Origin of the sequence: Pseudomonas sp. F9001, from assembly GCF_013385435.1 — a bacterium.
GTDB lineage: Bacteria > Pseudomonadota > Gammaproteobacteria > Pseudomonadales > Pseudomonadaceae > Aquipseudomonas.
Genome location: NZ_JACAPX010000013.1, coordinates 168,514 through 223,855 on the forward strand (window position 1 = coordinate 168,514; position 55,342 = coordinate 223,855).

At 60.7% G+C, this 55,342-nt stretch carries 56 protein-coding genes (2 of these 56 running past the window's edge); 17 read left to right on the forward strand and 39 right to left on the reverse strand.

What is annotated here, in order from left to right; translation table 11 throughout:
* Positions 1 to 326, reverse strand: partial view of a heavy metal translocating P-type ATPase gene (locus HX818_RS13330; protein ID WP_177020257.1) — the beginning only. Its footprint begins 1,945 nt before the window's first position; only the first 326 of its 2,271 coding nucleotides appear in the window; the start codon lies at positions 324 to 326; its stop codon lies beyond the left edge, outside the window.
* 85 nt (positions 327 to 411) lie between these two features.
* Here HX818_RS13330 and cadR point away from each other — a divergent pair, with 85 nt between their 5' ends.
* Positions 412 to 861 carry a Cd(II)/Pb(II)-responsive transcriptional regulator gene (cadR, locus tag HX818_RS13335; protein WP_017476559.1) on the forward strand — a complete coding sequence of 150 codons (450 nt, stop codon included), beginning with the start codon at positions 412 to 414 and terminating at the stop codon, positions 859 to 861.
* A gap of 124 nt (positions 862 to 985) precedes the next feature.
* Here the strand turns inward: cadR and HX818_RS13340 are convergent, their stop codons facing one another.
* The 3 genes from HX818_RS13340 to HX818_RS13350 form a co-directional block, all read right to left on the reverse strand.
* Positions 986 to 1,819, reverse strand: a complete 834-nt coding sequence (locus HX818_RS13340; RefSeq protein WP_177020258.1) for a thymidylate synthase — start codon at positions 1,817 to 1,819, stop codon at positions 986 to 988.
* A gap of 51 nt (positions 1,820 to 1,870) precedes the next feature.
* Positions 1,871 to 2,683, reverse strand: a complete 813-nt coding sequence (gene lgt, locus HX818_RS13345; protein ID WP_003213823.1) for a prolipoprotein diacylglyceryl transferase — start codon at positions 2,681 to 2,683, stop codon at positions 1,871 to 1,873.
* A 66-nt stretch (positions 2,684 to 2,749) separates the two neighbouring features.
* The gene (locus HX818_RS13350) at positions 2,750 to 3,532 is read right to left on the reverse strand and encodes a sulfite exporter TauE/SafE family protein (RefSeq protein WP_003213825.1); all 783 of its coding nucleotides are present in this window, start codon (positions 3,530 to 3,532) and stop codon (positions 2,750 to 2,752) included.
* Positions 3,533 to 3,621: 89 nt separating this feature from the next.
* Here HX818_RS13350 and HX818_RS13355 point away from each other — a divergent pair, with 89 nt between their 5' ends.
* The gene (locus tag HX818_RS13355; RefSeq protein WP_177020259.1) at positions 3,622 to 4,368 is read left to right on the forward strand and encodes an NRDE family protein; all 747 of its coding nucleotides are present in this window, start codon (positions 3,622 to 3,624) and stop codon (positions 4,366 to 4,368) included.
* A gap of 137 nt (positions 4,369 to 4,505) precedes the next feature.
* On the opposite strand, the gene ptsP is transcribed toward HX818_RS13355, so the two are convergent.
* The gene (gene ptsP, locus HX818_RS13360) at positions 4,506 to 6,785 is read right to left on the reverse strand and encodes a phosphoenolpyruvate--protein phosphotransferase (RefSeq protein WP_003213828.1); all 2,280 of its coding nucleotides are present in this window, start codon (positions 6,783 to 6,785) and stop codon (positions 4,506 to 4,508) included.
* A gap of 22 nt (positions 6,786 to 6,807) precedes the next feature.
* Positions 6,808 to 7,287, reverse strand: coding sequence for an RNA pyrophosphohydrolase (locus HX818_RS13365; RefSeq protein WP_003176750.1), 480 nt, complete (start codon positions 7,285 to 7,287; stop codon positions 6,808 to 6,810).
* Positions 7,288 to 7,430: 143 nt separating this feature from the next.
* On the opposite strand from HX818_RS13365, the gene HX818_RS13370 reads away from it, so the two are divergent.
* Complete coding sequence (locus tag HX818_RS13370; RefSeq protein WP_177020260.1) at positions 7,431 to 8,087, forward strand: HAD family phosphatase; 657 nt, start codon at positions 7,431 to 7,433, stop codon at positions 8,085 to 8,087.
* Between the two features lie 106 nt (positions 8,088 to 8,193).
* Here HX818_RS13370 and HX818_RS13375 read toward each other — a convergent pair whose 3' ends face one another.
* On the reverse strand, positions 8,194 to 8,607 hold the full coding sequence (locus tag HX818_RS13375) for a DUF2269 family protein (protein WP_102370118.1): 414 nt from the start codon (positions 8,605 to 8,607) through the stop codon (positions 8,194 to 8,196).
* A gap of 40 nt (positions 8,608 to 8,647) precedes the next feature.
* Positions 8,648 to 10,162 carry a threonine ammonia-lyase, biosynthetic gene (ilvA, locus tag HX818_RS13380; protein ID WP_003213834.1) on the reverse strand — a complete coding sequence of 505 codons (1,515 nt, stop codon included), beginning with the start codon at positions 10,160 to 10,162 and terminating at the stop codon, positions 8,648 to 8,650.
* 136 nt (positions 10,163 to 10,298) lie between these two features.
* On the opposite strand from ilvA, the gene rpiA reads away from it, so the two are divergent.
* Positions 10,299 to 10,970 (forward strand): ribose-5-phosphate isomerase RpiA, encoded by a 672-nt coding sequence (rpiA, locus tag HX818_RS13385; protein ID WP_008438935.1) that lies wholly within the window; start codon positions 10,299 to 10,301, stop codon positions 10,968 to 10,970.
* Between the two features lie 118 nt (positions 10,971 to 11,088).
* Here the strand turns inward: rpiA and HX818_RS13390 are convergent, their stop codons facing one another.
* The 5 genes from HX818_RS13390 to HX818_RS13405 all read right to left on the reverse strand — a co-directional run bounded on the left by HX818_RS13390 (position 11,089) and on the right by HX818_RS13405 (position 15,379).
* Positions 11,089 to 11,853 (reverse strand): SdiA-regulated domain-containing protein, encoded by a 765-nt coding sequence (locus tag HX818_RS13390; protein ID WP_371315627.1) that lies wholly within the window; start codon positions 11,851 to 11,853, stop codon positions 11,089 to 11,091.
* Positions 11,811 to 11,936: an MYXO-CTERM sorting domain-containing protein gene (locus tag HX818_RS31485; RefSeq protein WP_371315623.1), complete on the reverse strand. Its 126-nt coding sequence runs from the start codon at positions 11,934 to 11,936 to the stop codon at positions 11,811 to 11,813. Before HX818_RS31485 ends, HX818_RS13390 begins: the two co-directional genes overlap by 43 nt.
* Before the next feature lie 184 nt (positions 11,937 to 12,120).
* Positions 12,121 to 13,050 (reverse strand): SdiA-regulated domain-containing protein, encoded by a 930-nt coding sequence (locus HX818_RS13395; RefSeq protein WP_177020261.1) that lies wholly within the window; start codon positions 13,048 to 13,050, stop codon positions 12,121 to 12,123.
* Positions 13,051 to 13,296: 246 nt separating this feature from the next.
* Complete coding sequence (locus HX818_RS13400; RefSeq protein WP_003213842.1) at positions 13,297 to 13,962, reverse strand: fumarylacetoacetate hydrolase family protein; 666 nt, start codon at positions 13,960 to 13,962, stop codon at positions 13,297 to 13,299.
* A 22-nt stretch (positions 13,963 to 13,984) separates the two neighbouring features.
* Positions 13,985 to 15,379 carry an FAD-binding oxidoreductase gene (locus HX818_RS13405; RefSeq protein ID WP_003213844.1) on the reverse strand — a complete coding sequence of 465 codons (1,395 nt, stop codon included), beginning with the start codon at positions 15,377 to 15,379 and terminating at the stop codon, positions 13,985 to 13,987.
* Positions 15,380 to 15,583: 204 nt separating this feature from the next.
* On the opposite strand from HX818_RS13405, the gene serA reads away from it, so the two are divergent.
* The gene (gene serA / locus HX818_RS13410; protein WP_003213846.1) at positions 15,584 to 16,813 is read left to right on the forward strand and encodes a phosphoglycerate dehydrogenase; all 1,230 of its coding nucleotides are present in this window, start codon (positions 15,584 to 15,586) and stop codon (positions 16,811 to 16,813) included.
* Between the two features lie 61 nt (positions 16,814 to 16,874).
* Here the strand turns inward: serA and HX818_RS13415 are convergent, their stop codons facing one another.
* Positions 16,875 to 17,315, reverse strand: coding sequence for a DUF4399 domain-containing protein (locus HX818_RS13415; protein WP_003213848.1), 441 nt, complete (start codon positions 17,313 to 17,315; stop codon positions 16,875 to 16,877).
* 134 nt (positions 17,316 to 17,449) lie between these two features.
* Between HX818_RS13415 and HX818_RS13420 the strand changes: the two genes are divergently transcribed.
* Positions 17,450 to 18,229: a transporter substrate-binding domain-containing protein gene (locus tag HX818_RS13420; RefSeq protein WP_003213851.1), complete on the forward strand. Its 780-nt coding sequence runs from the start codon at positions 17,450 to 17,452 to the stop codon at positions 18,227 to 18,229.
* Positions 18,230 to 18,339: 110 nt separating this feature from the next.
* Here HX818_RS13420 and HX818_RS13425 read toward each other — a convergent pair whose 3' ends face one another.
* Positions 18,340 to 18,834 (reverse strand): DUF523 domain-containing protein, encoded by a 495-nt coding sequence (locus HX818_RS13425; RefSeq protein WP_177020367.1) that lies wholly within the window; start codon positions 18,832 to 18,834, stop codon positions 18,340 to 18,342.
* 2 nt (positions 18,835 to 18,836) lie between these two features.
* Complete coding sequence (locus tag HX818_RS13430) at positions 18,837 to 19,469, reverse strand: 2OG-Fe(II) oxygenase (RefSeq protein ID WP_003213854.1); 633 nt, start codon at positions 19,467 to 19,469, stop codon at positions 18,837 to 18,839.
* A gap of 131 nt (positions 19,470 to 19,600) precedes the next feature.
* On the opposite strand from HX818_RS13430, the gene HX818_RS13435 reads away from it, so the two are divergent.
* Complete coding sequence (locus HX818_RS13435) at positions 19,601 to 20,353, forward strand: DUF2059 domain-containing protein (RefSeq protein WP_008438922.1); 753 nt, start codon at positions 19,601 to 19,603, stop codon at positions 20,351 to 20,353.
* Between the two features lie 104 nt (positions 20,354 to 20,457).
* On the opposite strand, the gene HX818_RS13440 is transcribed toward HX818_RS13435, so the two are convergent.
* Positions 20,458 to 21,399, reverse strand: coding sequence for an alpha/beta hydrolase (locus HX818_RS13440; RefSeq protein WP_177020262.1), 942 nt, complete (start codon positions 21,397 to 21,399; stop codon positions 20,458 to 20,460).
* Positions 21,400 to 21,510: 111 nt separating this feature from the next.
* Between HX818_RS13440 and HX818_RS13445 the strand changes: the two genes are divergently transcribed.
* From HX818_RS13445 to HX818_RS13460, 4 genes are all read left to right on the forward strand, one after another.
* Positions 21,511 to 22,095, forward strand: coding sequence for a DUF6436 domain-containing protein (locus HX818_RS13445; protein ID WP_003213861.1), 585 nt, complete (start codon positions 21,511 to 21,513; stop codon positions 22,093 to 22,095).
* A 107-nt stretch (positions 22,096 to 22,202) separates the two neighbouring features.
* Positions 22,203 to 22,559, forward strand: coding sequence for an EamA family transporter (locus tag HX818_RS13450; protein WP_003213864.1), 357 nt, complete (start codon positions 22,203 to 22,205; stop codon positions 22,557 to 22,559).
* Positions 22,559 to 22,972 (forward strand): multidrug efflux SMR transporter, encoded by a 414-nt coding sequence (locus HX818_RS13455; RefSeq protein WP_003213866.1) that lies wholly within the window; start codon positions 22,559 to 22,561, stop codon positions 22,970 to 22,972. Before HX818_RS13450 ends, HX818_RS13455 begins: the two co-directional genes overlap by 1 nt.
* A complete protein-coding gene (locus HX818_RS13460; protein ID WP_134327492.1) occupies positions 22,969 to 24,195 on the forward strand; it encodes a DegT/DnrJ/EryC1/StrS family aminotransferase in 1,227 nt (408 codons plus the stop codon). The genes HX818_RS13455 and HX818_RS13460 overlap by 4 nt, the downstream gene beginning before the upstream one ends.
* On the opposite strand, the gene HX818_RS13465 is transcribed toward HX818_RS13460, so the two are convergent.
* Positions 24,192 to 25,067: a hypothetical protein gene (locus HX818_RS13465; RefSeq protein ID WP_177020263.1), complete on the reverse strand. Its 876-nt coding sequence runs from the start codon at positions 25,065 to 25,067 to the stop codon at positions 24,192 to 24,194. The two genes, HX818_RS13460 and HX818_RS13465, sit on opposite strands and share 4 nt — an antisense overlap.
* Positions 25,064 to 26,149 carry a GNAT family N-acetyltransferase gene (locus HX818_RS13470; protein ID WP_177020264.1) on the reverse strand — a complete coding sequence of 362 codons (1,086 nt, stop codon included), beginning with the start codon at positions 26,147 to 26,149 and terminating at the stop codon, positions 25,064 to 25,066. The genes HX818_RS13465 and HX818_RS13470 overlap by 4 nt, the downstream gene beginning before the upstream one ends.
* Positions 26,150 to 26,388: 239 nt before the next feature.
* Here HX818_RS13470 and HX818_RS13475 point away from each other — a divergent pair, with 239 nt between their 5' ends.
* Positions 26,389 to 28,752, forward strand: coding sequence for a penicillin acylase family protein (locus HX818_RS13475; protein WP_177020265.1), 2,364 nt, complete (start codon positions 26,389 to 26,391; stop codon positions 28,750 to 28,752).
* Positions 28,753 to 28,883: 131 nt separating this feature from the next.
* Here the strand turns inward: HX818_RS13475 and HX818_RS13480 are convergent, their stop codons facing one another.
* Positions 28,884 to 29,786, reverse strand: coding sequence for an AraC family transcriptional regulator (locus HX818_RS13480; protein ID WP_102370124.1), 903 nt, complete (start codon positions 29,784 to 29,786; stop codon positions 28,884 to 28,886).
* A gap of 99 nt (positions 29,787 to 29,885) precedes the next feature.
* Between HX818_RS13480 and HX818_RS13485 the strand changes: the two genes are divergently transcribed.
* Positions 29,886 to 30,239, forward strand: coding sequence for a carboxymuconolactone decarboxylase family protein (locus tag HX818_RS13485; protein WP_177020266.1), 354 nt, complete (start codon positions 29,886 to 29,888; stop codon positions 30,237 to 30,239).
* Here HX818_RS13485 and HX818_RS13490 read toward each other — a convergent pair.
* A complete protein-coding gene (locus tag HX818_RS13490; RefSeq protein ID WP_177020267.1) occupies positions 30,217 to 31,182 on the reverse strand; it encodes a GlxA family transcriptional regulator in 966 nt (321 codons plus the stop codon). The two genes, HX818_RS13485 and HX818_RS13490, sit on opposite strands and share 23 nt — an antisense overlap.
* A 268-nt stretch (positions 31,183 to 31,450) precedes the next feature.
* Here HX818_RS13490 and HX818_RS13495 point away from each other — a divergent pair, with 268 nt between their 5' ends.
* Positions 31,451 to 32,092, forward strand: coding sequence for an HD domain-containing protein (locus HX818_RS13495; RefSeq protein ID WP_177020268.1), 642 nt, complete (start codon positions 31,451 to 31,453; stop codon positions 32,090 to 32,092).
* A 144-nt stretch (positions 32,093 to 32,236) separates the two neighbouring features.
* Here the strand turns inward: HX818_RS13495 and HX818_RS13500 are convergent, their stop codons facing one another.
* From HX818_RS13500 to HX818_RS13535, 8 genes are all read right to left on the reverse strand, one after another.
* Positions 32,237 to 33,124: an ABC transporter permease subunit gene (locus tag HX818_RS13500; RefSeq protein ID WP_008438909.1), complete on the reverse strand. Its 888-nt coding sequence runs from the start codon at positions 33,122 to 33,124 to the stop codon at positions 32,237 to 32,239.
* Positions 33,121 to 34,041 carry an ABC transporter permease subunit gene (locus HX818_RS13505; protein WP_003213882.1) on the reverse strand — a complete coding sequence of 307 codons (921 nt, stop codon included), beginning with the start codon at positions 34,039 to 34,041 and terminating at the stop codon, positions 33,121 to 33,123. Before HX818_RS13505 ends, HX818_RS13500 begins: the two co-directional genes overlap by 4 nt.
* On the reverse strand, positions 34,038 to 35,180 hold the full coding sequence (locus HX818_RS13510) for an ABC transporter ATP-binding protein (RefSeq protein WP_003195240.1): 1,143 nt from the start codon (positions 35,178 to 35,180) through the stop codon (positions 34,038 to 34,040). The genes HX818_RS13505 and HX818_RS13510 overlap by 4 nt, the downstream gene beginning before the upstream one ends.
* 75 nt (positions 35,181 to 35,255) lie before the next feature.
* Entirely contained in the window at positions 35,256 to 36,350 is a 1,095-nt protein-coding gene (locus HX818_RS13515; protein WP_003213885.1) for a polyamine ABC transporter substrate-binding protein, read from the reverse strand.
* Between the two features lie 165 nt (positions 36,351 to 36,515).
* Positions 36,516 to 37,610, reverse strand: coding sequence for a polyamine ABC transporter substrate-binding protein (locus HX818_RS13520; protein ID WP_177009125.1), 1,095 nt, complete (start codon positions 37,608 to 37,610; stop codon positions 36,516 to 36,518).
* Positions 37,611 to 37,817: 207 nt separating this feature from the next.
* Positions 37,818 to 39,182, reverse strand: a complete 1,365-nt coding sequence (locus HX818_RS13525; protein ID WP_003213889.1) for an aspartate aminotransferase family protein — start codon at positions 39,180 to 39,182, stop codon at positions 37,818 to 37,820.
* Between the two features lie 58 nt (positions 39,183 to 39,240).
* Entirely contained in the window at positions 39,241 to 40,599 is a 1,359-nt protein-coding gene (locus tag HX818_RS13530; protein ID WP_003213891.1) for a glutamine synthetase family protein, read from the reverse strand.
* A gap of 39 nt (positions 40,600 to 40,638) precedes the next feature.
* Complete coding sequence (locus HX818_RS13535; protein WP_003213893.1) at positions 40,639 to 41,418, reverse strand: gamma-glutamyl-gamma-aminobutyrate hydrolase family protein; 780 nt, start codon at positions 41,416 to 41,418, stop codon at positions 40,639 to 40,641.
* 278 nt (positions 41,419 to 41,696) lie between these two features.
* Here HX818_RS13535 and HX818_RS13540 point away from each other — a divergent pair, with 278 nt between their 5' ends.
* Both HX818_RS13540 and HX818_RS13545 read left to right on the forward strand, forming a co-directional pair.
* Positions 41,697 to 43,073, forward strand: a complete 1,377-nt coding sequence (locus HX818_RS13540; RefSeq protein WP_003213894.1) for a glutamine synthetase family protein — start codon at positions 41,697 to 41,699, stop codon at positions 43,071 to 43,073.
* Between the two features lie 252 nt (positions 43,074 to 43,325).
* Positions 43,326 to 43,964, forward strand: a complete 639-nt coding sequence (locus HX818_RS13545) for a TetR/AcrR family transcriptional regulator (RefSeq protein ID WP_177020269.1) — start codon at positions 43,326 to 43,328, stop codon at positions 43,962 to 43,964.
* 171 nt (positions 43,965 to 44,135) lie between these two features.
* Here the strand turns inward: HX818_RS13545 and HX818_RS13550 are convergent, their stop codons facing one another.
* From HX818_RS13550 to argE, 10 genes are all read right to left on the reverse strand, one after another.
* On the reverse strand, positions 44,136 to 44,351 hold the full coding sequence (locus HX818_RS13550) for a molybdopterin-binding protein (protein ID WP_003213899.1): 216 nt from the start codon (positions 44,349 to 44,351) through the stop codon (positions 44,136 to 44,138).
* A gap of 29 nt (positions 44,352 to 44,380) precedes the next feature.
* Positions 44,381 to 45,187 (reverse strand): aliphatic sulfonates ABC transporter ATP-binding protein, encoded by an 807-nt coding sequence (gene ssuB, locus HX818_RS13555; protein ID WP_003213901.1) that lies wholly within the window; start codon positions 45,185 to 45,187, stop codon positions 44,381 to 44,383.
* Positions 45,184 to 45,972, reverse strand: coding sequence for an aliphatic sulfonate ABC transporter permease SsuC (ssuC, locus tag HX818_RS13560; RefSeq protein WP_008438905.1), 789 nt, complete (start codon positions 45,970 to 45,972; stop codon positions 45,184 to 45,186). The genes ssuB and ssuC overlap by 4 nt, the downstream gene beginning before the upstream one ends.
* A gap of 9 nt (positions 45,973 to 45,981) precedes the next feature.
* Positions 45,982 to 47,130 carry an FMNH2-dependent alkanesulfonate monooxygenase gene (ssuD, locus tag HX818_RS13565; protein ID WP_003213905.1) on the reverse strand — a complete coding sequence of 383 codons (1,149 nt, stop codon included), beginning with the start codon at positions 47,128 to 47,130 and terminating at the stop codon, positions 45,982 to 45,984.
* Between the two features lie 25 nt (positions 47,131 to 47,155).
* Positions 47,156 to 48,124, reverse strand: coding sequence for a sulfonate ABC transporter substrate-binding protein (locus tag HX818_RS13570; protein ID WP_003213907.1), 969 nt, complete (start codon positions 48,122 to 48,124; stop codon positions 47,156 to 47,158).
* 108 nt (positions 48,125 to 48,232) lie between these two features.
* On the reverse strand, positions 48,233 to 48,826 hold the full coding sequence (gene ssuE, locus HX818_RS13575; RefSeq protein ID WP_003213909.1) for an NADPH-dependent FMN reductase: 594 nt from the start codon (positions 48,824 to 48,826) through the stop codon (positions 48,233 to 48,235).
* Between the two features lie 317 nt (positions 48,827 to 49,143).
* Complete coding sequence (locus HX818_RS13580) at positions 49,144 to 49,782, reverse strand: peroxiredoxin (RefSeq protein ID WP_003213910.1); 639 nt, start codon at positions 49,780 to 49,782, stop codon at positions 49,144 to 49,146.
* Positions 49,783 to 50,055: 273 nt separating this feature from the next.
* Positions 50,056 to 51,414, reverse strand: a complete 1,359-nt coding sequence (locus tag HX818_RS13585; protein ID WP_177020270.1) for an OprD family porin — start codon at positions 51,412 to 51,414, stop codon at positions 50,056 to 50,058.
* 592 nt (positions 51,415 to 52,006) lie between these two features.
* On the reverse strand, positions 52,007 to 53,305 hold the full coding sequence (gene argA, locus HX818_RS13590) for an amino-acid N-acetyltransferase (RefSeq protein ID WP_003213914.1): 1,299 nt from the start codon (positions 53,303 to 53,305) through the stop codon (positions 52,007 to 52,009).
* Positions 53,306 to 53,441: 136 nt separating this feature from the next.
* A complete protein-coding gene (gene argE / locus HX818_RS13595) occupies positions 53,442 to 54,590 on the reverse strand; it encodes an acetylornithine deacetylase (RefSeq protein ID WP_177020271.1) in 1,149 nt (382 codons plus the stop codon).
* Positions 54,591 to 54,748: 158 nt separating this feature from the next.
* On the opposite strand from argE, the gene HX818_RS13600 reads away from it, so the two are divergent.
* Positions 54,749 to 55,342: the 5' portion of an inorganic triphosphatase gene (locus HX818_RS13600; protein WP_003213918.1), read on the forward strand. Its footprint extends 774 nt past the window's final position; only the first 594 of its 1,368 coding nucleotides appear in the window; the start codon lies at positions 54,749 to 54,751; its stop codon lies beyond the right edge, outside the window.

Genomic DNA, 55,342 nt, shown 5'->3' on the forward strand with positions numbered 1-55,342 from the left:
GTTGGCAGGTCGTGGGTGACGCCGAGAATGCGGTTGATCAGGTTGAATTCCAGCTGCTGCACACCCGCAAGCTTGCCCAGTTTGTTCTGGATCAGCGTCTGCTCGGTGGGACAGTCCATGGCTTCGATGCGGAAGGTGCTCAGCCGCGAGCCCGCTGTCGGGGCTTCGGTCAGCGTCACCAGCGCCGGCGCGGCCTTGCTGGAACAGCAGGAATCGCCATGGCTGGCATGGTCGTGCTTCTGCACAGGTTTGAGCTTGGGGCCGTGATCGTGCGCGTGGTCATGATCATGGTCGTGCTTGTGCGGGGTGTGGATGGAATCGCTCATTCTGTCGCGTCCGTAAAGGTGCCTGTTGCCAAGTAAAGACCCTGTAGCCACTATAGGGTCAAGCATCCTTTTGGAGATTGCTGCGATGAAGATCGGCGAATTGGCAAAATTGACGGATTGCCAGGTGGAAACCATCCGTTATTACGAGAAAGAAGGCCTGCTGCCGCCGCCTGCGCGCAGTGACGGTAATTACCGGCTGTACACCCAGGCGCACACCGAACGACTGGTGTTTATCCGCAACTGCCGCAGCCTGGACATGACCCTTGAGGAAATTCGCAGCCTGCTGGGCCTGCGTGACAGTCCTCAGGACCAGTGCGAAAGCGTGAATGCGTTGATCGACGAGCATATCCACCACGTCAAGGCGCGGATCGACGGGCTGCTGGCGTTGCAGGAACAGTTGCTCGACCTGCGCCAACGCTGCGGCGGCGGGCCGGATCTGGATCAGTGCGGGATTTTGCAGCGGCTGGAAGTCAGCGGGAGTGTCGCGGCCAGCGAGGCTGAGCCCTCACATGTGGGCAGAAGCCACGGGCATTGAATGTGTACACAAAAAAATGTGGGAGCGGGCTTGCTCGCGAAAGCGGTGTGTCAGCCACTGAATGTGTTTCTGATACACCGTATTCGCGAGCAAGCCCGCTCCCACATTTGGACCGAGATCGCTTTTAGATCGCTACATCGGCCTTGATGCTCGGATCAGCGTCATAGCCCACGATTTCAAAGTCTTCGAATTTGTAATCGTAGATCGACGTGGGTTTGCGCTTGATCACCAGTTCCGGCAGCTTCTTCGGCGTGCGCGCCAGCTGGGTCTGGATCTGTTCCATATGGTTGCTGTAGGCATGGGTGTCGCCCGTGGTGACGATGATCTCGTGAGGGATCAGGTCGCACTGCTGGGCCAGCATATGGGTGAGCAACGCCAGGGCCGCGGTGTTGTACGGCAGGCCGAGGAATACATCTGAGCTGCGGATGTACAACTGCATCGACAGATGACCGTCATGCACAAAAGCCTGGTACAGCAGGTGGCAAGGTGGCAGCGCTTGCTTGCCGTCCCGGGCGTTCTGCTGCGGGCTTTTGGTCTCGTCCGGCAGGTACTCGACGTTCCAGCCGTGAAACAGGATGCGGCGGCTGTTGGGGTTGGTCTTCAGCGTCTCGACCATGTAGTCGATCTGGTTGATCTTGCCGCCGTCCTTGGTGGGCCAGGCGGTCCACTGCTCGCCGTACACCGGGCCCAGGTCGCCGTCTTCGGTGGCCCATTCGTCCCAGATACGCACGCCATTTTCGTTCAGCCACTTGATGTTGGTGTTGCCACTCAACATCCAGATCAATTCATTGGCGATGCTTTTGAAGTGAAGCTTCTTGGTGGTCAGCAGCGGGAAGCCGTCGGCCAAGCTATGCCGAAACTGACGGGCAAACACGGCCTTGGTGCCGGTGCCGGTGCGGTCGCCCTTGGTCAGGCCATTGGTCACGACATCGTTCAGTAGTTCGAGATATTGCTTCATGTGTATACCTGTATCGTTGAAGCCGGGACCCTCGGGCCCCGGCGTTCGAATTTAAAGCGCGGTGTTCTTGATGCCTTGCGGGCGATTGTAAGCCCACCACAGCAGGCCCAGGCCGGCGATGATCATCGGCAGGCTGAGAATCTGACCCATGGTCACCCAGCCCCACGCCAGGTAGCCCAGCTGCGCATCCGGCACCCGTACGAACTCGACGATAAAGCGGAAGATCCCGTAGAACAACGCGAACATCCCCGAAACGGCCATGGTTGGGCGTGGCTTGCGCGAGAAGATGTAGAGGATCAGGAACAGCGCCACGCCCTCCAGGGCGAACTGGTACAGCTGCGAGGGGTGGCGCGGCAATTGCGCCGGGTCGCTGAACGGCGGGAACACCATGGCCCACGGCACGTCAGTCGGCTTGCCCCACAGCTCGGCGTTGATGAAGTTACCGATGCGCCCGGCACCCAGGCCAATCGGCACGAACGGTGCGACGAAGTCCATCAACTGGAAGAACGACTTGCCGTTACGCCGGCCAAACCACCAGGCGGCGATCATCACCCCCACAAACCCGCCGTGGAACGCCATGCCGCCCTTCCACACCTCGAAGATCAGCGTCGGGTTGGCGATGTAGGCTGGCAGGTCGTAGAACAGCACATACCCCAGGCGTCCGCCGACGATGACCCCCATCGACATCCAGAACACCATGTCGGAGAGCTTCTCCTTGGTCCAGGTCGGGTCGAAACGGTTCAGGCGCCGGGAAGCCAGCAGCCAGGCACCGCCGATGCCGATCAGGTACATCAACCCGTACCAGTGGATTTGCAGCGGACCGATGGCCACGGCCACCGGGTTGATCTGCGGGTAAGGCAGCATTGCGACTCCTCGTTAAATCAATAGTCATGGCGCATCGGACCATGCCGGTGCGCGATTAAGCCTGCGTTACAGCAAAAAATTCAGCCCTACGCAAAACAGCAGCCCGGCGAACAGCCGCTTGAGCAAGCGCGGCGACAACCGGTGCGCCAGGCGCGCGCCGAAACGGGCCGCCACCATGCTGGTCAGGGCGATGCCCAGCAGCGCCGGCAAGTACACAAAGCCGAGACTATGATCGGGCAGCAGCGGATCATGCCAGCCCAGAATCATGAAACTTAACGCACTGGCCAGGGCGATCGGCAAGCCGCAGGCCGACGAAGTGGCCACTGCCTGCTGCATCGGCACGCTGCGCCAGGTCAGGAACGGCACGGTCAACGAACCGCCGCCGGTGCCGAAAATCGCCGACGACCAGCCGATCACGCCGCCCGCCAGGGTCAGGCCGAGCTTGCCCGGCACCTGGCGGCTGGCCTTGGGCTTGAGCTCCAGGGTCATCTGCACGGCGATCACCAGGGCGAACACACCGATGATCTTCTGTAGATGCGGCCCGGAGATCGCCTCGGCGGTCAGCGCGCCAACGCCCGCGCCCAGCAGGATACCCACGGCCATCCATACGAAGATCGGCCAGCGCACGGCGCCGCGCCGATGATGCTCACGCACCGCATTCACCGACGTGAAGATAATAGACGCCAGGGACGTGCCGACAGCGAGGTGGGTCAGCACCGCGGGATCGAAGCCCTGCAAGGTGAAGCTGAACACCAGCACCGGCACAATAATGATGCCGCCGCCCACGCCGAACAGCCCGGCGAGCATGCCCGCGCAGGATCCCAGCAGCAAATACAGCAGAAATTCCATGGGAGCCCCCGAAAACAGACCGGCATGTTAACGGATGCAAAGCACAGGGTTCTATGGGTAGAGTGGGCAAAACACAAAGGGATTGCCTTATGTGCCTGATTGTTTTCGCCTGGCGGCCGGGCCACGCCCAGCCGCTGATCGTCGCGGCCAACCGTGATGAATTTTATGCCCGGCCCAGTTTGCCGTTGGCCCAATGGCTGGATGCGCCCCATGTTTACGCGGGCAGGGACCAGGAAGCGGGCGGGACCTGGCTGGGAGTTGGCGCAGAGGGGCGCTTTGCGGCGCTGACCAATATCCGTGACCCGCACCAGCCGCCGGCGCGCAAGTCGCGGGGTGAGTTGGTGGCGCGCTTTCTCAGCGGTTCGCTGTCGATTGACGACTATTTGGCCGACGTTAATGGCAGATCGATTGAATATGCCGGGTTTAACCTGCTGGTCGGGACACGGGACGAGCTTTGGCATTACAACGCCAAGGAATCTGCGCCGACACCATTGGTGGCGGGGGTTTATGGGTTATCCAATGCAGGGCTGGATACGCCGTGGCCGAAGTTGTTGAAGGCCAAGGCGGCGCTGACAGAAGTGCTGGACGATCCGCAGCCTGAAGCCTTGCTGGGGATTTTGAGCGACCCGCAGACCGCGCCGTTTGCTGACTTGCCGGACACCGGCGTGGGCTTGGCGACGGAGAGTTTGCTGTCGAGTGTGTTTATTGCCAGTCCCAGTTACGGGACGCGGGCGAGTACGGCGTTGATTGTGAATGCCGACGGGACGCGGCATATCGTGGAGCGCAGTTTTGGGCCGTATGGCGGACAGTTGGGTGAAGTTGAACTCAAAATCTGAACCTCACGCAAACCAAATGTGGGAGCGGGCTTGCTCGCGAAGGCGGCGTGTCAGCCAATACATAAGCTGACTGATGCACCGCTTTCGCGAGCAAGCCCGCTCCCACATTTCGATTGGGGACAGGCTCTGAAATCCGGTTAGAGGCTCTTTGCAGACGCCGGGTTGATCATCCGCGCCAACCCAAGGTTCTTCAGCGCCAATTGCAGCGAGCTGTGGATAACTTGCGGGTTGTCGATAGTCATCAACTCCGCCAGCAGCTCCTTGGCCCGGCTCAGGTTGATCTGGCGCAGCATCCATTTCACCTTCGGCAAGTTGGTGGCGTTCATCGACAGGCTGTCAAAGCCCATCGCCATCAACAGTACTGCCGCCGCCGGGTCACCGGCCATCTCGCCGCAGATACTCACCTGCTTGCCTTCGGCATGGGCGTCGCGCACCACGTTCTGCAAGGCTTGCAGCACCGCCGGGTGCAGGTAGTCGTAGAGGTCGGCCACCCGCGGGTTGTTGCGGTCCACGGCCAGCAGGTACTGGGTCAGGTCGTTGGAGCCCACCGACAGGAAGTCCACCTGCCGCGCCAGCTCTTTAGCCTGGTACACCGCCGCCGGAATCTCGATCATCACGCCAATCGGCGGCATCGGCACGTCGGCGCCTTCGTCGCGCACTTCGCCCCAGGCCCGGTGGATCAGGTGCAGGGCTTCTTCCAGCTCGTGGGTGCCGGAGATCATCGGGAGCAGGATGCGCAGGTTGTTCAGGCCTTCGCTGGCCTTGAGCATCGCGCGGGTCTGGACGAGGAAGATTTCAGGATGGTCGAGGGTAACGCGAATACCGCGCCAGCCGAGGAAGGGGTTGTCTTCCTTGATGGGGAAATACGACAGTGACTTGTCGCCGCCAATGTCCAGGCTGCGCATGGTCACCGGTAACGGATGGAAGGCGGACAATTGCTCGCGATAAATCGCCAGCTGCTCCTTCTCACTCGGAAAACGCTGGTTGATCATGAACGGCACTTCGGTGCGGTACAGGCCCACCCCTTCGGCGCCGCGCTGTTGTGCACGTGCCACGTCCGCCAGCAGGCCGGTGTTGACCAGCAGCGGTACGCGGTGGCCGTCGAGGGTCACGCACGGCAGTTCCCGCAGGGCGTCGAGGCCCTGGGATAGCTGGCGTTCTTCTTCCACCACTTCGGCGTATTGCTTGCGCAGCACTTCGCTGGGGTTGGTGTAGACCTCGCCGTGGTAGCCGTCGACGATCATTTCGATGCCGTCGACCTTGGAATACGGCAGGTCCACCAGACCCATCACCGTCGGAATGCCCATGGCCCGGGCCAGGATCGCGACGTGGGAGTTGCCCGAACCCAGTACCGAGACCAGGCCCACCAGTTTGCCTTCCGGCACTTCGCCGAGCATGGTGGCGGTCAGTTCTTCACTGATCAGGATGGTGTTGTCGGGGTACACCAACGTGGTCGAGCGCTCTTCCTGCAGGTAGGCCAGCAGACGGCGACCGAGGTCCTTCACGTCCGAGGCGCGCTCGCGCAGGTAGGCGTCGTCCATCAATTCGAAACGGTTGACGTGATCCGTGACCACCTGGCGCAGCGCGCCCTGGGCCCACTGGCCGGTCTTGATCACGTCCTTGACTTCGCTGCCCAGGGACGCGTCGTCGAGCATCATCAGGTACACGTCGAACAACGCCCGCTCTTCAGGCCGCAGCTGGGTGGCCAGCTTGGTCGAGAGGGTGCGCATGTCATTGCGCACGCCTTCGAGGGCGGTCTTGAACAGGATGATTTCAGCGTCGATGTCGGTGACGGTCTTGTCCGGCACCACGTCCAGGTCGGCGGGCGGCAGCATGACCACGGCGGTACCGACAGCAGCACCCGGCGAACCCGGCACGCCGACGAACTTGGCTTCCTGGATGCCCTTGCCCTGGCGTCCCAGGCCGCGAATCGAACCGGTGGCCTCGGCGTGGGCGATAACCCCGGCGAGCTGCGCGCTCATGGTCACAAGGAAGGCTTCTTCACCTTCGTCGAACTGGCGGCGTTCTTTCTGCTGGATGACCAACACGCCGACAACGCGGCGGTGGTGAATGATCGGCGCACCGAGGAACGAGGCGTAGCGCTCTTCACCGGTTTCGGCAAAGTAGCGATAACGCGGGTGATCGGCCGCGTTTTCGAGGTTCAGGGGTTCTTCACGCGTCCCCACCAGGCCCACCAGACCTTCATTGGGCGCCATGCTGACCTTGCCGATGGAGCGCTTGTTCAAGCCCTCGGTGGCCATCAGGACAAAACGGTTGGTCTCGGGGTCCAGCAGGTAAACCGAGCAGACCTGGCTGCCCATGGCTTCCTTGACGCGCAACACAATAATCCCCAACGCCGCCTTGAGATCCTTGGCGGAGTTAACTTCCTGGACGATCTTGCGCAGCGTATTGAGCATGGCTCGGGGTCGAACTCCGTCGTCAGTCGCGCGCTAAAAGGCGCGGGGCAAGCTCTTTAAGAGCGCGACGATAAACCTCGCGCTTGAATGTCACCACCTGGCCCAACGGATACCAATAACTGACCCAGCGCCAGCCATCGAACTCCGGTTTACCGGTCAAATCCATCCGCACCCGCTGCTCGTTGGAGATCAGGCGCAGGAGAAACCATTTCTGTTTCTGGCCGATGCACAGCGGTTGGCTGTGGGTACGCACCAGACGTTGCGGCAAACGATAGCGCAACCAGCCTCGGGTGCAGGCCAGAATTTGCACATCTTCACGTTCAAGGCCTACTTCTTCGTTCAACTCACGGTACAAGGCGTCTTCAGGGGTTTCGTCGGGGTTGATTCCGCCTTGAGGAAACTGCCAGGCATCTTGGTTGATACGGCGAGCCCATAGCACCTGTCCGGCATCATTCGTAAGAATAATCCCGACATTAGGACGGAAACCATCGGGGTCGATCACGGCAACAACCTCGCAAACGCATGTCACCGCATTGTTCCACAAAGATTGATACAGCGGCAACGAGGCTGCTTACCTTATGTGCACTCTTGTGAAAAGACCGTATTCTGGACGCCTTTTTACAGACTTTTCAGCGAGTAACTGCAATGCGCCTGGCTTTATTCGACTTGGACAACACGCTTTTGGGGGGTGACAGCGATCACGCCTGGGGCGATTACCTCTGTGAACGCGGGATTCTCGACGCGGTGGCCTACAAGGCCCGCAACGACGAGTTCTACCAGGACTACCTGGCCGGCAAGCTGGATAACGCCGAGTACCTGAACTTCTGCCTGGAAATCCTCGGCCGCACCGAGATGGCCCAGCTGGATGAATGGCATCGCGACTACATGCGCGACTGCATCGAGCCGATCATGCTGCCCAAGGCGGTTGAGTTGCTGGCCAAGCACCGGGCGGCGGGCGACAAGCTGGTGATCATCACCGCGACCAACCGTTTTGTGACCGCGCCGATTGCCGAGCGGTTGGGGGTTGAAACCCTGATTGCGACGGAATGCGAGATGCAGGATGGCCGTTACACCGGGCGCAGTACGGATATCCCGTGCTTTCGCGAGGGCAAGGTGACGCGCTTGAATCGCTGGCTGGAAGAGACCGGGTACAACCTGGAGGACAGCTACTTCTATAGCGACTCGATGAATGACCTGCCGCTGCTGGAGCAAGTTACGCATGCGGTGGCGGTGGATCCGGATCCGAATCTGCGGGCTGAGGCTGAGAAGCGTGGTTGGCCGGTGATTACTCTGCGCAGCTAAAGATCATTCCCGCGCTCCGCGTGGGAATGCATCACTGGACGCTCTGCGTCCGCTCTTGGGACGCGGAGCGTCCCGGGCGGCGTTACCACGCGGAGCGTGGGAACGATCATACGGGTTTCGCACCCATTAACCCGGCAATCGCCACAAACCCCACCAGGCTCACCACCGCCAGCGCCACGGTAAAGTTCAAACTCCCCGCCCCGCCCAGCCGCAGTCGATTAAGCCGCACCACCAGCCAGAACCAGCTCAGCGCCGCCACGGTGTAGATCACGCTGGAACCCAGGATCCAGGTTTGCCCCAGCGGCCAGCCGATCAGGTGCGCCAGCCACCAGCCGGTGAACGGCATGCTCACCACGCAAATGCCCATCAACAACCACACAAACACCCACGGCCGCTGCACGGTATAGGCCGGCCCCGCGCTGCGTTTGCGCCAGGCCAGCACTGCCAGGGCGAGGCCGCTGAGCAGCAGCAACACCGTGGCCGCGATGTGGATAACTTTAAGGGTGGTCAGCGTTTCCATGTTCTCGATTCCTTGAAGGCCGCCCAGTCAGCGTAGTCGCTCAACCGAGGAACAGCTGGTAGGCCGGGTTATCACTTTCATCCCAGTACGGGTAGCCAATGGCCTCCAGCGCCGCCGGCACCAGGTGACGCTCGTCCGCCGGTACTTGCAGGCCCGCCACCACGCGCCCATCGGCGGCGCCGTGGTTGCGATAGTGGAACATCGAGATGTTCCAGCGCCCGCCCAATTTGTTAAGGAAGTTGAACAGTGCCCCCGGACGTTCCGGGAATTCGAAGCGGAACACCACCTCGTCGCTGACGTGCGCCGCATGGCCGCCGACCATATGGCGGATGTGCAGCTTGGCCAGTTCGTTTTCCGTCAGGTCCAGCACCGGGAAACCCTGGCTGGTGAGGCTGGCGATCAGCGCGCTGCGCGGGTCGTTTTCCGGGTGGGTCTGCACGCCGACAAAAATGTGCGCCTCACGCCCGGAGTGGTAGCGGTAGTTGAATTCGGTGATCTGGCGCTTGCCCACGGCTTCGCAAAAGGCCTTGAAGCTGCCCGGTTTCTCGGGGATGGTCACGGCGATGATGGCTTCGCGGCCTTCCCCCAGCTCGGCGCGCTCGGCCACATGGCGCAGGCGGTCGAAGTTGACGTTGGCCCCGGAATCGATGGCCACCAGGGTTTGCCCGGTGATGCCACGGGTCTCGACGTATTTCTTGATACCCGCCACGCCCAGGGCGCCAGCAGGTTCTGTGATGGAGCGGGTGTCGTCGTAGATGTCCTTGATCGCCGCGCAGATTTCATCGGTGCTGACGGTGATCACTTCATCCACGTAATCCTTGCAGATGTCGAAGGTGTGCTGGCCGATCTGCGCCACCGCCACGCCGTCGGCGAAGATGCCCACGGTCGGCAGTACCACGCGCTCGCCCGCCGCCATGGCGGCTTGCAGGCAGTTGGAGTCGTCCGGCTCGACGCCGATGATCTTGATCTCGGGCCGCAGGTATTTCACGTAGGCCGCGATACCGGCAATCAGGCCGCCGCCGCCCACCGGGACGAAAATCGCGTCCAGCGGCCCCGGGTGCTGGCGCAGGATCTCCATCGCCACGGTGCCCTGCCCGGCAATGGTGTGCGGATCATCGTAGGGGTGAATGTAGACGTAGCCTTTTTCGTCGACCAGCTTCAGCGAATACGCCAGGGCTTCCGGGAAAGAATCCCCATGCAGCACCACTTTGCCGCCACGGGAACGCACGCCTTCGACCTTGATCTCGGGGGTGGTCTTGGGCATCACGATGGTGGCCTTGACCCCCAGCACCTTGGCCGCCAGGGCCAGGCCCTGGGCATGGTTGCCCGCCGAAGCGGTGACTACGCCACGCGCACGTTCTTCGGCGCTCAGTTGGGTCAGCTTGTTGTAGGCACCGCGAATCTTGAACGAGAACACCGGCTGCAAGTCTTCGCGCTTGAGCCAGACCTTGTTGCCCAGCCGCTCGGAGAGCTGGCGGGCGGTCTGCAGCGGGGTTTCTACGGCAACGTCGTAAACGCGCGAGGTGAGGATCTTTTTGACGTACTGTTCAAGCATCGGAAAGCATCACTGGGCGGGTTGGGCAGGGCCAAGGAGTCTAACCCAGCGTTTGGCCGGGCGACCACACGAAAACCGAGGTTTTGTTGGGTTATACTCGCGCCCCTCTTTACTCCCCGCCCGTTCCGGAGCCCGCATGACCCAGGATCAACTCAAACAGGCAGTGGCCCAGGCCGCCGTCGATTTAATCCTTCCTAAACTCGACGATAAAAGCATCGTCGGTGTCGGCACCGGTTCCACCGCCAATTGCTTTATCGATGCGCTGGCCCTGCACAAGGGCGCGTTCGACGGCGCGGTTGCCAGCTCCGAAGCCACCGCTGCGCGGCTCAAGGGCCACGGTATTCCGGTGTACGAGCTGAACACCGTCAGCGACCTGGAGTTCTATGTCGACGGCGCCGATGAAAGCGACGCACACCTGAACCTGATCAAGGGCGGCGGCGCAGCCCTGACCCGCGAGAAGATCGTCGCGGCCGTGGCCAAGACCTTCATCTGCATCGCCGACGCCAGCAAACTGGTGCCGGTACTCGGCGCGTTCCCGCTGCCGGTGGAAGTGATCCCGATGGCCCGCAGCCACGTGGCCCGCGAACTGGTGAAACTGGGCGGCGACCCGGTGTACCGCGAAGGCGTGCTGACCGACAACGGCAACATCATCATCGACGTGTTCAACATGCAGATCACCAACCCGGTGGAACTGGAGCGCCAGATCAACGCGATCGTCGGCGTCGTCACCAACGGTTTGTTCGCGGCCCGTCCGGCTGACGTACTGCTGCTGGGCACCCCGGAAGGCGTAAAAACCCTTAAGGCGTAATGCAAAACCCCTGTGGGAGCGGGCTTGCTCGCGAATGCGCAGTGTCAGTCACTGAATATGGCGCCTGATACACCGCATTCGCGAGCAAGCCCGCTCCCACATTTGTTCTGCACATGACTCAAGACTTGGTTTTTTTGAATACATAGAAAAGATTGGGCTCACTGACCATGTACAACGTGCCGTCGTTGTCCATGGCGATCCCCTCGGCCTGAGGCACGCGCTGCTTCAGGCCATGGCGCCCCTTGAGCAGCGACAGGCTGCTCAGGGGGCGACCGTCGATATCCAGTTCCAGCACCAAAAATGACTCATCCGACAGCGCCAGCAGATGACCGCTACGCTCGTCGTATTGCAGGCTCGACAGGTCGCGCACAAACAACCCGGCATCGCGCTTGGGGTTGTTGATCACGTGCACCGAGTAGGTTTTTTCCGGTTTGAAATGCGGAAAGCCGTGGACCTCGTAGATCAGCATCGGGTCGCGTTCCTTGGCCACAAACAGGCGCTTGCCCACCGAGTCATAGGCCAGGCCTTCGAAGCCCTTGTTGCCGCCCAGGTGCACGCCGAGGGTCATTTGCTCGGCGTCGGCGGCATCGAGAAATTGGGTGTCGTCATCCACGTGGACCTTGATCAGCCGCTGCTGGCGTTCGTCGCTGATCACGTAGGTGTTATCGCTGATGTACTCCACAGCCTCGGCATCGCCAAACCCCACCAGCGCAATGCGCCGCAGGATTTTGCCGTCCAGGGACAGTTCGACCAGCTCAGCGTTCTTGTTGGTCACGGTAAACAGGCTGTTGCGCACCGGATCAAAGGTCAGTGCCGAGACATCATCGTTGAGGCCGTCGATCACCTGCGCCTCCAGGGCCACCCGGTAATCGCCAAGGCCAATGGAGTGCTCCCCGGCGGGATTGCGCCAGGATTGCCAGTTGAACCAGGCACGCTCGAACAGGCGCAATTGCTGGGCAACCACACCGCACGCCACCAGGGCGATCAGGATCAGGATAAAAAAAGCAGGTTTGGGGCGGGCAAGTCGACGCATCGGGCGGGGCTCAGAGTAAAAACTGGCGAATGAATATCACGGTCGCCTGAATTTAAACTTAAACGCCCCGGGTGTCTGGCTTATGCCGCAGATAGAGAAAAATCTGACGTAATCGAACTACTGCGCCTGCTTCTCGAAGCGATAGAACAGGTTCGGCTCGCTGACCATATACAGCGTGCCGTTCTCGTCCATGGTCACACCTTCGGCACGCGGGATGGTGTTCTTCAAGCCATTGAAGCCGCCGAGCAAGGTCATGAAGCTGACCTGCTCGCCCTTCTCGTCCAGTTCCAGCAACAGATGGGAGTCCGCCGACAGCGCCAGCAGGTGGCCGGTACGCGGGTCGACGGTCAGCGCCGACAGGTTGCGCATGTCCAGTTCAGTGCTGGCGAGCTTTTGCTTGGCGCCGGTGAGGGTCTGGCTGCCGTCGCTTTTCCAGGTGAACAGGGCCGGTGGGCGTTCTTCGCCGAGGATCAGCTGTTGGTTGCGCTTGTCCCAGGTGACCGCCTCAAAGGCTTTGTTCTGGTCCTTGGACGGGCCCAAGTCATAGGACGGGAAGTCGGCTTTGTTCAACTGCTGGGTCTGTGGGTCGACCTTGACGATGGTCAGGCTGTGCTGGCGCTCATCGACCACGGCCATCAGGCCGTTTTCCATCATGGTCACGCCTTCCGGATTGTTCCAGCCGTTGAGCGGCATCTTGCGCAGCACGTCGCCTTGCAGGGTCAGTTCAACCAGGAACGGGTTCTTGCCCATCACCGAGAACAGGGTCTTGGTCAGCGGGTTATAGGCGAGGTCCGAGGCTTCGTCCTTCTCCATGCCGGGCAGCAGCTTGGCGTCGATCACCGCGTGGTAGTCCGGGAGCCAGACGCTTTCCAGGCGCTCGGCCGGGGTTTCGAAGCCCTCCGCCAGCCACAACACGCCGCGGTCGTCCCAGTGCATCGCCCAGGCCACGCCGTAAATGATCGCGCCGGCGAGGAACAGCCAGGAATACCAGCGCATGGCAAGGCGTGAACGCAACGTGGGTTTTACGGATGGGAGAGGCACGGCCATTACGCTTTCCAGAAAGTCAGCTTTAGGGGATAGCACAGGATCACAAGGTCCGCGCGCAGGAGGCTGAGGATTATCCGGATGGGGTGTGAAAAAAATGCAAAAACCCGATTGGGTGGCAGTACACAGATCAAATGTGGGAGCGGGCTTGCTCGCGAATGCGGAGTATCAGTCACTGAATCTGTCACTGATACACCGCTTTCGCGAGCAAGCCCGCTCCCACATTTTTGACCGCGTTTCGCCAGGTATTCAGCGAACGCTGCTTTCGAAGCGGCTCACACCCGGCAATTCCAGCACCAGCTCGTCACCCACATTCAGCGGGCCCACGCCTGCCGGCGTACCGGTGAGGATCACATCCCCGGCCTGCAACGAGAAGCAGCCGGCCATGTACTGGATCATCGGGATGATCGGGTTGAGCATGATCGCGCTGTTGCCGTCCTGGCGCACTTCGCCGTTGATGGTCAGGCGGATGCCGATATCCGTCACATCCGGGAAAGTGCTGCCGACCACGAACGGGGCAATCACCGCCGCACCGTCAAACGACTTGGCGATTTCCCACGGCAGGCCCTTGGCTTTCAGCTCGGCCTGTTTGTCCCGCAGGGTCAGGTCCAGGGCCGGGGCGAAGCCGGAGATGGCGTCCAGCACTTCCTCGCGGCTCGGTTTGGCCGACAACGGCTTGCCGATCAACACCGCGATTTCCGCTTCGTAATGCACCGAACCGCGCTCGGTAGGGATGGCAAAACCGCCTTCCAGTGCCACTACGCAACTGCCGGGCTTGATAAACAGCAGCGGCTCGGTCGGTACCGGGTTATCCAGTTCCTTGGCGTGTTCGGCGTAGTTACGCCCGATGCACACCACCTTCCCCAGGGGAAAGTGAATATTGGTGCCGTCGACATACTTGTGCTGGTAGCTCATGGACCGACTCCTTCAGGGACTGTTAAACAGCGAAAATCTTGCCCGGGTTCATGATCCCGTTCGGGTCGAACACCGCTTTCACTGCCTTCATGTATTCAATTTCAACCGGCGAACGGCTGTAGGTCAGGTAATCGCGCTTGGTCATGCCCACGCCGTGTTCGGCGGAGATCGAGCCGTTGTACTTCTGCACGGTCTCGAACACCCACTTGTTGACGGTGGCGCACTTGGCGAAGAACTCGTCCTTGCTCAGGTTTTCCGGCTTGAGGATGTTCAGGTGCAGGTTGCCGTCGCCGATGTGGCCGAACCAGACGATTTCGAAGTCCGGGTAGTGTTCGCCGACGATCGCGTCGATTTCCTTGAGGAAGGCCGGTACTTTCGACACAGTCACCGAAATGTCGTTCTTGTACGGCGTCCAGTGAGAGATGGTCTCGGAGATGTACTCGCGCAGCTTCCACAGGTTGTGCAGTTGGGTTTCGCTCTGGCTCATCACGCCATCCAGCACCCAGCCCTGCTCGACGCAGTGTTCGAACGTGGCCAGGGCATCGTTGGCCACTTCTTCGGTGGTCGCTTCAAATTCCAGCAGCGCGTAGAACGGGCAGTCGGATTCGAACGGCGCCGGCACGTCGCCGCGACCGAGGACTTTGGCCAGGGCCTTGTCGGAAAAGAATTCGAAGGCGGTCAGGTCCAGCTTGCTCTGGAAGGCGTGCAACACCGGCATGATCGAGTCGAAATCGGTGGTGCCGAGCACCATGGCGGTGAGGTTTTTCGGCGCCCGGTCCAGGCGCATGGTCGCTTCGACCACAAACCCCAGGGTGCCTTCAGCGCCGATGAACAGCTGGCGCATGTCGTAGCCGGTGGCGTTCTTGATCAGGTCTTTGTTCAACTCCAGCAGGTCGCCCTTGCCGGTGACGACTTTCATACCGGCGACCCAGTTACGGGTCATGCCGTAGCGAATGACCTTGATCCCGCCGGCATTGGTGCCGATATTGCCGCCAATCTGGCTGGAACCCGACGAGGCGAAATCCACCGGGTAGTACAGGCCTTTTTCTTCGGCGACGTTCTGCAATTGCTTGGTGACCACGCCCGGCTGGCACACGGCGGTGCGGTCGGTGAGGTTAACGTCGAGGATCTGGTTCATATAGTCGAACGACACAACCACTTCGCCATTCGCAGCGACGGCAGCGGCCGACAGGCCGGTACGGCCACCGGACGGCACCAGCGCGACCTTGTGCTCATTGGCCCAACGGACGATGGCCTGCACCTGCTCGGTGGTCTTCGGGAAGACGATGGCCACCGGGGCCGGCGCGAAATGCTTGGTCCAGTCCTTGCCATAAGCCTCAAGGGAGTCAGCATCGGTCAGGACCTTGCCAGGCTCAACCAGGGTCTTCAGCTCATCAATCAGGGCAGGATGGGTCATCGACAGAACTCTCGAACAATTCATGGTCATCCTGAGAACGCTTCACGTCGCAGGAATGGGTGTTTAGCGGGGCACGTATGCTAGCATACCGCCCCCGCAGGATAGTGCCCAAGGGCGTTCTGCGGTGACGGCTTTCCTGCCGTCCGGGTCAGCTTACGTGATCCGATTCCCTGCCATTTTTCTCCGGGATACAGGTTTACGCAGATGAGCAAGACTTCTCTCGATAAGAGCAAGATCAAGTTCCTTCTTCTGGAAGGCGTCCACCCATCGGCCGTCGAAGTCCTGAAGGCCGCCGGGTACACCAGCATTGAGTACATCACCAGTTCTCTGCCGGAAGCCCAGCTCAAGGAAAAGATCGCCGACGCGCACTTTATCGGCATTCGCTCCCGCACTCAGCTGACCGAAGAGATCTTCGATCACGCCAAGAAGTTGGTAGCTGTCGGCTGTTTCTGCATCGGCACCAACCAGGTCGACCTCAACGCAGCGCGCGAGCGCGGCATCGCGGTGTTCAACGCACCGTACTCCAACACCCGCTCCGTTGCTGAGCTGGTATTGGCCGAGGCGATCCTGTTGCTGCGCGGTATTCCCGAGAAGAACGCTTCCTGCCACCGTGGCGGCTGGATCAAGAGCGCAGCCAACTCCTTCGAAATCCGCGGCAAGAAGCTGGGTATCGTCGGTTACGGCTCGATCGGCACGCAGTTGTCGGTATTGGCCGAAGGCCTGGGCATGCAGGTGTTCTTCTACGACACCCTGACCAAGCTGCCATTGGGCAACGCCACCCAGGTGTCGAGCCTGACCGAGCTGCTGGGCATGTCCGACATCGTGACCCTGCACGTACCGGAAACCGCTGAGACCCAGTGGATGATCGGCGAGAAGGAAATCCGCGCCATCAAGAAAGGCGGGATCCTGATCAACGCTGCACGCGGCACCGTGGTCGAGCTGGACGCCCTGGCCGACGCGATCAAGGACAAGCACCTGATCGGCGCCGCCATCGACGTGTTCCCGGTAGAGCCGCGCTCTAACGACGACATCTTCGAAAGCCCGCTGCGTGGCCTGGACAACGTGATCCTGACCCCGCACATCGGCGGTTCCACCGCAGAAGCCCAAGCCAACATCGGCCTGGAAGTGTCGGAGAAACTGGTCAAGTACAGCGACAACGGTACGTCGGTGTCCTCGGTCAACTTCCCGGAAGTGGCTCTGCCGGCGCACCCTGGCAAGCACCGTCTGCTGCACATCCACCAGAACATCCCTGGCGTGATGATGGAGATCAACAAGGTCTTCGCGGAAAACGGCATCAACATTTCCGGTCAGTTCCTGCAGACCAACGAGAAAGTCGGCTACGTGGTTATCGACGTAGACGCCGAGTATTCGGACCTGGCGCAAGAGAAGCTGCAACACATCAACGGCACTATCCGTAGCCGCGTGTTGTTCTAATCGTTAAACGCGCATAAAAAAGGGAGACCCTCGGGTCTCCCTTTTTTTGTCTGAACAAATCTTACTTGACGTTAACCGTGATGACTTTCGAGGCTACAGTCGGGTTGAACTGCATGTGCAGTTTGTCGCCGGCTACCAGTTGCAGCGTGTGCTTGCCTGGGGTGAGGGTCAGCTCGGTTTCGGTCTGGGCCTTGCCGTAGTGGATCACGGTGTCGGTGGCCGGGATCGGCACGCTGGCATCCGGCAATTCTTTCTGGTCGATCAGCAGGTGGTGGTGGCCGGTGCCCGGGTCCTGGCTGGTGGCCGGGGCCAGTTTCAGGCCTTCCATGCCGAATTTCACGGTGAAGGTTTTATCGACGGTGGCGCCATCTTTGGGCGACACGATGAACACTTTGGCACCTTCTGGTGGAGCGCTGCGCGGGATGCCATCAGCAGCGGTCGCCAGCATCGAAGCGCCCAGCAATAGGCTGGCCAGGGTTGCACGGGTCAAAAAGGCTTTCATTCACTTCTCCAGTTTTTCCGGGAAATCTGTAGGGTTATGACAACTTCGCGACAAATTGCTGTCCAAGGCATTCAACACCATAGCAAAGCGAGCCTGAACAACGCTTCGCTCATTCGAATTCTTTAGGAGCGACCATGCGTTTCCTGCCTGGCCTGTTACTTTTACTGCCCCTTGCAAGTCCCTTGGCCCATGCCGAACTGATCGACGATGTATTTGACCGCGGGGAACTGCGCATCGCAATGGAAGCCAACACCCCGCCCTTCAACTTCAAGGAAGGCGACAAACTCACCGGTTTTGAAGTGGAGCTGGGTGAGTTGCTGGCCAAGGAAATGGACGTACGCCCCTCCTTTATCACCGTCGATGCCGCCGAGTTGCTGCCCGGCGTGGAAAGCGCCAAGTACGACGTGGCCATCAACCATATCGCTATGACTCCTGAACTGGCGGATCGTTTCGACTTCAGCGAGCCCTACAGCTACTCCAGCGCACAGCTGATCGTGCGCAAGCAGGAACAGCGCCCGCTGGGCAGCTTTGCGGCGCTCAAGGGCAAGGCGTTGGGCGTGGCCCAGGGCAGCCAGTTTGTGGAGCAGGCGCGCACCGCCGAGGGCGTTGATTTGCGCAGCTATGCCGATGCCAGGCAGCCGATCAAGGACGTTGCCGATCAACAGATCGATGCCGCCATCAGTGATCGGCTGCTGATTCCCTACGCGATTCGCGACAGCCAGCTGCCGGTGAAGGAAGGCGCAGACGTCGGCCCGACGCTGAGCCTGGCGATTCCGTTCCAGAAGGGTAACCCGGCGTTCAAGGCCAGCCTGGACAAGGCCCTGCAACGAGTGAAGGCCGATGGCCGGCTGGCGGCGCTGTCGGAGAAGTGGTTCGGGATGGATGCGAGCAAGCCGGTGAAAAAGGCCGAATAAACGAATCGGTCAATGTGGGAGCGGGCTTGCTCGCGAATGCGGTGGCTCGGCTTGAGCATCGGGTGACTGACACTGCGCTTTCGCGAGCAAGCCCGCTCCCACATGTTGATCTATGTCAGGCTTGAGTATTTTGCCAGGGCCGCTGCCGCTTCGGGCAATTCCAGCTCACTGAACACCAGCACCCCATGGCGCTTGAGCAATGCCGCCGTCACGCCTTCGCCCGTGACCTTCACGCCGGTGAAGGTACCGTCATAGGTCAGCAGATTGCCGCACGACGGGCTGTTGGCCTTGAGTACGGCGACGCGGATATTGTGACGCTGTACCAGCGCCAATGCCTGGCGGGCGCCATCGAGGAAGGCTTCGCTGAAGTCTTCCCCCTGGGCCGTCAGCACCTGGGCGCGGCCTTCCCACACGTCAATCCCCTGCCCGCCCGGGATTTCGGCAGACGGCCGTGGCGTCGGCAAGCCACCCGCCACTTCCGGGCACACGGCAACCACCCGGCCTTCGGCCTGCCACGCGGCCAATTGATCGAAAGGCCCGCTGGCCCCTCCGTCGTAGCGTACCCGGTGCCCCAGCAGGCAGCGGCTGACCAGAATCTTTTGCATCATCAAAACGGCTCGTTGCCCCGCCGGCGAAACCAGCCGGTGAGGGACAGGCGTTCGCGGGTGGCGGGCATGACTTCATGGGGGATTTCCCCCGACAGGAATACCACCAGGCAACCGCCGGTGGGCACCACATCGTATTCGACGTCGCCCTTGAGGTACATGCGCAACTGGCCGCCATGTTCCGGCAGCCAGGCGTTGTTCAAGTAGATCACCGCCGACACCATGCGCCGGTCGTCATCGCGAAAACGGTCCACATGCTTGAGGTAAAACGCCCCCGGCGGGTACATCGCGAAGTGGCTTTCGAAGTCTTCCAGGCCCAGGAACAGGCCACGGTTCATCGCCACCCGCAGGCTGTCCATCAGCTCCAGGTAGTTATCGCAGGCCACCACCTCGCCCGGCTCCAGCCACTGGATATGGTCACCCCGGATGCCCTCGCGAATCTCCTGGGACGGCCCCCGTCCGACCGCCGCGGGCGCCAACTCACCTTCGGCGGCGCGTTTTTGGCACTCAGCCGCCAGTTCGAGGGTCAGAGCCTCGGGCAGGAAGATATTCTGCTGCGACCAGCCTTGTGCGGCCAGGTCATCGACAATGCGTAACAGCAGCGGGTGATCGGAGGGTATGGGCATGGCGCGCATAGTATCCATACGCCTGTGAATCCGACAGAGCCGCCGAGCGTCTGAATACACTTTAGTCAGGTGACCGATAGGATTTCTCGACAAATCCTACGCCCGACACGGACAATAGTGGCCGACTGACAGGAGTCCATATGCGTCGTTTGTTTTTTTCCTTGCTGATGTTCTGCGTTTTGCCCGCCTGGGCAGACAGCCATGACCAGTTGTACAAGGTCGCCGGCTGGGCAGACCAGCGCGCGCATTTTAATGACGCCCTCAGTGCCGCCCAGCAACGCTACCGCAACAGCCTGCCGCCGGCGGTGTATCAGGCACTGGTGGACAACAGCAATAAACGCTTCGCGCCCCAGTCGGTAGACCAGCGCGCCGAAGCGCAACTGCGCAAGAATTTGGCGGACCCTAAGCCGGCACTGGCCTTCTTCCAGTCGCCGCTGGGCCGCAAGATTGTCGCCGCCGAGTTGCTGGCCACCCGCCGCGATCAACTGGCGAAGAACGCCCAGGGCTTGCCGCACATGGAAGCCGATGCCACCCGCAGCCTGATCATCGGCCACCTGGCCCAGGCCTTGCCTGCGCGGGAAGCCGGGGCTGAAGTCAGCCTGGCGATTGCCGGCGTGGCGGCCGACAGCTTGAGCCAGATGATCCCCGGCCTGTTGGGCGGCGGTCAGGCACAGGGCATGTTGAACGGCCAGCGTGAGCGCCTGATGCAGCAGATCGGCAACGATCTGAACAACACGCTGTTGTACGTCTACCGGGATTTGTCCGACCCGGAGCTGGAAGAGTTCGCGACGTTCGCGGAGTCGCCGGAGGGCAAGGCGTACTACAAGGCGGCACTGGCGGCGATTCGCGCCGGGCTGGCGGTCGGCCAAAGCACCTCGAGCCTGGCGCAGTAACCCTGTGGGAGCGGGCTTGCTCGCGAAGACGGTGTGCCAGTCACTGGTTATGCTAACTGATCGACCGCCTTCGCGAGCAAGCCCGCTCCCACATTTGGATTGCGTTATTTCAGGTGGTCGGTGAGAAACCTGAAGTATTGCTGCCGAATCTCCGGAATCTCGTTCGCCAAATGATGCCTGCCACGCGGCAGCATCAACACCTCCGGTTGGTCGAACTTGCTGCGCAGCACCTTCAGGTTGTGCTGCCAGTCCACCGTCATGTCTTCCTCACCCTGCACGATCAACGGCCGCCGCGTGCTGCGTGGCGCCGCTTCAACACGTTTGATCCAGCGCGCCAAGGCGCCCACCCAGGCAGTCGGCAACTGCCGTGGCTGCAATGGGTCGGCCTCCAGGAACGGCTTGAACTGCGGGTCGTTGGTGTTATCGCTGAAGCGCCGGGCAATGCCTTTGACGAACGGCCGGAGCAGGTAATAACTGAGCTGCGACCAGCCCCAGGCGCGGGGCCGCACCAGCGGTGACAACAGGAACGTCTTGCCCTGGGCCGGGCTGTCGACGCCATGGCTAAGCAGGTGATCCACCACAATCGCGCCGCCGGTGCTTTGCCCGAACAAGTGCCACGGCTGCGGCAACTGCAGCGCCTTGGCCTGTTCAAACAACGCCTGCACCACGTCCTGGTACACCGCAAAGTCATCAATGCTGGCCCGCTCGCCGCTGGACAGGCCGTGGCCCGGCAAGTCGCAGGCGATCACCACAAAACCCTGGTCCAGCGCCCAGTCCACGGCATGCCGGTACAGGCCCATATGGTCGTAGAAGCCATGGAACAGGAACATCGTCGCCACCGGCACCGGTGGCCACCACACCTGGCAGACCACGTCGAACCCATCCACCGCAAACCGCCCCAGGCGGCTTGTCGCGGGCACCTTGCGGGCAGCGAGGTCCAGGCCGTAGAAGCGCTGGTAGACCCGGGCCTCGGCTGAAAGCGGCTGCGCGTCCACCAGTGGGCGCAAGCTTTCGCGTAGATGATCAGGGTCAAACGTAACGGGCATAAGAACTTCCAGAATGTGGCTTCAACGCATTGAACAGATGAATATCGAGCCGCGATATTCATCTGTCAGGGCAAGCATGGCAAGCTACGCGTCCTCCGAGGATTGATCCAAATGCGACAGCCCTACCGCACCACCCTCTTCGCCAGCCTGATCGTGATCATTTGCGCCGGGGTGTTGTGGGCGGCGTATGACTGGTTCCAGGGACGCTACCTGCGGGCATTCAGTGAGCATACGGCGGTGTTTTCCGGTGACAGCCTGAGCCTGCCGGCCGAGCTTGCCGGCCCGGGCCCGATCCGCCTGGTGCACTTCTGGGACCCCGCCTGCCCCTGCAATGTCGGCAACCAGCAGCACCTTGGCGAGTTGATCGAGCAGTACGCCCCCCAGGGCGTGGAGTTCTATTCCCTGCAGAAAGCCGGCAGCCACGGGCAGTTGCCCGCCACCCTGGGCTCGATGAAGGCCCTCAAGGCCGTGCCCGGTGCCCAGCATCTGCCGGCCAGCCCTGCCGTGGGCATCTGGGACCGCAGCGGCAAGCTGGCGTATTTCGGGCCCTACAGCGAAGGGTTGACGTGTAACTCCAGCAACAGCTTTATCGAGCCGATCCTGCAAGCCCTCGAAGGCGGACGCGAGGTCAATGCGACCCACACCCTGGCGGTGGGCTGTTATTGCGAGTGGAACGGGGAAACGTCTCCACCCTGACCCGGCAAGCTGAACAGACGCTGTTCGTTCGACAAACTCGAACAACTGTATCGGCACGCTCCTGTATCGTAAGCAACTAGCCGTACAAGCAGACGACACGGGAACACATGAGCCAATTAACCATCATCCTCTGGATACTCAACGTCATCGTTGATACGTCCGGCCAGTTGGCGTTCAAAGCCGCAGCCTCCGCCAGCGCCGAGCATGACGGCATGGCCCACTGGCGCCATATGCTCAAGCGTCCGTGGATCTGGCTGGGCATCATCTGCTATGTGTTCGAATTCGTGCTGTGGCTGGCCTTCCTGACACTGGTGCCGTTGTCGGTCGGGGTGATGCTGGGCTCCATCAATATTGTCGTGATCATGATTGCCGGGCGTTTCCTGTTCAAGGAAAGCCTGAGCAAATGGCGGTTGATCGGCATCATGCTGATCGCCTGTGGCGTGACCGTCGTGGGGTTCGAGTAATGAAACGGTTTTATATCCTGGGTTTTCTGTCGCTGATCATTTTCGATACCTTGGCGCAGGTCAGTTTCAAGTTCGCCTCGATTCATGCCGAACCGCTGACGATGGACGCCGCGTGGTTGATCCGCGTGTTCGGTGCGCCATGGATCTACGGCGCATTCGTGGGCTACATCGGCGCGTTTTTCACCTGGATGACGCTGTTGAAATACGCCCCGGTGGGCCCGGCGTTTGCGGCCTCCCACCTGGAGCTGATCAGCGTGACGCTGATCTCCGTGTGGCTGTTCAATGACACCTTGACCCTGCCCAAGGTCGTCGGCGGCGCGCTGATCATTGCGGGCATCCTGTGCCTGGCGCGCAGCGAAGACAAAGAAAGCAAGACCGTCGAGGCCGAACCCTCGCAGACGCTGGCGTCATGACGCCCGTTGTCAGCCAGCGGGAGATTCCGCCAACGGCGGGGCTTCCCCTGCGCTGGCAGGACTTGTTCAACCGCTCGGGCGACCTGGCCCGCGACCTGGCCCGACAGCTCGACATCCCGCTGCCGGCCCTGCCCTGCTCCGGCACCGCCGCGCTGATCATGGCGCTGCGGGTGTTGCAGCAGCGCACGCCGGGGCGCACCGAGCTTATCGTGCCGGCCTATACCTGCCCGCTGGTGGCCCTGGCGGCCCATCACTGCCCGCCTTTGCGCGTGGTGGCGTGCGATCTGCAGCCCGGCAGCATCGACCTGGACGAACACCAGCTGGCGCAGCTGTGCAACCAAAACACCTTGGCGATCGTCGTCACTCACCTGGCCGGGCGTGTGGCGGATGTGGAGGCTGCCAAGCGCATTGCCGAGCCACTCGGCATTGCGGTGATCGAAGACGCCGCCCAAGCCATGGGCGCACTGGATGATGGAAAAAGCGTCGGACTGAAAGGCGACATCGGCTTTTTCAGCATGGCGCTGGGCAAAGGCCTGACGACGGCTGAAGGCGGTGTGTTGTTCAGCCGGGATCCGGCGCTGCATCAGGCGTTGCACCAGCAATGCCGGCAGGACTTGCCCTTCAGCCTGCGCTGGGAAGTGCAACGCAGCGCCGAGCTGTGGGGCTATGCTGCGGCGTATCAGCCCCGCGGGCTGAGGTACGTGTACGGCAAGCCGCTGCGGGCGGCGTTGGCGCGGGGCGATGAAGTGGCGGCGGTAGGCGACGACTTTTCCGTCAACGATATTCCGTTGCACCGCCTCGGCGGCTATCGCCAGAAGGTCGGCGCCGCAGCCCTGGCCCGCTTACCCGAGCATTTGCAGCAAGGCCGCCTGCGGGCCTTGCGTCGCGTGGCGCAGTTGAGCAGCTTGCCCGGCGTGTCGGTGTTGACCGACAGCCCGGGCCAGCAAGGCACCTGGCCGTTCCTGATGGTGGTGATGCCCAGCGCACAAACCCGCGATACCGCGATGGCGCAGCTGTGGACGGCAGGCCTGGGCGTGACCCGCCTGTTCATCCACGTATTGCCGGGCTACCCGGCACTCACCCCGCTGTTACAGCAAGGCGCCGATATCCCCCGCGCGCAAAGCTTCGCCGCCCAGACACTGTCGATCAGCAATAGCCACTGGCTGACGGACGAGCTGTTCGAGCAAGTGCTGGATCATCTGCGGCGGATTCTCAAACGCTAGGCCCAGCTTTGATCGATACGGGTCAACAAGCGCGCATTCAGCTCATTCTGCTGCTGTTGCCAGATCACCACCTGGTTCTCCGGCAGCTCTTCCTGGCCATCCGACGCACTCAGCCAGCGCTTGAACTTGCTCTGGTAGTGGTAGGCGGACACGTCGCCGGTAATGTCCGCGCCAATAATGCTGCCGTGGCAGGCGTCGATCAGCGCATTCAAATGCTTCTCCAGAAACTCGCCCTGGTCCCAATTGGTATTCACCACCTGCGGGCTCAGCACGTCTTTGTCGATGGAGAGATACACCGGCAGCGAAGGGTCGAGCTGCGCCAGGAACGCGCTCATCAACTCGTCCGCGCTGGTGAATGCACGATTGCTGCGGCCTGCGCCGATCCAGTTCAACCAACGGGTATCGACGTTGGTGTTCCAGTAGGTCAGCTTGCGTTTCACCAGCGGCGACCAGTGATTCTCCCAGGCGTGCTTGAGGGAAATGTCCGGCGAGCCAATGCCCAGCACGTGAACGTGTTCGACCTGCGGCAGGCGGCTGGCCCAGTAGACCCAGGACCCACAATGGATGCCAAACGGATAACGCATGTTGTCCGGGTGGTTATCGCAAATGATCAACTGGATCTTTTGCTGGGTGGGAAGACGGTTCAACAACAGCTGGCTGAGGTGGTGATAATCACCGCTGCCGGTAAACACACAGCCGTAATCGCTGGGCATCTGCGCGTGCAGGGCGTTCTCCAGCTCCTTGAACTGCGCCCAGCGGCAGCCGAAACGGATCTTCTCCTGCCAGGCTTGCAACGGCAGGGTAAGGGCGCCGGGAATGTTATTCACGGCCCCGTCAAAATCGAGGATCAATGCGGGACGGGCCTGGCTCATGCGGTTTGCTCCTGCTGCCACTGGGTATCGCTTTCAAAATGGTGCCGGAAACGGTTCATCACTTTGCGCAGCAGCGGGTTCCTCACCCACACCAGATGGCGGGTAAACGTGAACTTGGCGCCGAGGCTGGATTTGACCTGTGGGTCGGTCCACCCCGCGACATAAAACTGCAGGCCCTTTTCCAGGGCGAACTCCAGGTTCACAAACCAGCTGACGAAGTACAGGTTGTGCTCCAGCGCCAGCGGGTAGTTCAGGCCGATGTACTTGTCGAGCAACTTGCCGTCTTGCTGGTAGCACAGGTTATACCCGACCAGTTCGTCTTCGTCCCAGTAGCAGAACACATGCCCGCCGCTGTCGGCATCGGTCAACAGTTGGATGAAGAATTCGGGCGTGAGCAGGTCGAAGTGGATTTCGCTCTGTGCGTACACCGCCTTGTACAGCCGATACAGTTCCTGCTGCCATTGCTCATCGCTGAAGCGGGCATCGCCGGTGTCCAGGATCTCGATGCGCAGCTCATCACGGCTGCGCAACTTGCGGCGGATATTGCGGCGACGGCTGTGGGACAACCGCGACAGATACTCATCCGTCGAGCTGAAGTCGATCGGTACATAGGCCAGCGCCTGGCCCTCTACATTGATGAATCCGCGCTCGGTGCAGGCCTCGATCAACGCGTGTGCATAGCGATTGTCCTCAACGCTGAGCAGCGGAGAATCCAGCGGCACATCCTTGACGATGGTGAGCTTGCGTTGCGGTGCACACTCCTGTTGCAGCCATTGCGCCATGTCCTGTGGCGGTACGTTCAGCGGGAACGGGGAATATTCGCTGACCGTGGTGCCGATAAAACAGGTGTCGATATGCAGCCATGACTGCCACAAACGGTACCCCGGCCAACTGCGCAGGCGGCTACGCAGCTCATCGTCGGCGGTGGTCTGCAGGTCGAACCGGGTGAAAAAGTACGGCAGTCCCTGTGCTGACAGCTGGGCAGTGAAACCCACCGGCGGGTATCGCAAAAAATTGCTGATCAGCGATGGCGTTTCCATGCAGCAGGCATAAGGCACCTGTGCACGGCTGGGATCTGTCATAAATTGCATTCCGAAAGTGATAGCAAAGGCGCGCCCGGATGACGGGGTGAATCATCGCGCCGCTGGTTTCATGTAACAGAGTAAACATAATACTCCGCCCACCCGCGGCCCACTTCAGAACCCCCACTTCATGCAGCTCAGGTTCAGGGAGCACGAACCCGAGAGCATTTTCCGCAGCGCTCGCCAAACCCACTAAACTGCCCGAATCTTCACGGTGACCGACTAATAAGGGACAACCCATGAAACGCATCCTGACCGCGCTGGCCATCCTGCTCGTAGCCCTTATGGTTGGCGCCGGCTGGTACGTGTACAGCAAGCAGCCGACCCGCCAGGGCACGGTGGAGCTGGCCCATCTGCAAGGTTCGGTCACGGTGCGCTACGACGACCGAGGCGTGCCGCATATCCGCGCCGAGAATGAGACTGACCTGTACCGCGCCCTCGGCTACGTACATGCCCAGGACCGGTTGTTCCAGATGGAAATCATGCGGCGCCTGTCCCGTGGCGAGCTGGCCGAGGTGCTGGGGCCCAAGCTGCTGGAGACCGACAAGCTATTTCGCAGCCTGCGCATTCGCGAGCGCGCCTTGAGCTACGTCGAGCACATGGACCATGAGTCTGCGTCCTGGAAGGCCCTGCAGGCCTACCTGGACGGCGTGAACCAGTATCAGGACAGCCACGCCAAACCCATGGAGTTCGACGTACTGGGCATCCCCAAGCGCCCGTTCACCGCCGAAGACACCATCAGTGTCGCCGGCTACCTGGCCTACAGCTTTGCCGCAGCCTTTCGCACCGAACCCTTGCTGACCTACGTACGCGATCAGTTGGGCAACGACTACCTGAAGGTCTTCGACCTCGACTGGCAGCCCAAGGGCGCGCTGAACCTGGCGGCCGGTGACTGGAAAGACCTCGGCGCCATTGCCCAGTTGAGCGAACAGGCCATGGCCGACAACGGCCTGCCCCAGTTCGAAGGCAGCAACGCCTGGGCCATCAGCGGCAGCCGCACCAAGAGCGGCAAACCGTTGCTGGCGGGTGACCCGCATATCCGTTTCTCGGTGCCGTCGGTGTGGTACGAGGCGCAGCTGTCGGCGCCGGGCTTCGAGCTTTACGGCTATCACAACGCGCTGGTGCCGGTGGCGTTCCTGGGCCACAACAAGGATTTCGGCTGGAGCCTGACCATGTTCCAGAACGATGACCTCGACCTGATCGCCGAGAAGGTCAAGCCGGACAACCCCAACCAGGTCTGGTACCACGACAAGTGGGTGGACATGACCAGCAGCGAGCAACAGATCGCGGTCAAGGGCCAGGACCCGGTAACCCTGACGCTGCGCACCTCGCCCCACGGTCCGATCATCAATGACGTGCTCGGCGAGAATGCCGGCAAGACGCCGATTGCCATGTGGTGGGCATTCCTGGATACCGAAAACCCGATCCTCGACGGTTTCTATCAGCTCAACCGTGCCGATACCCTCGCCAAAGCGCGTGCGGCGGCGGCCAAGGTCCAGGCGCCTGGCTTGAACATCGTATGGGCCAATGCCAAGGGCGATATCGGCTGGTGGGCGGCGGCGCAATTGCCGATCCGCCCGGCCGGGGTCAACCCGGGGTTTATCCTCGACGGCAGTACCGCCCAGGCGGACAAGCTCGGTTTCTACCCATTCAGCGCCAACCCCCAGGAAGAAAACCCGGCCCGCGGTTATGTGGTGTCCGCCAATGCCCAGCCCGCGTCACCCACCGGCATGCCGATCCCCGGGTATTACAACCTGGCAGACCGTGGCCAGCAGTTGAACGCGCGACTGAGCGACAACAGCGTGAAATGGGACGTGGACAACAGCCAGGCCTTGCAGCTCGGCACCACCACCGCCTACGGGCCACGGCTGCTGGCACCGCTGCTGCCGGTGCTGCGTGACGTGGTCAAGGACCCGGCGCAGTTGAAGCTGGTGGAGCAACTGGCAGCCTGGAAAGGCGATTACCCGCTGGACTCCACCAGTGCCACGCTGTTCAACCAGTTCCTGTTCAACCTCACTGACGCGGCGTTCCACCCGAAACTGGGCGATGGGATGTTCAAGACCTTGCTCACCACCCGGGTAGTGGACGCAGCCTTGCCGCGCCTGGCCGCTTCAGCGGATTCGCCGTGGTGGGATGGCCACCGCGCCGAGACCGTCAAGCTTGCCTGGGACAACAGCCTGCAACACCTCAAGGCGACCTTTGGTGAGGATCCATCGCAGTGGCAATGGGGCAAGGCCCACACCCTGACCCACGGCCATCCACTGGGCTCGCAGAAGCCGTTGGACAAGATCGTCAACGTAGGCCCGTTTGCCGCTCCCGGCACCCATGAAGTACCCAACAACCAATCCGCACAGATCGGCCCGGCGCCGTGGCCGGTGACGTACGGGCCGTCGACCCGACGCCTGATTGATTTCGCCGATGCCGCACATGGGCTGACCATCAACCCGGTCGGGCAGAGTGGTGTGCCGTTCGACAAGCACTATTCCGATCAGGCGGAAACGTACATCGAAGGCGGGTATGAGCAGGCGCATTTCAATGATGAGGAAGTGACGGCGAATACCCGCAGTACGCTCAAGCTGTTGCCGGCCCGGACACCGCAATAACTGAAGAAACAAAAAACCAATGTGGGAGCGGGCTTGCTCGCGAATGCGGTGGATCAGTCAATACATCTGGTGACTGACACTCCGCATTCGCGAGCAAGCCCGCTCCCACATTTTGATCTGCGTTGTTGCGTCTACCGTGCTCGCAGCCGCCCCGGCGCCTCACCGTAGGTTTCCTTGAATTTCTTGCTGAACGCCGCCTGGGATTGATACCCCGCCCGAGCGGCAATATCCGTCAGGCTCAGCCGCGACTGATGCAGCAGGTTGAACGCCAGCTCCATGCGCAACTGCGTCAGCAATACCCACGGCGACACGCCCGCTACTTTGACAAACCCACGCATGAAGGTCGCCCGGGACATCGACGCGGCGCTGGCCAGGCTGTCGATGGTCCACTCATGCCCAGGATCCGCCAGCATCGCCTGCCAGGCCTTGCCCAGGCGTTTGTCGGTCAACAAGGCAAAGGTGCCCGCCACCGGCGCTTGCTGCGTCAGCCATGCCCGCAGGATCAGGGTGAACAACGCCGACGACAGCGCATCAATGAAAAACCGCGCCCCCAGCCGCTGCCCGTCCGCCTCGCTGCGCAGCAGTGCGATCAATGCCGCCAACTGCCCATCGGCCTGCCACTGCCGGCTGGACACCACCAGGTAGTCCGGCAACGCACTGAACAGCAACGACTGGCGGTTGTAGCGAAAGCTGCCGCAGAGCATGTCCACGTCCGGCTGCTCACCGCCCAGGCGATGGATCGGCAGCAAGCCGCCTTCGATCACGGTCTGCGCCACCGGCTTTACCCGCGCGCCCTGGCTGCGCACCAGGTGCGTCGCGCCACCGGGCATCAACAGGATGTCGCCCTCCTCCAGCGTCACCTGCTGCCCGCCGGACAATTCGGCGCGGCAGGTGCCCGCCAGCACAATGTGATACGGCGCCACGCCCAGCGGCTCGGGCTCGTGGTCCATGGCCCAGGCGCCCTGGAACTGGCAACGCAGGTCCAGGCTGCCCCGCAGGTTGGCCAATGCGATGAGGGTGTCGATGGAGTTCATTTGCGAGCATCGGTCAAAAAGGTGAGTGGATCGAACAAAAGCGCCAAACCTGAACCGCGCACACTGGCTTCACACCCAACCCGTTCAGGAGTTAACACGATGTTCAATAACTGGTCCGACTTGCTGCCTACCGTGAAGAAAGCCTTTGGCACGCTGGGCAAGAGCAACCCGAAGATGGTCAAAGCCTACATGGCGCTGGGGGAAGCAGCCGAGGAAAATAACGTTCTGGATGCCAAGACCCGCGAGCTGATTTCCATCGCCGTGGCCATCACCACCCGCTGTGACGGCTGCATCGGCGTGCATGCCGACGCGGCGATCAAGGCCGGCGCCACCCGCGAAGAAGTGGCCGCGACCCTGGCCACCGCGATCTCGCTGAATGCCGGCGCGGCGTATATCTACTCGCTGCGCGCCCTGGAAGCCTATGACACGCTCAAACCGGCGCCGCAAAATTAAGCCGGAATTGTTGCGGCGTCACGCCCAGCCGGCGATTGAACACACTGCGCATGTGCTGGGCATCGCGAAAGCCGCATTGATACGCCACGGTCTTGAGCGGTGCGTGGGTGCTTTCGAGCATCACCCGCGCCGCATCCACCCGCGCCCGCTCGACGAACTCCGCCGGAGTGATCTGCGCCTCCCGGGCAAATACCCGCGAGAAGTTGCGCGCGCTCATGTTGGCGGCTTTGGCCAGGTCGGCGATGGTCAGGTCGCCCGTCAGGTTGGCCAATACATACAGCTGCACCAGCGCCACCGCCGAGGTGGCTTGCGCGTGGGGTGTCAGGAACGGGCTGAACTGCGACTGCCCGCCGGAACGCTGGGTGAACACCACCAGGCGCTTGGCCACGCTGAGGGCGACTTCCGGCCCGTGGTCCTGGGCCAGCAGGTACAGCGACAGGTCGATGCCCGCCGTCACCCCGGCGGAGGTGTAGAGGTTGCCGTCCTGCACATAGAGGCGGTCGGCTTCGACCTGGGCCGATGGGCACAAGCTGGCCAGATCGGCAGCTTCGCCCCAGTGGGTGGTGACGGTGCGCCCGTCCAGCAACCCGGCGCGGGCGAGCATGAAGGCACCGTTGCAGATGGAGCCGAAGCGCTTCGCCCGCGCGCTTGCGTCCCGCAGCCATTGATTGAACACCGGGCCGAAATCCTCGAAGGGCAGCTGCGGCCCGCCGGCCATCAACAGCAAGTCGTAAGGCTCGAGGGCCTCGCTGAAATGCCGGTGTGCCTGCAACGACAAGCCGTTGGAACAGGCCATGTTGCCGTGCCCCAGGCCAATCACCTCCAGCTGGTAATGCGCCTCGGGCGGCAGAAAACGGTTGGCCTCGCAGAACACATCCAGGGGCCCGGTCACGTCCAGTGACTGGACGCCGGGGAAGATCAGGATGGCGACGGTTTTGCCCATGGATAGAAACACCTTTTTCCAACTGAATAAATGCAAAACCCCTGTGGGAGCTGGCTTGCCTGCGATACAGGCGACGCGGTCCATCAGGTATACCGAGGTGATGCTATCGCAGGCAAGCCAGCTCCTACATTTGATCGCGCATAGCCTTGGCGCGATATCGCGGCACATTGGCCGGGATCGCATCCTCGCCGCGATGGCCCCTTCGCGGGCGCGCGACCAGACTGGACTCATCGGCGCCAACCCCGGCGCTTTCTTGAGGAGAACGACCATGAGCACCACCATCGCCGGCATCAAGATCCCGGACAGCGCCCTGGCCAAGGCCACCACCGAATACATCCGCGACATCGAATCCGACCTGCTCTACCACCACTCCCGCCGGGTGTTCCTGTTCGGCGCATTGAGCGGCGAGCGCCAGCAGTTGGCCTATAACCCGGAGTTGCTGTACGTCGGCGCGATGTTCCACGACCTGGGCCTGGTGGAAGGTCACCGCAGTGACGACGAACGCTTTGAAGTGGACGGCGCCAACGCGGCGGCGGACTTTCTCAAGCCTTACGGGTTGAGCGATGACGACATCGAACAGGTGTGGTTGTCCATCGCCCTGCACACCACACCGGGGGTGCCCAAGCACTTGCGTCCAACCGTGGCGCTGGTGACGGCGGGCGTGGAAATGGACGTACTGGGAATGGAGTACGCGGCGTTTACCAGCGTGCAGCGCGAAGCGGTGGTGCATGCGCATCCACGGGGTGAAGGGTTCAAGAAGTGCATCATCTGCGCGTTTGCCGACGGCCTGCGCCATCGCCCGCAGACCACGTTTGGCAACGTGAAGACCGATGTGCTGGTGGATCAGGAGCCGGGGTTCAAGCCGATGAATTTCGTCGAGGTGATTCGCAAGTCGCCTTGGACTGCTTAACCCGAATTGGAATGCAATCAAAATGTGGGAGCGGGCTTGCTCGCGAAGGCAGTGGATCAGTCAATACATCCGGTGACTGACACTGCGCTTTCGCGAGCAAGCCCGCTCCCACATTTTTGATCCGGTTTCTTCAGGGCTACCTGATTAGACCGGTGCTGGAGCCCGACGCGAATCCGCCGGCTTCTCCCAACCATCCGCAGCCGCTTCTTCAATCGCCTGCTGGATCGCTTTCTTGCGGTGCTCTTCCGCACGGCGGCTGAAGAACCACACCAGGAACGTCACGATCGACACCGCCAACAGAATCAGGCTGGCCACGGCGTTGATCTCGGGTTTAACCCCCAGGCGCACCGCCGAGAATACTTCCATCGGCAACGTGGTCGAACCCGGCCCCGACACGAAGCTGGCCAACACCAGGTCATCCAGCGACAGCGCGAACGACATCATGCCGCCCGCCGCCAGCGACGGCGCGATCATCGGGATGGTGATCAGGAAGAACACCTTCCACGGCCGCGCACCCAGGTCCATGGCTGCCTCTTCAATCGACAGGTCCAGCTCACGCAAGCGCGCCGACACCACCACCGCCACATACGCCGAACAGAACGTGGTGTGGGCGATCCAGATGGTCACCAGGCCACGTTCCTGCGGCCAGCCGATCATCTGCGCCATGGCCACGAACAGCAGCAACAGCGACAGGCCGGTGATCACTTCCGGCATCACCAGCGGCGCCGTCACCAGGCCGCCGAACAGCGTGCGGCCCTTGAACTGGCTGATGCGCGTCAGCACGAACGCCGCCAATGTACCGAGTGCCACCGCCGCAATCGCGGTGTAGCAGGCGATTTCCAGGGAGCGACCGACCGAGCCCATCAACTGGGTGTTGTCCAACAGGCCGACGTACCACTTGATCGACCAACCGCCCCACACCGTCACCAGTTTGGATTCGTTGAACGAGTAGATCACCAGGATCAGCATCGGCAGGTAGATGAACAGCAACCCCGCCACCAGCATGAAGCTTGAGAAACTGACGCGCTTCATATCTTGCCCTCCATCTCTTTGGCTTGGCTGCGGTTGAACAGGATGATCGGCACGATCAGGATCGCCAGCATCACCACCGCCAGGGCAGACGCCACCGGCCAGTCACGGTTGTTGAAGAATTCTTGCCACAACACTTTACCGATCATCAGGGTTTCCGGACCGCCCAGCAGTTCCGGGATCACGAACTCGCCCACCACCGGGATAAACACCAGCATGCAGCCGGCGATGATGCCGTTCTTGGACAGCGGCACGGTGATTTTCCAGAAGCTGTTGAAGGTACTCGAACCCAGGTCCGATGCGGCTTCCAGCAGGCTCTGGTCGTGCTTCACCAGGTTGGCGTACAGCGGCAGGATCATGAACGGCAGGTACGAATAGACCACGCCGATATACACCGCAATGTTGGTGTTGAGGATCTGCAGCGGTTCGTTGATCAACCCGATGGACATCAGGAAGCCGTTGAGCAAACCGTTGTTGCTGAGGATGCCCATCCACGCATAGACCCGGATCAGGATCGCAGTCCAGGTCGGCATCATGATCAGCAGCACCAGCACGGTCTGGATTTCCTTGCGTGCGCTGGCAATGGCGTAGGCCATCGGGTAGCCGATCAGCAGGCAGAGGATGGTGCTGAAAAACGCCATCTTCAGCGAGCCCAGGTACGCCGCGATGTACAACTCGTCATCGCCCAGCATCCCGTAGTTGGCCAGGTTCAGCACCAACTGCAGTTTCTGTTCAACGAAGGTGTAGATCTCGGTGTAAGGCGGGATCGCCACGTCGGCTTCGGCAAAGCTGATCTTCAAGACGATGAAGAACGGCAGCATGAAGAACAGGAACAACCAGAGGAAAGGGATCCCGATGACCACATGCCGGCCACCGGGGGTTATTCGTTGCAGCTGGCGTTTGAACTTCTTCATGTTCATGAGCGAAGTACCACGCCGCTGTCGTCTTCCCACCACACGTACACCTGGTCGCCCCAGGTAGGGCGTTGGCCACGGCGTTCGGCATTGGCCACGAAGGATTGCACCAGCTTGCCGCTCGGCAATTCGACGTAGAACACCGAATGGCCGCCGAGGTAGGCGATGTCGTGCACCTTGCCGCTGGACCAGTTGTGCTCGCAGGTCGGCATTTCGGTGGTCACCAGCAGCTTTTCAGGGCGGATGGCGTAGGTCACCGACTTGTCTTCCACCGAAGTGGCGATGCCGTAGCCGACGTAGATATCGCGGTCCAGGTCCGGGCACTTGAGTACCGCGTGGCCTTCGGCGTCGTCCACCACCTGGGTGTCGAAGATGTTGACGTTGCCGATGAACTCGCACACCAGGCGGCTGGTCGGCGTTTCATAGATGTCGATCGGGCTGCCGATCTGGGCGATCCAGCCCAGGTGCATGATCGCGATGCGCTCGGCCATGGTCATGGCCTCTTCCTGGTCGTGGGTCACCATCACGCAGGTCACGCCCACGCGCTCGATGATCTCCACCAGTTCCAGTTGCATCTGCGAACGCAGCTTCTTGTCGAGTGCGCCCATCGGCTCATCGAGCAGCAGCAGTTTCGGACGCTTGGCCAGGGAACGCGCCAGCGCCACCCGCTGACGCTGGCCGCCAGACAGCTGGTGCGGCTTGCGCTTGGCGTACTGGCTCATCTGCACCAGCTTGAGCATCTCGGCCACACGGGCGTCGACCTCGGCCTTGGGGATCTTGTCCTGCTGCAGGCCAAACGCGATGTTCTGGGCCACGGTCATGTGGGGGAACAAGGCGTAGGACTGGAACATCATGTTGATCGGCCGCTCGTACGGCGGCATGTCGGTGATGTCCACACCGTCGAGGTAAATGCGTCCTTCCGTTGGGCGCTCGAAGCCTGCGAGCATGCGCAGCAAGGTGGATTTGCCCGAACCCGATCCGCCGAGCAAGGCGAAGATTTCGCCTTTCTTGATTTCCAGGGACACATCGTCCACCGCAATCGTCTCGTCGAACTTCTTCGTGACCCGGTCGATTTTGACCAGCACCTTTTTCGGTGTCTGGTCGCCCTCGAGGGCTTTCTTATAGGCGCCGGAGGCAACTGCCATTTACGAAACTCCCAGAATAAAAAGAGTGCAGCTCGCCCAATGCGGGCCAGCCTTGGATAGTTTGAGCGTTAAGCCTTACTTGCCCGTCTTGACCTTGGTCCAGCTACGGGTCATCAAACGTTGCACTTTCGGGGGTAGCTCGAAGTTGACAAAAGTCCGGTCGAGAACCGCCTGCGGTGGGTAAACCGCTTCGTCGGTGCGTATCGATTGCTCCATCAGTTTGTCCGCCCCTGGGTTAGGGTTGGCGTAACCGACGTAATCACTGACCTGAGCGATCACTTCAGGTTTCAGCAAATAGTTGATGAAGGCGAGGGCCTCTTTGACGTTGGTGGCATCCTTGGGGATGGCCAGCACGTCGAACCACAGGTTGCCGCCTTCTTTCGGAATCACATAGGCGATGTTCACGCCCTTGCCCGCCTCGGCTGCACGAGCCTTGGCCTGGAACACATCACCGGAGAAGCCGGCCGCCACGCAGATGTTGCCGTTGGCCAGGTCCGAGATGTATTTGGAAGAATGGAAGTAGGTCACGTAGGGACGCACTTTCAGGAGTTTCTCTTCAGCCTTCTTGTAGTCTTCAGGGTTGGTGCTGTTGGGGTTGAGGCCCATGTAGTTGAGCACCGCCGGCAGCATTTCATCCGCCGAGTCCATGAACGACACACCGCACGTGGCCAGCTTCTTCATATTTTCCGGCTCGAACAGCACGGCCCAGGAGTCGATATGGTCGACGCCCAATACTTCCTTGACCTTGTCGACGTTGTAGCCAATACCGTTGGTGCCCCACAGGTACGGCACGGCGTACTGGTTGCCCGGGTCGTTCTTTTCCAGACGCTTGAGCAGCGCCGGGTCGAGGTTGGCGTAGTGGGTCAGTTGCGACTTGTCGAGCTTCTGGAACGCGCCGGCCTTGATCTGCTTGCCGAGGAAGTGGTTCGACGGCACGACCACGTCATACCCGGTACGCCCGGCGAGCAACTTGCCTTCCAGGGTTTCGTTGGAATCAAACACGTCGTAGACCGGCTTGATGCCGGTGGCCTTTTCAAAGTTGGCCAGGGTGTCCGGGCCGATGTAGTCCGACCAGTTATAAATATGCACAGTCGGGGCGGCCTGCACGCTGACAGCCAGCGTGATACCTGCACCCACCAGCAAGGCTTTGCGAAATAAAGAAATTGGCAAGTGGAGGTCCTCTTAAATAGTTGGGCCCGAAGTTGTTGCCCGGCAACAAAACCGGCGCGCAACTTACCCTCGATAAACCGATCCGGCAAAACTTTCTGTCATTTAATTGTTTCGCTAACCACCGCGCGCATCGCGGCAGTTAGCAAAACAGGTATCAACGCGGCTTTACTTGCCCGATTTGATTTTTGTCCAGCTGCGGGTCATTTCCCGCTGAGTAGCAGCCGGCAAGTCAGCAATGGCATACAGCTTGGCTTGCACGTCCGCTGGCGGATAAATGCCTGGGTCGCTGGTGATGTCTTTGTCGACCAACGCGGTAGCTTTCTCGTTACCGTTCGGGAAACGTACGCTGTTGGTAATGCCCGCCATGACTTCCGGCTTCAGCAGGTAGTTCATGAACTTGTAGGCAGCGTCGACGTTCTCGGCATCTTTAGGGATGGCGACCATGTCATAGAAGCTGCCGGCACCTTCTTTCGGAATGTCATAGGCAACCTTGACCTTGCCACCGGCTTCAGCCGCGCGGGACTTGGCCTGTTGCACGTCACCCGAATAACCCACGGCTACGCAGATGTTGCCGTTGGCCAGGTCGGAAATGTACTTGGACGAGTGAAAGTAGCCGATCGAAGGACGCAGCTTGAGGAACAGGGCCTCGGCTTGCTTGAGGTCTTCCTTCTTCTGGGTGTCGGTCGGCAGGCCCAGATAATGCAGTGCCACTGGCAGCATTTCGGTTGGCGAGTCGAGGAAGCTCACACCGCAGCCTTTGAGCTTGGCGAGGTTTTCCGGCTTGAGGATGGTGTCCCACGAGTCGATCTTGTCGATGCCCAGTGCGGCCTTGACCTTCTCCGGGTTGTAGCCGATGCCGATCGAGCCCCACATGTACGGGAAGGCGTGCTTGTTGTCCGGGTCGCTGATGGACACTGCTTTAAGCAGGGACTTGTTCAGGTTGTCGTAGTTCGACAGCTTGGACTTGTCCAGTTCCTGGTAAACACCGGCCTTGATCTGCTTGGCGAGGAAGTTGTTCGACGGCACGACAATGTCGTAGCCGGACTTGCCTGCCAGCAACTTGGCTTCCAGGGTTTCGTTGGAGTCGAACACGTCATAGACCACCTTGATCCCGGACTCTTTTTCAAAGTTCGCGATGGTGTCCGGTGCGATGTAGTCGGACCAGTTATAAACGTGCAGCACTTTATCGTCGGCGTTTGCCGCGCCTGCCATGGCCCCCATCAGGGACAAGGCCAGGAGGGTCTTGCCAGCGTTCTTCAAACCTAATGCCTTCATTCGGTCATGCTCCAATTTTTTCTTTTTTGGGCCACGTTCGTTCTTTAATTACAACGTGTTTCGCAGCCCGTCTAAGGGCGACAAAACAGGGCGACAGTCTGGCAAGTTCAGGGGCCGGCTTTCAACCAATGCCCCGCTTTTCTAACACCCCAGAAGCAGCGCCCGACAGGCGCTGCGTTCTGAGCCTAGCATTTAGCCCTGCAATGCCGCCAAAGTCAGGTCCAGGCAGTGCCGCGCCTTGGTCACCAACTCGTCTATCTCGGCCTTGCTGATCACCAGCGGTGGCGAAATGATCATGGTGTCGCCGACGGCGCGCATGATCAGGCCATTCTCGAAGCAGAACGTGCGGCAGATCATGCCAACACCACGGCCTTCATAACGCTTGCGCGTTGCCTTGTCCTGAACCAGTTCGATGGCACCGAGCATGCCCACACCGCGAACTTCACCCACCAGCGGGTGATCAGCCAGTTCCCTCAAACGCTTTTGCAAATAGGGTGCCGTTTCGTCGTGCACGTGCTTAACAATTTGTTCATCGCGCATGATGCGGATGTTTTCCAGGGCTACCGCTGCCGCCACCGGGTGACCGGAATAGGTGAAGCCGTGGTTGAAATCACCGCCTTCGTTCAGCACGGCGACCACTTCGTCGCGCACGATCAGGCCGCCCATCGGGATGTAGCCGGAGGTCAGGCCCTTGGCGATGGTCATCATGTCGGGCTTGAGGCCGTAGAAATCGCTACCGAACCACTCACCGGTGCGGCCAAACCCACAGATCACTTCGTCAGCCACGAACAGGATGTCGTACTTGGCGAGGATTTCCTTGATGCGCGGCCAGTAGCTGTCTGGCGGCACGATCACGCCACCGGCACCCTGGATCGGCTCGGCAATAAAGGCACCGACGTTGTCCACGCCCAGTTCCAGGATCTTCTCTTCCAGCTGGTTGGCCGCCCACACGCCGAATTCTTCCGGGCTCATGTCGCCGCCTTCGCCGAACCAGTAAGGCTGGGCGATGTGGACGATGCCCGGGATCGGCAAGTCGCCTTGTTCATGCATATAAGTCATGCCGCCCAGGCTGGCGCCGGCCACGGTTGAACCGTGGTAGCCATTCTTGCGGCTGATGATGGTTTTCTTGTTCGGCTGGCCTTTGATCGCCCAGTAGTGGCGGACCATACGCAGCATGGTGTCGTTGCCTTCGGAGCCGGAGCCGGTGAAGAACACGTGGTTCATGCCTTGTGGGGCGATATCGGAGATGGCTTTGGCCAGTTCCAGCACCGGCGGGTGGGCGGTCTGGAAGAACAGGTTGTAGTAAGGCAGTTCTTTCATCTGCTTGGCGGCCGCATCAGCCAGTTCATCGCGACCGTAACCGATCGCCACGCACCACAGGCCGGCCATGCCGTCGAGAATCTTGTTGCCTTCGCTGTCCCACAGGTAAACGCCGTGGGCTTTGGTGATGATCCGTGGGCCTTTCTCTTTCAATTGCTTGAAGTCGCTGAACGGCGCCAGGTGGTGATCGCTGCTCAAGGCTTGCCATTCACGGGTTTGCGGGTTGTTGCTGGACATACCAATCTCCTAGATGTTTCAGGTGAGGACGCGCCGTTTGAAGGGCGCGCCCGGCGCATCAGACGGCGAAGAGCAGGAATTCCCGCTCCCACGAACTGATCACGCGCTTGAAGTTTTCATGCTCGGCCCGCTTGACCGCGACGTAGCCTGTGATGAATTTGTGACCCAGGTATTTCTCGATGGTCTTGCTGTTTTCCATGCGTTCCAGGGCGTCTTCGATGGTCAGCGGCAGGCGCAGGTTGCGGCGCTCGTAACCACGGCCCACCACCGGCGCGCTTGGGCTGATGCCTTCGACCATGCCGATGTAGCCACACAGCAGGCTGGCGGCAATCGCCAGGTACGGGTTGGCGTCGGCACCGGGCAGGCGGTTTTCCACCCGACGGTTTTGTGGGCCGGCGTCCGGAACCCGCAGGCCAACGGTGCGGTTCTCTTCGCCCCACTCCACGTTGACCGGCGCCGAGGTGTCGGGCAGGAAGCGGCGGAACGAGTTGACGTTAGGGGCGAACAGCGGCAGCAGCTCGGGGATGAACTTCTGCAGGCCGCCGATGTGGTGCAGAAACAGCTCGCTCTTGGTCCCGTCTTCATTGGAGAACACGTTCTTGCCGGTGGCGATATCGATGATGCTCTGGTGCAGGTGCATCGCGCTGCCGGGCTCGCCGGTCATGGGCTTGGCCATGAAGGTGGCCGCCACGTCGTGCTTGAGCGCCGCTTCGCGCATGGTGCGCTTGAACACCAGGATCTGGTCGGCCAGGGACAGTGCGTCGCCGTGACGGAAGTTGATTTCCATCTGCGCCGTGCCGTCTTCGTGGATCAACGTGTCGAGGTCCAGTTCCTGCAATTCGCACCAGTCGTAGACGTCTTCGAACAACGGGTCGAATTCGTTGGCCGCTTCTATAGAGAAGGACTGGCGGCCGGTCTCCGGGCGACCGGAACGGCCAATCGGCGGTTGCAGCGGGAAGTCCGGGTCTTCGCAGCGCTTGGTCAGGTAGAACTCCATCTCCGGCGCCACGATGGGCTGCCAGCCCTTGTCGGCATAGAGCTTGAGGACTTTCTTGAGCACGTTGCGCGGCGACAGCTCGATCGGGTTGCCTTGCTTGTCGTAGGTGTCGTGGATCACCTGGGCCGTAGGCTCTATGGCCCAGGGCACGAGGTACACCGCGTTCTCGTCCGGGCGGCAGATCATGTCGATGTCGGCCGGGTCGAGCAATTCGTAATAGATGTCGTCTTCGACATAGTCGCCGGTCACGGTCTGCAACAGAACGCTTTCGGGCAGGCGCATGCCTTTTTCGGCGATGAACTTGTTGGTCGGCGAGATCTTGCCCCGGGTGATGCCGGTGAGGTCGCCAATCATGCATTCGACTTCTGTGATCTTGTGGTCTTTCAACCAATCGGTGAGCTGGTCGAGGTTGTTACTCATAAATGCCTCTGGGCTGTGTTTCCTGACATCCATTAAAGGTCAGGCGTAAGTTGACGCAGCATCCGCGTCGCGTTGCATCACCCGCTTTCGACAGGCATTGCCAAATGCCTGGAAGATTGCGAGGTAGTGCGGGTTAGAGCTTACCTGCCATTCGGGGTGCCATTGCACTCCTAAAGCAAAAGCCTTGCCCGCGGGCACTGAAAAGCCTTCGATCAGGCCATCCGGCGCGGTGGCCTCGACCTGGAAACCGGCCGCCAGGCGATCAATGCCCTGTGAATGAATCGAGTTGACCTGGATCGTCGACGGCAAGCCCAGGCTTGCCAATACCCCATTCGGGGAGATGGTTACCGGATGTGCCGGGCCGTACTGGATGTCCAGCGGCTGGGTGTCGTCTTCGCGGTGATCCATCATGCCCGGCACTTCATGAACCTTCTGGTGCAGGCTGCCGCCAAACGCCACGTTCATTTCCTGGAAGCCACGGCAAATCCCCAGCACCGGAACACCGGCCGCTATGGCTGCACGCAGCAGCGGCAGAGTGGTTTGGTCCCGTGCAGAATCATGAGCAGTCCCGGGCGCGCTGGCCGGACCGTCGTAGTGAAAGGGTTCGATATTGGAAGGTGAGCCGGTAAATAGAATGCCGTCCAGGCCGTCAAGAATATTGGCCGGGTCGAGCAGATCCGCCAGGGACGGAATAATCAACGGCAAGCCCTTGGCAGCGGTGGCCACTGCACGGACGTATTTGTCGCCACTGATGTGATAAGCATGCAGACCGACCTGTTTGGAGCAGGCGGTGACGCCGATTAACGGCAGGCGAGACATGAAGCACCCCGGTATTATTGCTGTTATGGGTTTGAATCGAGCTTAGCCTTGTTCATTTTTTTACACAACACCCCCGTAAAAAATACAACACGGCCCGCTCAAACGTGCTGGTTCCAAGAGCCCCAATCCCAAAAAATTGCCCCAAAAAGCCCCAAAAAAGCCCTCACGGCGCTTTTTTAGGGCAAAAAAGGCCTCGCTTGACTTCGGCATGCCGTTCGGGTTGACTGAAACCCGAAGAGATCAATGATTGATATTTTTAACAACAAAGGTGTTGCATCATGTCGGTACCCCCGCGTGCCGTTCAGCTTAACGAAGCGAACGCGTTCCTTAAGGATCATCCTGAGGTTCTGTACGTAGACCTTCTAATTGCGGATATGAATGGTGTGGTGCGCGGCAAGCGCATCGAACGCACCAGCCTCCACAAGGTTTACGAGAAGGGCATTAACCTGCCTGCCTCTCTATTTGCCCTGGATATCAACGGCTCAACGGTGGAAAGCACCGGCCTGGGTCTGGACATCGGTGATGCTGACCGAATCTGTTATCCAATCCCCGACACCCTGTGCAATGAACCCTGGCAAAAGCGCCCAACCGCGCAACTGCTGATGACCATGCACGAACTCGAAGGTGAACCTTTCTTCGCCGATCCTCGCGAAGTACTCCGCCAAGTTGTAAGCAAATTTGACGACCTCGGTCTGACCATCTGCGCCGCATTCGAGCTGGAGTTCTACCTGATTGACCAGGAGAACGTGAATGGCCGGCCACAACCGCCCCGCTCGCCGATCTCCGGCAAACGCCCGCACTCGACACAGGTCTACCTGATCGACGACCTCGACGAATATGTCGACTGCCTCCAGGACATTCTGGAAGGTGCAAAAGAGCAAGGCATCCCTGCCGACGCCATCGTCAAGGAAAGTGCCCCGGCGCAGTTCGAAGTGAACCTGCACCACGTTGCCGACCCTATAAAGGCCTGCGACTACGCGGTACTGCTCAAGCGCTTGATCAAGAACATCGCCTACGACCATGAGATGGACACCACCTTCATGGCCAAGCCTTACCCGGGCCAGGCAGGCAACGGCCTACACGTGCACATTTCGATCCTGGACAAGGACGGCAAGAACATCTTTGCCAGCGAGGATCCCGAGCAGAACGCCGCATTGCGTCACGCGATCGGCGGTGTGCTGGAGACCCTACCCGCCCAAATGGCGTTCCTGTGCCCTAACGTCAACTCCTACCGTCGTTTCGGCGCACAGTTCTACGTGCCGAACTCGCCGTGCTGGGGCCTGGATAACCGCACCGTGGCGATTCGCGTACCGACCGGCTCGTCCGACGCCGTACGTATCGAACACCGTGTGGCCGGGGCTGATGCCAACCCTTACCTGCTGATGGCTTCGGTATTGGCGGGCGTGCATCACGGCCTGACCAACAAGATCGAGCCAGGCGCACCGGTGGAAGGCAACAGCTACGAGCAGAACGAACAGAGCCTGCCGAACAACCTGCGTGATGCACTGCGCGAGTTGGACGACAGCGAAGTGATGGCCAAGTACATCGATCCTAAATACATCGATATCTTCGTCGCCTGTAAGGAAAGTGAGCTGGAGGAGTTCGAACACTCCATCTCCGACCTTGAGTACAACTGGTACCTGCATACCGTGTAAGCGGTTGCCGGGCTAAAAAGAACGCCGCAGGCCTTTGGCCTACGGCGTTTTTTTATGGCCGTTGTGGCGAGGGAGCTTGCTCCCGCCGGGCTGCGAAGCGGCCCCAATAAGAACACCGGGTTCTTTCAGGCGGAACCGAGGTGCAGGTCTTGGGCCTGCTGCGCAGTCCAGCGGGAGCAAGCCCCCTCGCCACAGGGTATGGATCATCCAGTGGCTCTGCGTACAATGCCCGCTGCCCTGTAGGAGACTTCAATGAATCGCCCTGCCACTCCTCGCAAACCCCGCGCCCGCAGCCAGGCCCGGATCGACTCGATCCTCGATGCCGCCCGCACCTTGCTGGCCGCCGAAGGCGTGGCCAGCCTGTCGATCTACAGCGTGGCCGAGCGGGCGCAGATTCCACCGTCATCGGTGTATCACTTCTTCGCCAGCGTGCCGGCGTTGCTGGAGGCGCTGACCGCTGACGTTCATGCGGCCTTTCGCGCGGCCATTCAGGCGCCCATCGATCATGATTCACTCAAGCACTGGCGCGACCTGTCCTGCGTGGTGGAGCAGCGCATGCTCAGCATCTACAGCAACGACGCCGCCGCCCGCCAATTGATCCTGGCCCAGCACGGGTTGACCGAAGTGACACAGGCCGACCGCCAGCACGACCTGGAGCTGGGAAACCTGATGTTTGAGGTGTTCAACCGGCACTTTGAGGTGCCGAGCCTGCCCGCCGATGTCGACGTGTTTGCCCTGGCCCTGGAACTGAGCGACCGCGTCTACGCGCGCTCGGTGCATCAGCACGGGCAAATCACCCCGCGCATGGCCGAGGAAGGCATGCGGGTGTTTGATGCGTATGTGGGGCTTTATCTGCCGGCGTTCTTGCCCAAGCGGGTGGCTGCGCTCTGATTTTTTGTTGCCTGTCCGGGCCTCTTCGCGAGCAAGCCCGCTCCCACATTCGACCGTATTCCAAAGGTAGAACTCGGTCAAATGTGGGAGCGGGCTTGCTCGCGAAAGCAATCTTGAGAACGACAAAAACCCCGACAGGCTTTCACCTTCGGGGTTTGTGCGAACCATTGATCACAACTTGGCGATCGACACCTCGGTGGATTTCACGAAGGCAATCACTTCACTGCCGATCACCAGTTCCAGCTCTTTCACCGAGCGGGTGGTGATCACGGAAGTGACGATACCGGACGCGGTCTGTACGTCGATTTCCGACAGCACGTCGCCTTCGACGATTTCCTTGATGGTGCCTTTGAACTGGTTACGCACGTTGATGGCTTTGATAGTCATGGTCGTTCTTCCTGTGTAAGACAAGTGAGTTATTGAGCCCAACGCAATTGCGTAGGCAGCGGTGAAACAGGTTCGGGTTCCGGCGGGGTGCCGGGCAGCGACAACACACGGTTAAGCACTTCGGTTTCCAGCGCCGCCAGGCGGTGGGAGCCACGTACCCGCGGACGTGGGAGTTCCACGTGCAGGTCGAGGCCGATTTCGCCGTCTTCGATCAAAATCACCCGGTCGGCAATGGCCACGGCTTCGCTGACGTCGTGGGTCACCAGCAACACGGTGAAGCCGTGCTTCTGCCAGAGGTTCTCGATCAGTTGCTGCATCTCGATCCGGGTCAGGGCATCCAGCGCCCCCAGCGGTTCGTCCAGCAGCAACAGGCGCGGTTGGTGGATCAGGGCGCGGGCCAGGGCCACGCGCTGCTTCTGGCCACCGGACAACGCCGCCGGCCACTCATTGGCGCGCTCGGCCAGGCCGACCGCTTCCAGCGCTTCCAGTGCCTGCGGGCGCCAGTTGCCCTTGAGGCCAAGGCCCACGTTGTCGATGATCTTTTTCCACGGCAGCAGGCGCGCTTCCTGGAACATCAACCGCGTGTCTTCAATCGCTTCGCTCAGCGGCGCGGAGCCGGCGAGCAGTTCGCCACCGCTGGCTTTGTCCAGCCCGGCCAGCAGGCGCAGCAAGGTACTTTTGCCGCAGCCACTGCGGCCCACGACCGCCACGAATTGACCGGCAGGAATATGCAGGTCGATTTCCTTCAGCACTTCCCGCGAACCGAAAGCCTTGCGCAACTTGCGCACTGCCAGGGGAATGCCCCGCAGCAGGCGTGGAGGTTGTTGAGCGGTCATGCCGCACCTCCTTTATTCACTTGATAAGCCGGGTGCCAGCGCAGCCAGACTCGCTCCAGGCCTCGCGCCGCCAGGTCTGCCAGCTTGCCGAGGACCGCGTAAAGCACGATCGCCAGAACCACCACGTCGGTCTGCAGGAATTCCCGGGCGTTCATCGCCAGGTAGCCGATACCGGAACTGGCGGAGATGGTTTCCGCGACGATCAACGTCAGCCACATAAAGCCCAGCGCGAAGCGCACGCCCACCAGAATCGAAGGCAAGGCGCCCGGCAAAATCACTTGGCGAAACAGGCTGAAACCGGACAGGCCATAACTGCGGGCCATTTCCACCAGCGCCGGGTCGACGTTGCGGATGCCGTGGTAAGTATTGAGATAGATCGGGAACAGTGTGCCGAGGGCGACCAGGAATATCTTCGCCGTCTCGTCGATGCCGAACCACAGGATCACCAGCGGGATCAGCGCCAGGTGCGGCACGTTGCGGATCATCTGCACCGAGCTGTCCAGCAGGCGTTCACCCCAGGTCGACAGGCCGGTGATAAACCCCAGGGTCAGGCCGATGCTGCCGCCGATCACAAAGCCCAGGCCCGCACGCCAGCCGCTGATGGCCAGGTGGGTCCAGATTTCGCCGCTACGCACCAGGCTGACACCCGCTTCGATCACCGCGCTGGGTGCCGGCAGAATGCGCGTCGACAACCAGCCGGCCGAGACGGACAGCTGCCATACCGCCAGCAACAGGATCGGCAGCGCCCAGGGCGCCAATCGATGACTTAACTTTTCAAGGTTCATGGCGGCGCCTCAGCTCTGGGACGCAGCTTTGGGAAGAATGTCGTTGGCGACCATTTCGCCGAACGGGCTGACGTAGCCGGCGCCTTTCGGCAACTCGGGACGCTCGATGTCGAGATGCGGGAACAGCAACTCCGCTACGCGATACGACTCTTCCAGGTGTGGGTAGCCGGAGAAGATAAAGGTATCGATACCGAGGTCCGCGTATTCCTTCACCCGCGCGGCCACGGTCGGGCCATCGCCCACCAGTGCCGTGCCGGCGCCACCGCGTACCAGGCCTACGCCCGCCCACAGGTTGGGGCTGACTTCCAGGTTGTCGCGGCTGCCGCCGTGCAAGGCGGCCATGCGTTGCTGGCCTACGGAATCAAAGCGCGACAACGACGCCTGGGCGCGGGCGATGGTTTCATCGTCCACATGGGAGATCAGTTTGTCGGCGGCCTGCCAGGCTTCGGCGTTGGTTTCACGCACGATCACATGCAGGCGAATGCCGAAGCGCAGGGTACGCCCGAGCTTGGCGGCCTTGGCGCGAACCTGTGCAATCTTTTCCGCCACCGCAGCCGGAGGCTCGCCCCAGGTCAGGACCATTTCCACTTGTTCGGCTGCCAGGTCCTGGGCCGCTTCGGAGGAGCCACCGAAATACAGCGGCGGGCGCGGTTGTTGGATCGGCGGATAGAGCAACTTGGCGCCTTTGACGCTGATGTGCTGGCCGTCGTAATCGACGGTCTCGCCTTCCAGTACGCGGCGCCAGATGCGGGTGAACTCCACCGACGCCTGGTAACGCTCTTCATGGCTCAGGAACAAACCGTCGCCGGCCAATTCATCCGGGTCTCCACCGGTCACCAGGTTGAACAACGCGCGGCCGCCGGACAGACGATCCAGGGTCGCGGCCTGACGCGCAGCCACCGTCGGGGAAATGATCCCGGGGCGCAGCGCGACAAGGAATTTCAAGCGTTGGGTCACCGGGATCAGCGACGCCGCCACCAGCCACGAATCCTCGCAGGAGCGGCCGGTGGGGATCAGTACCCCGCCGAAGCCAAGGCGGTCGGCCGCCTGGGCCACTTGCTGCAAGTAACCGTGATCAACGGCGCGAGCGCCTTCGGCGGTGCCAAGGTAATGGCCGTCGCCGTGGGTAGGCAGAAACCAGAAAATATTGAGGCTCATGGAGTTGTCTCCTGAAGAAGTCGGATTACGGCGCTTTGGCAACGGCGGCAGGTGGTGTCCAGATCACGTCCTTGATGCTCAAGGGTTTGGGGATCAATTTGAGTTGGTAGAAGCTGTCGGCGATTTTCTGCTGCGCCGCGATCACTTCAGGCGTCAGGAACTGCGCACCGTAGCCCTGGCGTTTTACCGAGGTCAGGGTGATGTCGGCCGGCAGGCCCAGCAGCGGAGCAACTTGTTCGGTGACTTGTTCCGGGTTGGCCTTGGACCATTCGCCCACGGCGCGGACTTCTTCCACCAGCGTCTTGATCACTTCAGGGTGTTTTTCGGCGTACGGCTTGGTGGCCAGGTAGAACTGATGGTTGTCGGCAATGCCGGTGCCGTCACGCAGGGTGCGGGCTTGCAGTTGCTTCTCGGCGGCTGCCTGGTACGGGTCCCAGATCACCCAGGCATCGACGCTGCCACGCTCGAACGCGGCGCGGGCATCGGCGGGCGGCAGGAACACGGTCTGCACGTCGGTGTATTTCAGGCCGGCATCTTCCAGGGCACGTACCAGCAGGTAATGCACGTTGGAGCCTTTATTGAGGACGACTTTCTTGCCCTTGAGGTCTTGCACCGATTTGATCGGCGAGTCTTTCGGTACCAGGATCGCTTCGCTGGTAGGCGCCGGCGGTTCATAGGCGACGTAGAGCAGATCGGCACCGGCAGCCTGGGCGAACACTGGCGGGGTTTCACCCGTCACGCCGAAGTCGATGGAGCCTACGTTCAATCCTTCCAGCAGCTGCGGGCCGCCGGGAAACTCGGTCCACTGCACTTGCACGCCCTGCTCGGCCAGGCGCTTTTCCAGCGAACCCTTGGCCTTGAGCAGCACCAGGGTGCCGTATTTCTGATAGCCGATCCGCAAGGTTTCGGCGGCCTGGGCTTGAACGATGGCGCCGAAGGACACAGCCGCAGCAAACAGTGCGACCAGACCACGACGCAAGATGACAGTGCGCATGGCGCTCTCTCCAAATATACGATTAGGGGGTTGGCTGCACCTGCTTGGCCGTTGGCGGCTGAGTAAGGTGAGTAGTACTTGTCGAATTCAGGTAAAGCTGGGTAAGGCTTAAATGCTCCAGCGAGCACTCAACAAACGTTCATTCAACACATTGGGGTCAAGGGGTTTCGGGCGGCGGGCCATGGCGCTGTAGAACGTCTCCAGGGCCTCGCTCAAGCGTTGTTCCAGCACCGGCACCAGTTGCGCCTGGGCGCTGCCTTCGCCGTAGGCGATCTGGCTGTCTTCGGCGAAAATCCCGTGGAGCAATTCCTGGGCTTTCAATGCCGACAGCACCGGCTTCAGCGCGTAGTCCACCGCGAGCATGTGGGCGATGCTGCCGCCGGTGGCCATCGGCAACACTATTTTGTGGGCCAGGGCGCGTTCAGGCAGCAAGTCGAGGATGGTTTTCAGCGCGCCGGAAAACGAAGCCTTGTACACCGGCGTGGCGATCACCAGGCCATCGGCGTTCGCCACTTGCTGCAACAGGTCGATGATTTTCGGGCTATCGAACCGCGCGTGCAGCAAGTCTTCGGCCGGGAAGTCCCGTATCTGATAACTCACCACTTCCACGCCTTGTTGCTGCAACCAGTTGCGGGTGTGATCCAGCAAGACCCCGGACCGGGAACGTTGGCTGGGGCTACCACCAAGTGTTACGACCAGCATGTAGGAAATTCCTTTGGAAAGTGTCGGCGGTTCGCTATGTGGCGATGGCGCCAAGATGGGACAGACCATATCAGCCAATTTATATATCTATAAATCTTATTTTTTCATTTGTTTATTCTTTAAATGCATATGTTGCCGACTAAATCGCAGGCATAAAAAAAGGCCGTCGAAACGGCCGTAAAACCCCTGCTATGTGAGACTTGAAATGCGCGCAAGTGTGGGAGCGGGCTTGCTCGCGAAAGCGGTGTGTCATTCAAAGATGCATCAACTGACAGTGCGCATTCGCGAGCAAGCCCGCTCCCACATGTGGTTGTGTGTCAGCGATTCGGTTGAGGGGTGAGCCGCAGGTACGGCTTCACCGCCCGGTAACCCTTCGGAAAGCGTTTCTTGATCTCTTCCTCGTCCTTGAGCGACGGGACTATCACCACTTCGTCACCGTCCTGCCAGTTGGCCGGGGTCGCGACTTTGTGGTTGTCGGTCAGTTGCAGCGAGTCGATTACCCGCAGGATTTCGTGGAAGTTGCGACCGGTGCTGGCCGGGTAGGTGATGGTCAGGCGAATCTTTTTGTTCGGATCAATCACGAACAGCGAACGCACGGTAAGGGTGTCACTGGCATTCGGGTGGATCAGGTCGTACAGGTCGGAGACCTTGCGGTCAGCGTCGGCCAGGATCGGGAAGTTGACGATGGTGTTCTGGGTTTCGTTGATGTCTTCGATCCACTTGTGGTGGGAGTCCACCGGGTCCACCGACAGCGCAATGGCCTTGACGCCCCGCTTGGCGAATTCATCCTTGAGCTTGGCGGTGAAACCCAGCTCGGTGGTGCACACCGGGGTGAAGTCCGCCGGGTGGGAAAACAGCACGCCCCAGCTATCGCCCAGCCACTCGTGGAAGCGAATCTTGCCGGCGCTGGAATCCTGTTCAAAGTCGGGGGCGATGTCGCCCAGTCTGAGGCTCATGGTGTGGCTCCTGATGAGTGCTTATGGAGCCCACTGTGCCTGTGTCGCGGATTATTTAAAAAGAATAAATATCGATTTATCTAGACGATAAAGGAATATTAAAAATCTGTTCATTGGACTTGGCAACGGGCGTGGATCAACATCTGCTTCAAGGTTCGAGAAGGCCTTGAGACGCTGTACAAAGAGGGGTTCAGGACGGGCTTGCGGGGGTTGAGCCCGGCTTGAAAAGTAAAGCACCCTGCCCGGCATTGCGCCGGGCAAGGTTTTACGCTCTTACTTGAACGCGTAGGTGTAGCTGAGGATTACGCGGTTTTCGTCCTGGGAACGGGTGTTCGCCAGGTCGGTACGCCACATCGCGTTTTTCCAGGCAACGCCCAGGTTTTTCAGCGGACCTTCTGGAACAACGTAAGCCAGGGTCAGGTCGCGTTCCCACTCGTTACGCTCGCCGACGGTGGTGTCGATGTTGCTACCTTTGAGGTAAACCACACCGGCAGTCAGGCCAGGTACGCCGATCTTGGCGAAGTCATAGGCGTAGCGAGCTTGCCAGGTACGTTCGCCAGCACGGGCAAACTTCTGGATTTGCATGTCGGTGATGGTGCTGTTCGACGAGCCGTCACCTTGGTTCAGCCAAGGGAAGTCGCTGTCGCCCTTGGTGTACTGGTAGCCAGCACCGAAGGTGTGACCGGCAACCGAGTACAGCGCCAGGTAGCTGTACAGGTCGTTGTCGACCTTACCTTTGACCTTGGTGGCGTTGGTCGGATGATCCGAGTAGTAGCCGGAGGTGTAGTAACCGGCAGTATCACCGTTGGCACCGTTGTCACGGCTGCGGTAGTAGCGCAGGTCACTTTTCAGGACGCCAGGACCGATCGCCCAGTTGTGGACCAGGCCCAGGAAGTTCTGAGAGTAGAAATCCTTCAGCTCGCCGAAGTAGTACGAAGCGGTCAGGTCTTTGTTGATTTTGTAGTCAGCACCGGCGTAGTAGAACTTGTTGACGAAGTTACCAGCGTCGTAGTTCGAGCTGCCGTTGGCACCGGCCAGGGACAGACCTTCATTGTTGCTGGAGTTACGGCCTTTGGAGTGCTCGATCTGACCAGCAGTCAGGGTCAGGTCCTTGAACTCGTTCGAAGAGATCTCGCCGCCCTGGAAGGTTTGTGGCAACAGACGACCGTCGTTGGTCTTGATCACCGGGTTGTTCGGCTGCAAGGTACCGATCTTCAGCACGGTTTGGGAGATCTTGACCTTACCGGTCACGCCCAGGCTGGCGAAATCGTGAGCGGCCTTGTTGCCATCACTTGGGAACACGGTGCCGCCGGAAGCAGTGCCAGTGTAGTTGCCGTGATCAGCGCGGCTGGAATCCAGACGCACGCCGTACAGGCCGATGGCGTCAAGACCGAAGCCCACAGTACCTTGGGTAAAACCCGAGATGAAACGCAGGTCGAAACCCTGACCCCATTCAGCGTTTTTGCTGCGGGTGTTCGAGGTAGCCGATGGCTTCAGATCGCGGTTGTCGGTGTTGATGTAAAAGTTACGTACGCCCAGCGTGATCTTGCTGTCATCGATAAAACCAGCGGCGCCTGCTTGTTGGGCGATTGCCCCCAAAGCTACGGCCAACGCCAATGTTGACTTCTTCATGTACCGCTCCTCTCATTTCTAATTTTTGTATTTCTTAGGTCTCGGGTCTGACGCCCTCGATCCACAGATGCGCGATTAGCACCGGATAGTGACTGACAAGTCAATCGTAACCTTGTGTGTCTACTACTTTCGTCTAACCGCAGTTAATTTGGTCCTTGCAGGGTAATGAGTTTTTCATACACCCAAAAAGAATTGTTTCGTCCTTTTTCATACCATTCAGGAATAACGCTTTCCATGGGACGGTCAAGCCGACAGGCGATGCCGCTCCATAAGCGTTTTCCGAAAGAGTATGTCTTTGCGCTTTTTTAGATCGTTTTGTGTTGACCAAACGGGGTCATACGTCACTCACGATCAAAAACGCGACGCCATCATGGCCAAACGCACATCATTCCGTCAATTTGTTACAGTTTTTGTATCGATGAAACTTTTCTGCCGTCCCAACAATCCACCTCACCGTACCCGGTGATAATGTCACTTTGATGTCAGTTATATGTATAAATTGGCAAACCCTGTGTTCAGGGCCGATGCATCCGCCGAGGAGCATGACTCGCCAAAGTGACAGGCGAGAGGATTGCCCCCTCGCCCCTTAGCCTTACAACGCCTTTTCGAAAATCTTCGAATTACGCTGATAGTTGTATAACGACGCCCGCGCCGACGGCAGGCGATCCACCGTGCTCGGCACAAAACCACGTTCGCGGAACCAGTGGGCGGTACGGGTCGTCAGCACGAAGAGCGTCTTCAAACCCTGGGCCCGGGCACGGGTCTCGATGCGCTCCAGCAGTTCGTCACCGCGACCGCCATGGCGGTACTCCGGGTTCACGGCCAGGCACGCCAGCTCCCCTGCGTCGGAGTCGGCGATCTGATACAGCGCCGCACAGGCGATGATCATGCCTTCACGTTCCACCACGCTGAACTGCTCGATTTCCCGCTCCAGCACTTCCCGGGAACGGCGCACCAGAATCCCCTGCTCTTCCAGCGGGCTGATCAGATCCAGCAGACCGCCGACATCTTCAATTGCCGCTTCGCGCACCAGCTCAAACTGCTCCTGGGCCACCAGCGTACCGCCGCCATCCCGGGTGAACAGCTCGGTCAGCAAGGCGCCGTCTTCGGCATAACTGACAATGTGGCTGCGGCCTACGCCGCCACGGCAAGCTTCAGCCGCCGCGTCCAGCAATTCGGCCTGGTAGTTGTTGCCCAGGCGTTGCAGGTGCGCGGGCACCTGTTGCGGCCGCAATTCACGCACCAGGCGGCCGTGCTCGTCGATCAGGCCGAGATCGGCACCGAACAGCAGCAACTTGTCCGCGCCCAGGTCGATGGCTGCGCGGGTGGCGACGTCTTCACAGGCGAGGTTGAAGATTTCGCCGGTAGGCGAGTAGCCCAGCGGCGACAGCAGCACGATGGAGCGCTCGTCCAGCAGGCGGTTGATGCCCTTGCGGTCGACCCGGCGCACTTCGCCGGTGTGGTGATAGTCGACGCCTTCAAGCACACCGATCGGGCGCGCCGTCACCAGGTTGCCGCTGGCCACCCGCAGGCGCGAGCCCTGCATCGGCGAGGACGCCATGTCCATGGACAAGCGCGCTTCGATAGCAATGCGCAGATGGCCGACCGCATCGATCACGCACTCCAGCGTTGCGGCATCGGTGATGCGCAAGCCTTCGTGGTAAGCCGGGGTCAGGCCGCGGGCGGCGAGGCGGGTTTCAATTTGCGGGCGCGAACCGTGGACCAGCACCAGTCGCACGCCCAGGCTGTGGAGCAGCACCAGGTCGTGGACGATATTGCCGAAGTTCGGGTGCTCTACACCATCGCCCGGCAGCATGACGACAAAGGTGCAATCCCGGTGGGCATTGATGTAAGGCGAAGCGTGACGAAGCCAATTGACGTATTCGGGCATAAAAACCTGGGCCTGTAATAAAAAGCAGCCAAAAAAGGATGAATCGCAAAAACGCACAGCGGGCTGTTGGTTATCGTCGGAACAGGCTTGGCGACACGCTCGCTCTCCTTCTATGTACGGATGGGCAGGGGTTAATTTATGCAGGTGTCAGGCAGTAATGTTGAATCAGTTCACGCAATAGACGCACTGTAGGCGTCAAGCGTGACATTTCAAGGTACTCGCCTGGCTGGTGGGCGCAGGCGATATCGCCAGGGCCAAGCACCAGGGTCTCGCAACCAAGGCGCTGAAGATAAGGCGCTTCGGTGCCGAACGCCACTGCTTCGGCGCGATGACCGGTAAGTCGTTCAGCTACCCGCACCAACTCTGCATCCTCGGCCTGCTCGAACGGCGGCACTTCGGGGAACAGCGGCGCGTAGTCGATCTTCACCTGATGGCGCTCGGCCAAGGGTTCGAGCTTCTGCCGGATGGCAGCGCGCAGCACCTGGGGATCCATGCCCGGCAGGGGCCGCAGGTCGAATTCCAGGGAGCATTGGCCGCAGATGCGGTTGGGGTTGTCGCCACCGTGGATGCAGCCGAAGTTCATGGTCGGCTGTGGCACGCTGAACTGCGGATTGCGGTATTCGCGCTGCCAGGCCAGGCGCAGGCCACGCAGTTCGCCAATGGCGTCATGCATGGCTTCGAGGGCGCTGTGGCCCAGGCTTGGGTCCGACGAATGGCCGCTGCGCCCGAGAATATCGATGCGCTCCATCATTACGCCCTTGTGCAAGCGGATGGGCTTGAGGCCGGTGGGTTCACCGATCACCGCCGCACGGCCCAAGGGACGACCCGCCTCGGCCAGTGCACGAGCACCGGCCATGGAGCTTTCTTCATCGCAGGTAGCAAGAATCAGCAGCGGCTGTTTGAAAGGCTGGCCGAGCAACGGCTGGACGGCTTCGATCACCAGGGCGAAAAAGCCCTTCATGTCACAGCTGCCCAGTCCTACCCAGCGGCCGTCGACTTCCGTCAGCTTGAGCGGATCGGTCTGCCATAGGGCGCCGTCGTACGGCACGGTGTCACTGTGGCCCGCCAGCACCAGGCCGCCAGGGCCGGTGCCGAAACTGGCCAACAGGTTGAATTTGCCTGGGCTGACCTGCTGGATGTCGCAGGCAAAGCCCAGGTCTGCAAGCCAGGTGGCGAGCAAATCGATGACCGGGCGGTTGGATTGGTCGAGAGAGGCCTGGGTACAACTGACCGAAGGCGCGGCAATCAGCGCGGCGAATTGTTCTTTCATGGACGGTAAAGGCATGCGCTGTCTCTCAACTTCCCGGACGAACCCCATCATAGAGCTATCTGAGTGACACAATAAACCGTTGCGGCACGTTGCCGGGCTCAGTCCTGTACACTGCACGACCTTGGCAGCCACTCTTTTCCCCGGCTGCGCTCCCGATCCTGGATTTTCCGGCCATGCAGAAAGAAACCGAAATCAAGCTCCGTGTCAGCCGCGAAACCCTCGCCGCGCTGCGTGAGCACCCGTTACTAAAAAAACGCAACAAAAGTGGCTGGGAACGCCGTGAGTTGATGAACCAGTACTTCGACACCCCGGAACGCGACCTGGCCCAGGCCAAAGTGGCCCTGCGCCTGCGCAAAGACGGCGACGAAGTGATCCAGACCCTCAAGACCCGTGGCCAGAGCGTCGCCGGCTTGTCGGAACGCAATGAGTACAACTGGGACCTGGCCAAAGCCAAGCTCGACGTGAAGAAACTCGACGGCGAATGCTGGCCCGAGCAACTGGCCGAGCTGGACAAAAAGACCCTCAAGCCGATCTTCACCACCGATTTCGTCCGCGAACGCGCTGAAATCGCCTGGGGCCGCGGCAAGGCCAAGGTGGTGATCGAAGCCGCCCTGGACCTGGGCCACGTGGTTGCCGGCAAGCAGAAAGAAGAAATCTGCGAGCTGGAACTGGAACTGCGCGAAGGCGACCCGGCCGCCCTGCTGGAGCTGGCCGCTGAACTGGCCGCGACCCTGGCGCTGATGCCGTGCGATATCAGCAAGGCCGAG

Bases quoted from the DNA above. Each gene is read 5' to 3' on its own strand.
- HX818_RS13420 (WP_003213851.1), top strand. From the start codon at position 17,450: ATGCGTTTCCTGCCTGGCCTGTTACTTTTACTGCCCCTTGCAAGTCCC.
- HX818_RS13375 (WP_102370118.1), bottom strand. From the start codon at position 8,607: ATGGAAACGCTGACCACCCTTAAAGTTATCCACATCGCGGCCACGGTG.
- HX818_RS13370 (WP_177020260.1), top strand. From the start codon at position 7,431: ATGCGCCTGGCTTTATTCGACTTGGACAACACGCTTTTGGGGGGTGAC.
- argE (WP_177020271.1), bottom strand. From the start codon at position 54,590: ATGCCTTTACCGTCCATGAAAGAACAATTCGCCGCGCTGATTGCCGCG.
- HX818_RS13395 (WP_177020261.1), bottom strand. From the start codon at position 13,050: ATGGCCGTGCCTCTCCCATCCGTAAAACCCACGTTGCGTTCACGCCTT.
- HX818_RS13550 (WP_003213899.1), bottom strand. From the start codon at position 44,351: ATGACTATCAAAGCCATCAACGTGCGTAACCAGTTCAAAGGCACCATC.
- HX818_RS13530 (WP_003213891.1), bottom strand. From the start codon at position 40,599: ATGAGTAACAACCTCGACCAGCTCACCGATTGGTTGAAAGACCACAAG.
- ssuE (WP_003213909.1), bottom strand. From the start codon at position 48,826: ATGCTGGTCGTAACACTTGGTGGTAGCCCCAGCCAACGTTCCCGGTCC.
- ssuB (WP_003213901.1), bottom strand. From the start codon at position 45,187: ATGACCGCTCAACAACCTCCACGCCTGCTGCGGGGCATTCCCCTGGCA.
- HX818_RS13495 (WP_177020268.1), top strand. From the start codon at position 31,451: ATGAGCACCACCATCGCCGGCATCAAGATCCCGGACAGCGCCCTGGCC.
- ptsP (WP_003213828.1), bottom strand. From the start codon at position 6,785: ATGCTCAATACGCTGCGCAAGATCGTCCAGGAAGTTAACTCCGCCAAG.
- HX818_RS13570 (WP_003213907.1), bottom strand. From the start codon at position 48,124: ATGCGCACTGTCATCTTGCGTCGTGGTCTGGTCGCACTGTTTGCTGCG.
- HX818_RS13415 (WP_003213848.1), bottom strand. From the start codon at position 17,315: ATGAAAGCCTTTTTGACCCGTGCAACCCTGGCCAGCCTATTGCTGGGC.
- HX818_RS13485 (WP_177020266.1), top strand. From the start codon at position 29,886: ATGTTCAATAACTGGTCCGACTTGCTGCCTACCGTGAAGAAAGCCTTT.
- HX818_RS13490 (WP_177020267.1), bottom strand. From the start codon at position 31,182: ATGGGCAAAACCGTCGCCATCCTGATCTTCCCCGGCGTCCAGTCACTG.
- ilvA (WP_003213834.1), bottom strand. From the start codon at position 10,162: ATGCTTGAACAGTACGTCAAAAAGATCCTCACCTCGCGCGTTTACGAC.
- HX818_RS13340 (WP_177020258.1), bottom strand. From the start codon at position 1,819: ATGAAGCAATATCTCGAACTACTGAACGATGTCGTGACCAATGGCCTG.
- HX818_RS13500 (WP_008438909.1), bottom strand. From the start codon at position 33,124: ATGAAGCGCGTCAGTTTCTCAAGCTTCATGCTGGTGGCGGGGTTGCTG.
- HX818_RS13465 (WP_177020263.1), bottom strand. From the start codon at position 25,067: ATGAGCCAGGCCCGTCCCGCATTGATCCTCGATTTTGACGGGGCCGTG.
- HX818_RS13540 (WP_003213894.1), top strand. From the start codon at position 41,697: ATGTCGGTACCCCCGCGTGCCGTTCAGCTTAACGAAGCGAACGCGTTC.
- HX818_RS13470 (WP_177020264.1), bottom strand. From the start codon at position 26,149: ATGACAGATCCCAGCCGTGCACAGGTGCCTTATGCCTGCTGCATGGAA.
- HX818_RS13405 (WP_003213844.1), bottom strand. From the start codon at position 15,379: ATGACCCATCCTGCCCTGATTGATGAGCTGAAGACCCTGGTTGAGCCT.
- HX818_RS13440 (WP_177020262.1), bottom strand. From the start codon at position 21,399: ATGCCCGTTACGTTTGACCCTGATCATCTACGCGAAAGCTTGCGCCCA.
- lgt (WP_003213823.1), bottom strand. From the start codon at position 2,683: ATGCTGCCTTACCCGCAGATCAACCCGGTGGCCGTGGCCATCGGTCCG.
- HX818_RS13435 (WP_008438922.1), top strand. From the start codon at position 19,601: ATGCGTCGTTTGTTTTTTTCCTTGCTGATGTTCTGCGTTTTGCCCGCC.
- HX818_RS13400 (WP_003213842.1), bottom strand. From the start codon at position 13,962: ATGAGCTACCAGCACAAGTATGTCGACGGCACCAATATTCACTTTCCC.
- HX818_RS13450 (WP_003213864.1), top strand. From the start codon at position 22,203: ATGAGCCAATTAACCATCATCCTCTGGATACTCAACGTCATCGTTGAT.
- serA (WP_003213846.1), top strand. From the start codon at position 15,584: ATGAGCAAGACTTCTCTCGATAAGAGCAAGATCAAGTTCCTTCTTCTG.
- rpiA (WP_008438935.1), top strand. From the start codon at position 10,299: ATGACCCAGGATCAACTCAAACAGGCAGTGGCCCAGGCCGCCGTCGAT.
- HX818_RS13580 (WP_003213910.1), bottom strand. From the start codon at position 49,782: ATGAGCCTCAGACTGGGCGACATCGCCCCCGACTTTGAACAGGATTCC.
- HX818_RS13535 (WP_003213893.1), bottom strand. From the start codon at position 41,418: ATGTCTCGCCTGCCGTTAATCGGCGTCACCGCCTGCTCCAAACAGGTC.
- HX818_RS13350 (WP_003213825.1), bottom strand. From the start codon at position 3,532: ATGGAATTTCTGCTGTATTTGCTGCTGGGATCCTGCGCGGGCATGCTC.
- HX818_RS13525 (WP_003213889.1), bottom strand. From the start codon at position 39,182: ATGTCCAGCAACAACCCGCAAACCCGTGAATGGCAAGCCTTGAGCAGC.
- HX818_RS13505 (WP_003213882.1), bottom strand. From the start codon at position 34,041: ATGAACATGAAGAAGTTCAAACGCCAGCTGCAACGAATAACCCCCGGT.
- HX818_RS13475 (WP_177020265.1), top strand. From the start codon at position 26,389: ATGAAACGCATCCTGACCGCGCTGGCCATCCTGCTCGTAGCCCTTATG.
- HX818_RS13460 (WP_134327492.1), top strand. From the start codon at position 22,969: ATGACGCCCGTTGTCAGCCAGCGGGAGATTCCGCCAACGGCGGGGCTT.
- ssuD (WP_003213905.1), bottom strand. From the start codon at position 47,130: ATGAGCCTCAATATTTTCTGGTTTCTGCCTACCCACGGCGACGGCCAT.
- HX818_RS13585 (WP_177020270.1), bottom strand. From the start codon at position 51,414: ATGAAGAAGTCAACATTGGCGTTGGCCGTAGCTTTGGGGGCAATCGCC.
- HX818_RS13510 (WP_003195240.1), bottom strand. From the start codon at position 35,180: ATGGCAGTTGCCTCCGGCGCCTATAAGAAAGCCCTCGAGGGCGACCAG.
- HX818_RS13545 (WP_177020269.1), top strand. From the start codon at position 43,326: ATGAATCGCCCTGCCACTCCTCGCAAACCCCGCGCCCGCAGCCAGGCC.
- HX818_RS13425 (WP_177020367.1), bottom strand. From the start codon at position 18,834: ATGCAAAAGATTCTGGTCAGCCGCTGCCTGCTGGGGCACCGGGTACGC.
- argA (WP_003213914.1), bottom strand. From the start codon at position 53,305: ATGCCCGAATACGTCAATTGGCTTCGTCACGCTTCGCCTTACATCAAT.
- ssuC (WP_008438905.1), bottom strand. From the start codon at position 45,972: ATGAACCTTGAAAAGTTAAGTCATCGATTGGCGCCCTGGGCGCTGCCG.
- HX818_RS13480 (WP_102370124.1), bottom strand. From the start codon at position 29,786: ATGAACTCCATCGACACCCTCATCGCATTGGCCAACCTGCGGGGCAGC.
- HX818_RS13430 (WP_003213854.1), bottom strand. From the start codon at position 19,469: ATGCGCGCCATGCCCATACCCTCCGATCACCCGCTGCTGTTACGCATT.
- HX818_RS13455 (WP_003213866.1), top strand. From the start codon at position 22,559: ATGAAACGGTTTTATATCCTGGGTTTTCTGTCGCTGATCATTTTCGAT.
- HX818_RS13445 (WP_003213861.1), top strand. From the start codon at position 21,511: ATGCGACAGCCCTACCGCACCACCCTCTTCGCCAGCCTGATCGTGATC.
- HX818_RS13355 (WP_177020259.1), top strand. From the start codon at position 3,622: ATGTGCCTGATTGTTTTCGCCTGGCGGCCGGGCCACGCCCAGCCGCTG.
- cadR (WP_017476559.1), top strand. From the start codon at position 412: ATGAAGATCGGCGAATTGGCAAAATTGACGGATTGCCAGGTGGAAACC.